This window comes from Azospirillum lipoferum, from assembly GCF_024170005.1.
In the GTDB taxonomy this organism is placed as follows: Bacteria; Pseudomonadota; Alphaproteobacteria; order Azospirillales; family Azospirillaceae; genus Azospirillum; species Azospirillum lipoferum.
In genome coordinates this window covers 230,687-286,017 of the sequence record NZ_JALJXJ010000007.1, presented here as the reverse complement: position 1 = coordinate 286,017, position 55,331 = coordinate 230,687, and the positions used below count along the sequence as shown (strand labels likewise).

Below are 55,331 nucleotides of genomic sequence, written 5' to 3'. Positions count from 1 at the left end.
CTTCTTCAACTCAAGCACCAGCCGCAGATGCAGGCGCAGGTTGGTGGCGTCGGCGACGCAGACCATCACGTCGGGCGGCGCCTCATGCTGGAAGCGGCCCAGCACGACGTCGCGCGTCACCTCCTCGTCGGGGGAGCGGGCACGCAGGCTGTAGGTTCCGGGAAGGTCGACGATCTGGACACGGGTGCCGGCGGGACTGAGAAATTCGCCGATCTTGCGTTCGACCGTCACGCCGGGATAGTTCGCCACCTTCTGGCGGGCGCCGGTCAGCGCGTTGAACAGGGCGGTCTTGCCGCAGTTGGGATTGCCGACCAGGGCGATGCGCGGCGGCACGCCCATGAAGGCCGGAGTGGATAAAATGGTATCGGTCATCGCGGAAACCTTTCCGCAGGAAGAGGAGGCGACGCTCAGCCGAGCGTCACCAGAACGGCGTGCGCCTCCGCCCGGCGCAGGGCCAGGGTGTGGTCGTTGATGCGCACGGCAAGCGGATCGGCGCCGGGGAACCCCTCATGCAGGATTTCCACGCGGGCACCTTCGATCAGGCCCATCTCGATCATGCGGCGTTCCAGTTCGCCAGGCGGCAGCGGGGTGGCGACGGCGGACTCGTCCAGACCGGTCACCACCGCGCGCTCGCCCTTGTGCAACGCGCCGAGACGGCATCCTTTGCCTGCGCGGGAGGGGGGATCGGCCGAACTGCCGGGCGCAAGGGCGGGCGGCGGGCCGGGAGTCCGGTGGGGGGCGGGGGAAGAGGCGGCGTCGCGAGCGGAGCCGGACAGCGGCGGAATCATGGGGAGACACCTATGGGCAGCACGCCGGGGAGGGCGCGCGGATCTGCGGCAGTGGATCTGCGGCAGTGGATCTGCGGCAGCGGATTTGTTGCAGTGGCCGCGATCCCCACAGTGGTGCGAATCATTGTCATTTGCGATGTGGCGAAGCGTCGCGGAACCTTGCCGTCGAATCTGGAGAGGCTCGGGGGTGGTGCGCGGTGCCGATCAGCCGGATGTTTTTTTATTTTTTCCTGGAAAAAAATTGTCGGCAGCCAGGGCTCCGGTCCCGCCCCGCTCCAACGTCATATGAAATTAAGGCAGCTTTTCAAATTCGATAATCGGCAGCTTGGCCTTTGCTGCAACGCAACCAAGGTATGTATTCAGAACGTCAAGATCGCGGTGGGCGTGGTGGTGGACGCCTGGCGGGTTGAAAACCGGCATGCCTCCCGTAGAGCACTCTACGAAATCTGATCATCCAGGCGTGTATCGCCGCATTTTTTAAAGTATTTTCAAGATCCGTGGCATCAACAAACTGCATATCCACGTATGATCCATGATAATGAAAGCTTTTATTTTCGGTGCAAATTCGATTTACCAATTCTTTGGAGTTAGCAACTAGCTTCCGAAGCACTTCCTTGCAGCGGTTGTGTGTCTGGAGCTAACAATGCAGCCAAATTCGGTCGCACGTCCGCGCGTGACTCTGCCAATTCTGACGATATCCAGCGTTATTCTGTTTTCTTGTCTGATTTGCGCAAAATTTTACGGAAACGCAGGTTCGGAGCCGGAGCTTTCTGTCGCGAAAGTTGCGTTGAGCGCAGTGCGCGACCATGTGGCGTTGATGGCGGCCTTGATTTCAGTGCTGTCGGTGGCCGCGGGCCTGCTGTGGCCTGCGGCTTTGCGCGTGGCCGGCGCCACGCCTCTGCGGGCGTTGGCGATGGTGGGGGCGGCAATGCTGGCCTTCTGCGCGGCAACCCTGCCGTGGCTCGTGGGGCTGCTGCCGGCCGAGGCGGTCCGCGGCTTCCTCTATGACGGGACCGTGCTGCTGGTCGTCTGTCTGCTCCTGGCGTTCGAAGGGGTGCTCCTGCTTGCCGCCCGGCCGCGCCGAAGGGACGGGGTGGCGGCTTCGGAGCCGGCATCGGCGGTCGGCGGCATGCGTGCCGCCCTGTTCCTGTTCATGCTGGCGGAGGAACTGTCGCGATCCTTCCTGCCGCTTTACACGCGCGACCTCTACACACCCGTTCCCGGCCTGTCGGAGACCCTGATGATGGGGCTGCCGATCGGGCTGTTCATGTTCCTGGTCGCCGTCTTCACGCCCTTCGCCGGCGCCTGGGCCGACCGGTTCGGCAGCCGCCGCACGCTGCTGCTCGGCACCTTGCCGGCGGTGGCGGGGTTTGCCGGGACGGCGATGGCTGGATCGCTGGCGGAGCTGCTGCTTTGGCGCGGCGCCTGCGCGCTCGGCTATGCGGTGATGTTCATCGGCGCCCAGGGCTTCGTCGCCCGTCATACCCCGGCGGACCGGCGTGCGCGCGGCATGGCGCAATTCGTCGCCGCGGTGATCGTCGCCGGCCTGTGCGGCGCGCCGCTGGGTGGCATCCTGGCCGATCAGTTCGGCTACCGTGCCACCTTCGTGGTCTCGGCGCTGCTGGCGCTGGCCGCAGCCGCAGCGGTGACGCTTCTTCCGGCCGATCCGGTGGAGCGGGTGCGGCGGCGGCCCTTCCATATGGGCGATGCGGCCGCACTGCTTGGCAATCCGCGGTTCCTGGCTCTGCTGATGTTCTCGTCGGTGCCGACGAAGCTGATGCTGACCGGCTACCTCTTCTATCTCGTCCCGGTCTCCCTCCATGCGGCCGGCGAGACGCCGGCCGGGATCGGCCGCCTGATGATGACCTATGGGCTGATCATCGTGCTGCTCGGCCCATGGGTGTCGAAGATGGCCGACCGGACCGGGCGCCATGCCCTGTTCGCCGGGCTTGGCGGGCTGATCGGCGGGGCCGGCACCCTGGCGATCCTGCACGAGCAGGGTGTCGCGGGAATCCTGATCGGCATCGCAGCACTCGGCATTGCCCATGCCTTCAACAATGCCACCCAACTGGCCCTGGTGCCGGAGATCTGCCGCGCCGACTGCGCCCGCATGGGCGAATCCAGCGTCTTCGCGGTCTATCGCCTGCTGGAACGTGGCGGTTCGGTGATCGGTCCGCTGCTGGCCGCGGCGCTCGCCGACCGTTTCGGGATTCAGGCCGCGCTGGTGGCGCTGGGCGTGATCGGCATGCTGTGCGGCACGGCCTTCTGCGTCGTCTTCCTGCTGACCCCTTCAACCGACCCGACGGCGGGGGAGGCCGCCCGATGACCGGCCCGGCAACCCCGCCCCGCCCATCACCCTGCGATGCGCCAAACACCCGCCTTGTCGCACCCATCGACCCCACACCCTTCGCCCCCACACCCATCGATCACGGAGGCTTCGACGCCCATGCCTGACCAGATGCTCGTGGAGCCCATTCTGACCATGCCCGCCCCCTCCTTTGCCATGGAGGCGCCTCCCGCCTATGGCCGCCACGACCGCGCCATGGAGGCGCTGCGCGCCACCCTCGACGCACTCGGCATCGGATCGGCCGAGGACATGACCTGGAAGCAGTATGAAACGATCATGCGGGTGATCGAGCCGCTGGTCGGCGCCGGCCACCGGCTGCGCCATTTCGACTATACCCACAGCGCGGCACTGCAGCCCGGCACGGTGGAGCGGCTGCGCAACGACTACACCATCCGCCTCGCCTACACGGAGTGGGGCAGCCCGCAGAAGCCGGCGCTCCTGTGCCTGGGCGGCATCGCCAACTCGGCCCGTCGCTTCGACTATCTCGCCCGCGCCCTGTCGCGCCACTATTACGTGCTGTGCCTGGACTGGGCCGGTCGCGGCCGCAGCGGCTGGCTGGCCGACCAGGGGGACTACAGCTTCGAAGGCAACGTCGCCCAGGTGCTGGCGCTGATCCGGCACAAGCGGCTGGGTCCGGTCACGCTGCTGGGCTCCTCGCTCGGCGGCAGCGTGGCGATGCGGGTGGCGGCGGAAGCGCCGGAACTGGTCGACCGCCTGATCCTGAACGACATCGGCCCCTTCATCCCGACCGAACGCCGTCGTCGCCGGGCCGAATCCGTCGCCCGCCACTATGTCTTCCGCCACCCGGCCCAGCTGTTCCACCGCACCGGGGCGGCCCAGAAGAATGACGGGCCGGTGGACGACACCGTCCTCCTGCACAACAGCTTCCACCAGACCCGCTGGTCGGAAGAGAATGGCGGGCGGGTCTACCGCCACGACATCCGCGCCCTGCAATGCTACCGCGACGGCGCCGCCCAGGACCACGACCAGTGGGACGACTGGCAGCGCATCGACTGCCCGGTGCTGCTGGTGCACGGCATGATGAGCGACGCGCTGCAGGCGGCGACCATCGCCCGGATGATGGGCAAGCGGGGGACGACCGTCCTGCATGTGCCGGACGTCGGCCATACGCCGACGCTGAGCGATCCGCTGCACATTGGCGCCCTGGCCCGCTGGATGGTGGCCCCCCATGCCCTGCCGGCGGAAAGCACCATCGGCTGGAGCGCGGGTGCCGCCCGCATCCTGTTCCGCTGAGGGGGCCGGCGATGACCGACGAATTCCACTTCGTGCGCCATGGCGAGACCGAGGACAACCGGCGCGGCGTCCGCTGCGGCGGCGACCGCGACGTGCCGCTGACCGCCCAGGGGATCGAGCAGGCCCGGCAGGCGGCGGAGCGGTTCCGCCGGTCCGGCCGGACCTGCGGTCTGGTGATCGCCGGCCCGCTGGAACGCACCGTCATGACCGGCACCCTGTTCGCCGAGGCGCTGGGTGTTCCGCTTCTCCAGCGCGACTGGCTGCGCGAGCGGACCCTGGGGGAATGGAACGGCCTGCCGATCGCCCTGACCCGTCCCTGGTTCGCCGCCGGGGAGACACCGCCGGGCGGGGAGAGCGAAGGCGTCTTCGCCTCCCGTGTCCTGGACGGCGTCGATGACCTCGCCAACGGGCCCGCCGGCCTGCTGGCGCGCCGACCGCTGCTGGTCGGCAGCAAGGGGATCGCCCGCATCCTGCTGCACCGGCTCGCCGGGCGGCCGGGTGTGGAGCTGGGGAACTGCGAGACCGTGATCTTCACCCGCCTGTCCGCCCCGCCGGGCGGGCCGGACTGGTGGCGGTGCGACCCGTTGGGAAGTCCGCCCAAAAGCCCACCGAAGGCGATGGCCGGGGCCTGCTGCCCGGCCTGACCGGGGAAAACCGGTCGGAAGACCAACCAAAGTAATGATGCGTGGATGCCGCGCGATGCCGCGTGGATCAGGAGTGAGGAGAGGGGCGATGAAGCTCAAGATTGGTACGCGGCTCATGCTGCTGGTGTTCGGCGTGGCGCTGCTCAGCACGCTTGCCGGGGCCACCGTCCACCTGACGGGAGCGCGCACGAACCTGATCGAGCAGCGCAAGGCCAAGGTCAAGGAGATGGTCGACGCCGCCGCGTCCGTCATCGCGCTGTATGGCGAGCAGGAGAAGTCGGGGAAGCTGCCGCGTGCGGAAGCGCAGGAGCGTGCCCGCGACGCCGTGCGCGCCATGCGCTACGGCAACGGCGAGTATTTCTTCGTCTACGACTATGCCGGCGTCAGCCTCGTCCATGGCCTGCGTCCGCAGGTCGAGGGCAAGAACCTGCTGAACCTGAAGGACCCCGACGGCGTCCCCTTCAACGTGCAGATGACCGAGGCGGCCAAGGCGGGCGGCGGTTTCGTCGCCTTCCGCCACAAGCGCAGCGACGATGCCGAGCCGACCCCGAAGATCGCCTATGCCACCGGCTACCAGCCTTGGCAGTGGATGATCGGCACCGGCGTCTACACCGACGACGTCGATGCGGATTTCCGCGCCCGCGTCTGGCGTGAGCTTGGGGTCTCGCTGCTGCTGCTGGCGATCAGCGTCGGCATCGGTGTCTGGGTGTCGCGCGGGATGTCGCGTCCGCTGCTGGCGATCCGCAACGTGCTCGGCCGCATCGGCGGCGGCGACCTGACCGTCGCCGTGCCCCATGCCGAGCGTCCCGACGAGATCGGCGACATGGCCCGCGCCGTCGCCGGCCTCGCCACCACCTTGCAGGAGGCCCGCGACGAGAGCCAGCGCGCCGAACTGGAGCGTGCCGCCCGCGATCTCCAGCGCGAACGCCTGTCGGCCCGCGCCGCCGAGTTCGCCCGCGCGATGGACGAGGTCGTGGCGACGCTCAGCACCACCACCGTGGCCCTGAACGAGCGCACCGCCGCCCTGACCAGCGATGCCGCCAGCACCACCGACGAGGCGCGTGCCGCCGCCGGGGCGGCGCAGGGCGCCTCCGACAGCGTCGAGTCCGCCGCCCAGGCCAGCGAGGAGCTGCGCGGCTCCATCGCCGCGATCAGCCGTCAGGTGGAAAGCGCCGCCCAGACCGCGTCCCGCGCGGTGACGGAGACCGCCAACACCACCGGCATCGTCACCGGCCTCGCCTCGGCCGCCGAGCAGATCGGCGCGGTGGTGGAACTGATCAACTCCATCGCCGGCCAGACCAACCTGCTGGCCCTGAACGCCACCATCGAGGCGGCACGGGCGGGCGAGGCCGGCAAGGGCTTCGCCGTGGTGGCGAGCGAGGTGAAGAGCCTCGCCACCCAGACCGCGAAGGCGACCGAGGACATCCAGTCGCAGGTGGGCGCGATCCGCGGGGCGACCGCGAATGCCATCGGCGCCATCGAGAGCATCGCCAGCCTGATCACCAACCTCAGCGCGCTGAACGGCGAGGTGGCGTCGGCCGTACAGCAGCAGGAGGCGGCGACCCACCAGATCTTCGCCAACGCCCGCACCGCCGCCGACAACTCCCGCCGCGTCACCAGTAGTGTCGGCTCGCTGTCGTCCACCATGACCAACACCAGCGAACGGATGCGTCTGGTCTCCACCAGCGTGGAGAGCGTTTCGCAGCAGTCGGAGCGGCTGAAGGACGAAGTCCAGCGCTTCGTGTCGGAGGTCAATGCAGCCTGATGGGCCTCCTGATTGGGGCTGCCTGATCGGGCGGCCCACCTGTCGATGCGGGGCGGATCCCCGGCGGTTCAGGCCGCCGGGGATCCGCCCCCTTGTTTTTCGGCCGCAATTCAGCCCTTGCCCCGCTCGGGGACCGGCAACCAAATAGGGGCCATCGAACCGGAAGGCTGACGATGACAGAGACACAAAGGGATCCCTTCGCCGCGGCGGCGTCCTTCAACGCCGGCGTCTATGGCACCGGGCTGCGGCCGGTGCGGGCCGACCGACTGGCGGAGGCGGTGCGGCGCCTGCTTCGGGCCGCCGGCAGCGAGGCGGGGGAAGCGGCCGTCGTCGCCGACCATCTGGTCGAAGCCAACCTGCGCGGCCATGACAGCCATGGTGTCGGCATGCTGGCGATGTATATGCCGGCGATCGCCGTCGGGCTGTTGCGGCCCAACCAGCATGCCACCGTGATCGGTCAATCCGGTCCCTTCCTGGCGGTGGGCGGCGGCAGCGGCTATGGACAGGTGATCGCGCGGGAGGCGATGGACCTCGCCATCGGACAGGCGCGGCTCGACGGACTGGCGGTGCTGTCCCTGCGCGACAGCCACCATATCGGCCGCGTCGGCTCCTATGGCGAGCAGTGCAGCGAGGCCGGGCTGGTCGCGCTGGCCTTTGTCAATGTCGTCACCCGTCCGGCGGTGGCGCCGCATGACGGCACCCGGCCGCGGCTGGGCACCAACCCGATCTGCATCACGGTTCCGGCCACGCAGTCCACGCCGGCCCTGATCCTGGATTTCGCCACCAGCGCCGTCGCCGTCGGCAAATGCCGCGTCGCCATGGGCAAGGGGCAGGAGATGGCGCCCGGCCTGCTGCTCGATCCGCAGGGGGAGCCCACGCGGGATCCGGGCGTGATGTTCCAGGACCCGTCGGGCGCCCTGCTGCCGCTGGGCGGGCATAAGGGGTTCGGGCTGGCGCTGATGTGCGACGTGCTGGCGGGGGCGCTGGCCTCGGCGATGCCGGGTACGCCGTCGCACCAGAATTCCGGACGGGTGATGAACAACATGTTCGCCATCGTCTTCGACCCGGCGCGCGGCGGCAACGCGCAATGGGCGGCGGACCTCGACGATCTGGTCGCCTATGTCCGCGACACGCCGACGGCGCCGGGGGCCGCCGCCATCCAGATGCCGGGCGAGCCGGAAACCCTGACCCGCCGCCAGCGTCTGGCCGACGGCATCCCGCTGGACGGCGCCACGCTGGCGATGCTGGACAGCCTGGGGCGGGAGCGCGGGCTGGAGTTTGGCGACCTGCTGGGCTGAAAGCTTCGTCAGCCGAGAAGCGTCAACGTTGCCTCGTCCGATCGGCCGTCGCAATAGCGCTCCAGCGCCCTGCGGTAGAGATCTCCCCGCTCTTCCGCCGCTTGAGCGAACAGGGTCATGGAGGAGCGGAACTTCAAATCGTCGGGCGAGCCGAAGATCTGGTGAAGCGTCCGCCCCTGCACGGTCAGCACGGCTTCCGTCGCCTGATCCAGCCGGGGGCCCAGGATCGGGTGGGCCAGATAGGCCCGCGCCTCGTCCAGGGAGACGATGCCATAGAACTGCGCGGTGGGTGAGCGGCCGAGGTCGCGCAGCTGCGGGAAGACGAACCACATCCAATGGCTGCGCTTGCGTCCGTCACGCAATTCCGCCAGCACGGTCGTGAAGACCGGGTCCTGCGCCGTGACGAAGCGCTGGAGGTCGAAGGAATCGACGTCCGGCATGGCACCACTCCTCGTTACCAAGTCCATGCCACGACATCGGTTGCAGACCGGCGCTTCGCAACGGCTACTTGCCGCTATCAGCCACCGTTGCCGAGCGCGATGGCGATCTTGCCGAAATGGCCGCCGCGCGCCAGGGTGGCATAGGCGCTGGCCGCATCCTCGAAATCATGGACGCGGTCGACCACCGGCCGGAGCTTGCCGGTTTCGATGGCGCGGACCGCCTCGCGCAGGTCGGCCACCGATCCGGTGTTGCTGCCGACCACCTTCAGCATCTTCAGGATGATCGGGAACAGTGATGCCTGGAGGTCGGCGCCGCTGAGAAAGCCGACGACGAAGACCGTTCCTTCCTCCGCCGCGGCGTTGAGCGAGCGCGCGAAGGTCTGGGCGCCGCCGGTCTCCACCACCAGATCGACGCCGGCCCCGCCGGTCAGCTCCAGAACCCGCGCGTCCCAGTCGGGCGTCGTCGTGTAGTTGATCGTCTCGTCGGCGCCTTGCGCCTTCGCCCGCTCCAGCTTCGCGTCGGAGGAGGAGGTGATGAGGACGCGGGCGCCTGCCGCCTTGGCGAATTGCAGGGCGAACAGGCTGACGCCGCCGGTGCCGAGCAGCAGCACCGTGCTGCCCGGGCGCACGGCCCCCGTGCGGACCGCCCGCCAGGCTGTGGTGGCGGCGATCGGCAGGGTGGCCGCCTCGGTGAAGGACAGATGCTGCGGCACCGGAACGAGGCTGGCGGCGGGAACCACCGCATAGTCGGCGAGCGAGCCGGGCATGGTGATGCCGCGCATCCGACGGCCCGCCACCGGCGGCAGCGCGCCGGCCGGCCAGTCCGGCAGGAAATGCGGGATGACGCGGTCGCCCTCCGCCAGTCCGGTCACGCCGGAACCGGTCTCCACCACCTCTCCCGCGCCGTCGGCGACGGGGATCAGCGGCAGCGACGGCACCGGGAAGGCGCCGGTCGCCACCGCCAGATCGACATAGTTCAGGCTGGCGGCACGCAGGCGGACCAGCACCTCGCCCGCGCCCGGAGTGGGCTGCTGCAACTCGGTGATGCGGAGGGCGTCGAGACGGGGGGCTTCAAGCTGATAGGCGCGCATCGGGTAGTTCCTCGCTTGCTGTGTTGTGTGACGCGAGGCTATCCCGTTGCACTCAGGCCTTTAATCCGGTGCCTGTGCATGATATTGCTGCAAATCATGCACGAGTTGAGCGATCAGGGGCTGGAGGAGGTTGCCGCCTTCCTGGCGGTTCTCGACACCGGCGGCTTCGCACCGGCGGCACGGGTGCTGAACCGCGACGCCTCCGTGCTGTCGCGCCGGGTGTCGGCGCTGGAACGGCGGCTGGGAGTGCGGCTGCTGGAGCGGACCACCCGGCGGGTGACGCCGACGGAGGCGGGGCGCCGCTTCGCCGACCGGGCGCGCATGGCCCTGACCCTGCTGGCCGATGCGGAGCGCGAGGCGGCCGATGCCGGCGCCGTTCCCCAGGGCACGCTGCGGCTGTCGCTGCCCGAGGCGTTCGGTCGATTGTGGGTGGCGCCGCTGCTGCCCGACTTCCTCACCGCCTTTCCCCGCGTGCGGATCGAGGCCTTCTACAGCGACCGCTTCGTCGATCTGGTGGGGGAGGGGTTCGACCTCGCCATCCGCATCGGGCGGCTGCCCGACAGCACGCTGGTGGCGCGCCGGCTGGGGGCGGAACGGCGGCTGGTCTGCGCAGCCCCCTCCTACCTCGCGGCAAGGGGAATTCCGCAGGAGCCGGGCGAACTGGCCGGCCATGACGCGCTGCTGTTCGCGCTGTTCGATTCCCCGTCGGACTGGCATTTCAGCCGGGGCCGCGAGCGGGTGCGGGTGCGGCTGTCCGGGCCGCTGCTGACCGACAATGTCGACAGCCTCGTCCATGCCGCATTGGCCGGAAAGGGGCTGCTGGTGTGTTCGGAATGGCTGATCGGGCGGGAACTGGCCGGCGGGCGTCTGGTTCGCGTCCTGCCGGATTGGGAGGTCGGCGGCGATGCCGGCAGGGCAAACGGTGGGGAAGCGGCCATCCATCTGGTGCGCCCGTCCAGCCGCTTCACCGCCGGCAAGACCCGCGCCTTCGCCGACTGGATCGCGGAGAGGCTGTCGCCGCCGCCCTGGAACCAAGCGCCCCGACCGTAAACCCCCACTCAGTTTCCTTCGATCTCCACCCGCATGCGGACGAGGTCGCGGTTCCAGGTGATCCGGCATTTGTCGAGGTTCAGCCGCGTCATGTAGACGTAGGCGGACTTGCCGACATCCTCGAAATTGCGGCTCTGGCTGCCGGGGTCGAGCAGGGCGGGGTAATCGAAGGCCGCCGCGTCGCCGCAGCCGTAGCGGAACAGCAGCGGGGCTGCCCATAGAAGCTCCGGCTTCGACCAGCCCACCAGATCCCGCGACGTGGTGGTCCAGATGCCGGTGCGGCCGTCGCGGGTCATCGCCAGCGTGGCGACGAACAGGCCGCTGGCGCGGTGACGGACGACGCTGCGCACCGTGCCCTGAAGCACGTCGGGGGCGACCGGCGCGCAGACATGGGTTTCCGCCGGGTCGCCGGCCTGGGTTTCGCGCACGAAGCGGACGGAATAGGATTTGCCGTCCCAGCCGCGCCAGGACTGCGGGTCGGCCAGATTGTCGGTCCGCATCAGGCAGGCGCCGCGCTGCTGCGCCCCGAACCGCTCGGCCCACAGGAAGGCGTACCAGTGGTCGCCGTTGCGGACGATGTTGCTGGGGGCGAAATAGCCGGTGCGCTGCCCGACGTCGCCGCCATAGGGGTAGGGCAGCGTCGCCACGCTGTGGTTGGGCGGCGCGGCGCTCAACCGGAAGCTCGCCCCGCCATCGCTGGAAACCGCCGCGGTGATGCTGTTGCGCCAGCAGCGCATGTACTCGCCGGACGGGCACAGCGCCCGGCGTTTCTGCCCGTGGAACTCGTTGCTGACCAGGGCGAAGACCGTGCTGCCGTCCGGCGTGTAGAAGGACGAAATCCAGCTGCGGTCGTCGTTCAGCCGCGGATCGTCCTTGCCGTGGCCCTGGAAGATCACCGCGCAGTTCGGCCGGACGGCATCCAGTGACGGTCCGGTCAGCGCCCGCGCGGTGGAATGCGAGGCGATCAGATGTACGGTGCCGCCTGCATCGCGGAAGGCGCGCGCCGGGGTGTCCGGCGCGTCGCTTTCGGCGCAGGCGTCACGCTGCCAGGAGGTGACCGTCTCCGGCTCCCCCGTCTTCCGGATCGTCAGCGCACGGGCAGTTGCGGCGGCCATGCCCAGCGCGAGCGCCAGCGTGAGCGCAAGGGCTGCGGTCCGGCGGAGCATGGTGGCCTCCCCTTGGCCTGTCACTTGCCGTTCGCGATGGATTTCAGGAAGGGTGCCGGCTGCAGCCGGTTGGCGGCCAGGAAGTCCAGGTAACGGGCGGCGGACTCCGAACGGTGGCGGTCATAGGCGTCGGGATCGAAATTGATCAGCGACTTCAGGCGGCTGCGGGTCAGCGGCATCGTCAGGTCGGCGGCATCGGCATAGGGCACGCCGGTGTTCTCGCACAGCTCGCGCGTGCGGGAATCGATGGTGACCGTCAGGCCCATCCGCTCCGCCTGGATCGCCAGGGCGACGCCGTGATAGCGGCAGCCGATGGTCAGATCCTGCTGGCGCAAATTGTCCATCCAGGCCGGCACGTCATAGTAGGAGCGCATGTGGTTCCGGCACCAGGCCTTGAACTCCTCGAAGGAGTAATGCGGCACGGTGTGGCGGTGGATTTCCTTCAGCGCATGCGGGTCGATGCTGTCGAACAGCCCGCGGGAAGCGCGGATCATTTCGCCCATCGACTGGACGATGTACTGGCCGGGCGCGATCGGGTCCATCATCAGCGCGATCAGCTGGTGTTCGATCTCCCGCGTCTTCACCCAGGCCTGATGGCCGCCGGCGACGGTGATCGAGCGCGGCAGGTCGAGCGCCGACCAGTTGGCGTGGATCTTCCGACCCAGGCCCGGCGCCTGATTGAGGAAGTGCGACGGGCAGCCGCCGGGCAGCGAACCGGTGATGCCCAGCTTGTCCAACTGTGCCGTGGTGTAGGCGCCGCGGGTGTAGATGTTGGGCGAACTGGCCGATGACGGGTTCGACGCCGCGATCACCTGGGCCCAGCGCAGCGTGCCGGGGCTGAGTTCGATGTCGTGGTCATAGCTGTTCGCCTGGGCGCCGAGGCCGATGGCGACGATCGGCAGGCCGGACTTCTCCAGATTCTCCGCCATCTGGCCGTAATCGGTGTGGCGGCCCAACTGGTTGGCGCAGGGGATGACGATGATGTCGGCGTTGGTCCGCAGCGTCTCGGCCGAGGAACCCCAGCTGAAATGCTTCACCGGGTTGGTGATGTGGCTGCAGATCGAATGCACGAAGGCGAGGTTGCCGTTGTTGTGCCCGATGCCGTTGTACAGGTCGTCGAACGGCGCATTCGAGTAGAGGCCGAGATTCGGCGTCTTCCACAGCACCGCGACGCGCAGAGGCTGGGACGGCGCACGGCCGGAGGTCTGTTCAGACGTCTGGCCGGAAATGTGCGGCCGGTCGACAGGGGTGTCGATCACGATGTCTTCAAGCATGTCGGCTCTAGCCTCGGGTCGTTGGATGCTGGAAACACGCTCACGCTAAGCGCAGAAGAGGTAAGGCTGCAAGTGACATCCGAAAAAGAACACAATCAATTTATCTGGCTTCAGAACTTAGCCTTTATAATAATTTTAGTGACCAGGATTTACTTTCGTTTTCTGAAGGATGACCGGTTGATCATCTTTTGAAGATCCATCGAAATTCGAAAGATGTTCGATGTTGGGGTGAGGGGGTTGAAAGCCATGGCGGAGCGTCCTATATCAGGCAACGTTCGCGAAGATCGACGCGGGAACCGGATGCCAGTTGGGGTGCCAGGAAAATTCGCCTGGGCGCCCCTTTTATGCGTTGTGAAAATTCCTATATAGAGTCTGTTGCGCCGCTGAGGGCGCCGACCCTGACGAAATGGCTTTCGCCCCGATGACCCTTCACTTTCCCTTGGTTCGGCCGCGCTGACCGCAAGGCCCTGCCGCTCCTCTCCGGCCCTGTGGCGTGCTGGCTGCTGCGACCTCCTTCCCCGTTCGCGGCGCCGCCCGCGGGGCTGGAGAGGACCCCATCTCTACCCGTTCCTGCACCGAGACCCGGTGCACGCCGTCCGGCAGCGTCGAATGCCGGCAACGCAACGAACCAAAAACTGACCTTTCAACAGGACCGACCCGAACAACGCCGGGGCCTTCGCCCGCGGCGCCGCTCCCGTCGGATGGGAGAAAAAGAGACACCATGCAGCGAAACGCTGAAACCCGTACCGTTCAAACCACCCGTCCTGCCGAACCCCGTACCGCCGAACCCCGTACCGCCGAACCGATGCAGCTCTATCTGCAGGATGCCCGCAAGTACCAGTACCTGACGCCGGAACAGGAACACGAGTTGGCCGTTCGCTGGCACGAGCACCAGGATCCGGCCGCCCTCGACAAGCTGGTCGGCAGCCACCTGCGTCTTGTCGTCAAGATGGCGCGCGGCTATCTCGGCTATGGCCTGCCGCTGGCCGATCTGGTGGCGGAGGGCAATGTCGGCGTGATGCAGGCGGCGCAGAAGTTCGACCCCGCCAAGGGGTTCCGCTTCGCCACCTACGCCTCCTGGTGGGTGCGGGCGGCGATCCAGGAATATGTCCTGCACAACTGGTCGCTGGTGAAGATCGGCACCACCGCCGGACAGAAGAAGCTGTTCTTCAGCCTGCGCCGCCTGAAGGCGCGGATGCAGGAGCTGGAGAGCGGCGACCTGTCGCCGGAAGCGGTGGAGAGCATCGCCACCGAGCTGAACGTGTCGAAGGCCGAGGTGGTGGAGATGAACCGCCGCCTGGGCAACGACCGTTCGCTCAATGTCGGGCTGTCGGAAGACGGCGACGCCGAATGGCAGGATCTGCTGGCCGACGACCGGCCGGACCAGGAGACGACGCTTGCCGACTCCGAGGAGCGCCGCCGGCGCCAGCAGTTCCTGAAGCTGGGGCTGGGCGTGCTGGACGACCGCGAGCGCCGGATCCTGGTTGCCCGCCGCCTGCGCGACGAGCCGCTGACGCTGGAGGAGCTGAGCCAGACCTTCCACGTCTCGCGCGAGCGCGTGCGTCAGCTGGAGGTGCGTGCCTTCGAGAAGCTCCAGAAGGCGGTGATCGCCACCGCCAGGACGGAGCAGGTGACGATGGAAAAGAACCGCCTGCTGACCCATGCCTGATCGGGCGGGTAGGGGCGTGAGTTTGAAAGGGCGCGGCTTGCGGAAAGCCGCGCCCTTTTTGTTGTGCGGAAACTCACTCGCCTTCGAACGACACCACGCGCATGTCGCGTCCGGCGGTCAGACTGCGGTCATGACCGCCGCAGACGGGACAGGGTGAGATCAGGGATTCCGGAGCGAAGTCGGCGCCGCAGGCGGTGCAGCGGGCCTTCAGCGCGATGCGGTTGATGGACAGCTCTGCCGAGGCGGCGGGCGTTCCCTCCGTCACCAGGGGGAAGCAGAACAGCAGGGCGTCCGGATCGATGGCGGATGCTGCGCCGATGTCGACGGTCACCCGGGTGACCCGCGTCAGCCCCTCCCGTATCGCGGATTCCATGACCAGGGAGACGATGCTTTCGCACAGCGACAGTTCGTGCATCGATGTTCCCCGACCTTGCCTTCGGCCAATCGTTTCAAGTCTTCACCACAATTGACCAGCATGCGTTGATGTAAATCATATCACCGCATGCAAAGCGGTGATAAGAAGGGCAGGTCTGTTTCAAGGATTGTCAGACCCGCCTTCCAGACCAAGTCGCCAGACGGGCCCTATGTTTTTCCGATCATAACGGGCCGGAATTATGAACAACAAAACGGCGCATCGCCTCCTCTTGACCCCACTCTTGACGCAGGTCCACGCCTGCGGATTGCCTTCCGTCGTCGCCATCTGCCATCCGCCCTGAAGGCGCCCGGTTCCCGACGGACCGGGCCAGTCCCCCGGCCGGTCCCGTGCGGTGCCCGACATTCATCCCGCCCGTTTTCTCTCCACGCCCGGCGGTCGTGCGCCGTTCCGGCGGTGACGCCTGTCATGCGCGTCTTTGGTGAGGGGCACCGGACGGTCCGGGGGGTACGCCCAAGGCCGGGCGCGCAAGAAGAGCTGCGAGTGTCAAGCAGCGGCCAGGAATGGCGATTGCGCCCGGCATGAAGGAGGTCATCGACCATGAGCATGATGCTGATGATCCATCCGGACAAATGCACCGGATGCCGCAACTGCGAACTGGCCTGTTCCATGGAGCATGAGGGGAACTTTCGTCCGAAAGCCTCCCGTGTCCATGTCTATACCTGGGAGCGCGAAGGCTTCTCCGTTCCCATGATGTGCCAGCAGTGCAAGGACGCCGCCTGCGTCACCGTGTGCATGCCCAAGGCGATGCACCGCAACCCGGAGAACGGCCAGGTCGAACTGGATGCCGACAAATGCATCGGCTGCAAGATGTGCGTTCAGGCCTGTCCGTTCGGCTGCGCGTCCTGGGACTTCCTGGGTTCGCAGATCCTGAAATGTGACACCTGCGACGGTGCGCCGTCCTGTGCGGCGATCTGCCCCACCCATGCGCTTGAATGGGTCGAGGACACCGTCTCGGCGCAGGCGCGCAAACGCTCCTTCGCCGCCAAGCTCAAGAACGCCTTCGCGGAGGTCTGATCATGCATGGCTGGATTGGAAAGATCCTTCGGGTCGACCTCGGCACTGGCAAGGTCTCGACCGAAGCACTGAAGCCCGAACTGGCGCGCGACTATATCGGCGCCCGCGGGCTGGGCACGAAATACATGTATGACGAGGTCGATCCCACGGTCGATCCGCTGTCGCCGGCAAACAAGCTGATCTTCGCCTCCGGGCCGATGACCGGCACCTTCGCGCCGTCGGCCGGGCGCTACGACGTCGTCACCAAGGGACCGCTGACCGGCACCATCGCCGCGTCGAATTCCGGCGGCGCCTGGGGGCCGGAGCTGAAATATGCCGGCTACGACATGCTGATCCTGGAGGGCCGTGCAGCAAAACCGGTCTATCTGTGGATCCAGGACGACAAGGTGGAGATCCGCGACGCCTCCCATCTTTGGGGCAAGGACGTGCCGGAAACCACCGAGACTCTGAACGCCGAGACGGCGGCCGACGCCAAGATCGCCTGCATCGGCCCGGCGGGCGAGGCGATGTCCTACATCGCCGCCATCATGAACGACATGCAGCGCGCGGCCGGCCGCACCGGCGTCGGTGCGGTGATGGGATCGAAGAACCTGAAGGCGGTGGTGGTGCGCGGCACCGGTGCCGTGACCGTGGCCGACAAGGAGGCCTTCCTGGCCGCGGTCGCCAAGGCCAGCACCATGATCAAGGAGCATCCGGTCGGCGGTACCGGCCTCCGTCTCTACGGCACCAACGTGCTGGTCAACATCCTGAACTCGGTGGGCGGCCTGCCGACGGCGAATTTCCAGGACGGACATTTCGAGACGGCCGACAAGGTGGGTGGCGAGACGCTGGCGGCCAACCAGTTGCAGCGGCCGAAGGGTTGCTTCTCCTGCATCATCTCCTGCGGCCGGGCGACCAAGGTCAGCAACCCTAAATACAAGGGCGAAGGCGAAGGGCCGGAGTACGAGACCGCCTGGGGCTTCGGGCCGGATTGCCGGATCGACAACCTCGATGCAGTCGTCAAGGCCAACTATTACTGCAACGAATATGGGCTGGACACCATCTCCATGGGCGGCACGGTCGCCTGCGCCATGGAGCTGTATCATCGCGGCATCATCACCAAGGAGGATACCGAAGGGCTGGACCTCGACTTCGGCAATGCAGACGCGATGGTGGAGGCGGTGCGGCTGACCGGGCTGGGGCAGGGCTTCGGCCGGAAGCTGGCGCTCGGCTCCTACCGGCTGGCGAGCCTCTACGGCCATCCGGAACTGTCGATGACCGTCAAGAAGCAGGAAATGCCGGCCTACGATCCGCGCGCGGTCCAGGGCATCGGGCTGAACTACGCCACCAACAACCGCGGCGGCTGCCATGTCCGCGGCTACACCATCAGCCCGGAAGTGCTGGGCGTGCCGTTCAAGGTCGACAAGGACAGCATCGAAGGCAAGGCCGAACTGGTGGCGCTGTTCCAGAACCTGACGGCGGCGCTGGATTCGACCGGCTCCTGCCTGTTCACCACCTTCGGCATCGGCGCACCGGAATTCGCCGAGCTGATGACCGCGCTGACCGGCTTCGCCTATAGCGGCGACAGCTTCCTCGCGGCGGGCGAGCGGGTGTGGAACCTGGAGCGGCTGTGGAACCTGAAGGCCGGCCTGACTGCGGCCGACGACACGCTGCCCCCGCGTCTGCTCAATGAGCCGATCGTGACCGGCCCATCGAAGGGGGCGGTCAGCCGCCTGCCGGAAATGCTGCCGCTCTATTACGGGGCCCGTGGCTGGGATGCCGACGGCGTTCCCACCAGGGAAAAGCTGAGCGCGCTGGAATTGGCCTGACCCTGCTCCGACTGCCGCCGCCGTCCCATTCCACGGCGACGGCAGTCGGGATCGCGGTGCCGGTGGAAAGGCAGCTATCCCATGAAAGTGTCCTATTTCGCGCTTCTGCGCGATGCCACCAAAAAACGCAGCGAAATCCGGGGGCGGCCGGCCTCCACCGTCCGCGATCTGCTGCGCGATCTGGCGGCCGAATACGGCCCGAACTTCGCCCGCTGGATTCTGAAGGACGGTGAACTGGCCGGCTTCGCCATCATCCTGGTCAACGGGCAGGACGTGCGCGGCCTCCAGGGGCTCGACACCCCGCTGACCCCGGAGTCCGACGTCTTCATCTTTCCGCCGCTGGCCGGCGGCTGAGAAAGGGGCGAGTCATGACATCCATCACGCTCCCCATCCTTCTTCTGCTCGGGGGCTTCGTCCTGCAACTGCTGCTCGGCCGCTGGCTGACGCCGGTCGGCAAGGGCGTGCTGGCGACTGCGGCGGTCTTCGCCTCCTTCCTCGTCACCCTGACGCTGGTGCCCGCCAGCATGGCCGGCATCGCCGTGGAAGCGCCGCTGCTGCCGGTGTGGGACGGGCCCTTCTCCATCGGTCTGCGCCTCGACGGGCTGAGCGTTCTGTTCATGTTGATGGGGACCGGCATCGGTGCCGCCATCCTGCTGTTCTCCGTGCGCTACATGGAGCATGAGGAGCAGGGGACGACGCGCTTCTACGCGATCATGCTGGTCTTCATCGCCGGCCTGCTGCTGCTGGCCGGGGCCGCCGACATGCTGGGTGCCTATCTGGCCTGGGAGGTGATCGGGCTGTGCTCCTACAGTCTGGTCGGCTTCTGGTACCGGCAGCGGGCGGCGACCGACGGTGCCCGCAAGGTTCTGGTCATCACCCATCTCGCCGGCTACGGCTTCCTGATCGGTCTGGTGCTGGTCTATTCCCGCGCCGGCACGCTGGTCTGGACCGACCCCGCGGTGGGGACCGCCTTCACGTCGGGTGTCGCGGCGCTGTTCGTCGTCGCGGCGATGGCGAAATCGGTGATGTTTCCGCTGCACAGCTGGATCCCGGAGGCGATGAACGCCCCGACCCCGGTGTCGGCGCTGCTGCATTCGGCCTGCTACGTCAAGGCCGGCGTCTACCTGATCGCCCGCATGTATGTGGTCGGGGGCGGGCAGTGGCATGCGGCGCTGGAGGTGCCCCTGCTGGCGGTCGGCTGCGTCACCATCCTGGTCGGGGTCATCTTCGCCATGGCGCAGACCGACCTGAAGCGGCTGCTGGCCTTTCACACCGTCAGCCAGCTCGGCTACATCGTCGTCGCGCTGGCGCTCGGCAGCGATCTCGGGCTGGCGGCCGGGCTGTTCTATTGCCTGAGCCACGCGCTGTTCAAGGGCACGCTGTTCATGTGCGCCGGCGCCATCCAGCACGCCACCGGCACCCGCGACCTGCGGGAACTGGGCGGGCTTGCCACCGCGATGCCGGGAACGGCGAAGGTGTGGATCATCGCCGCCGCCTCCATCGCCGGCGTGCCGCTGACCAACGGCTTCGTCGCCAAATGGCTGCTGTTCGGCGCGGCACTCGACAAGGGGCTGCTGGCGGTGGTGCTGGTCGGCTGGATTGGCAGCATCCTGACCGCCTTCTCCTTCCTGAAGGCCACGGTCAACGCCTTCTACGGGGTGCCGTCAAAGGCGCTGATCGGCCGGCCGGTGCATGAGGCGTCGCCCAGCATGCTGGCCGGCATGGGGTCCATGGCCGGTCTTTGCCTGCTGTTCGGGCTGGCGCCGCAACTACTGATGGTGCCGGTGGTGGCGCCGGCGGTGCGCTCGCTGGGTTTCGACTGGGCGGTGCAGATGAGCTGGCTCGGCATCCTGACCGACCGCGGCGGCATTGCCGTGACCGTCGGCGGCGCCGTGGTGCTGGCGTCCGCCATGCTGGGGCTGCTGGTCTACAGGCTGGCCCAGGCCCCGGCGTCCGGTCTGGTGTCGGTCTATTCCGGCGGCGAGCCGCTGCCGGCCGGCGACCGTCCGGGTGCCGTCGACTTCGCCGAGATGGCGGAGAGCGCCTTTCATCCCGTCTATTCGCTCGATCCCGATCCCGTCTTCCTGCGGATCTGGCGCGGCCTGACCCGTGTGGCCGGTGCGGCGCAGGCCGTGGCCGGCGGGGCGTTCGAGGATCGTCCGCTCCTGGCCATCGGCCTTGCCGCCGTCGCGGCACTGGCCGGCGTGTGGCTGGTCTGAGCGCAGCCGGAGGACTCCAACCATGGACATGGTATTGATCCCCCTCTTTCTGGCGGTCGCGCTCGGCGTCGGGCTCTACGCCCGGGCGATCCCGCAGGGCAACGGCGGATGGTGGCGCTTCGCCGCCGCCACCGTCGCCCTGGCGGTTGCCGCCCGGTTGGCCGGGCACGGCTGGGCGGGAACGTTGCTGGCCTCATCCGCCGAACTGCTGGCGGTCGGCATGGTGTGGAGCGGTGGTACCGGTCAGGCCCACGCCGCCGCCCGCAAATACCTGACGGCGGTGCTGCTCGCCACGCTGTGCGGCTGGACGGCGCTGGCGCTGATCCATCTTGGCGAAGTGCGGCCGGCCGCCCCCTGGGACCGGCTGGCGGTGGCGCTGCTGCTGATCGGCGTGGCGCTGAAGCTGGGGCTGGTGCCGGTCTATTTCTGGCTGCCGGCGGTGGCCCGGGCGTCGTCGGCGATGACGACGGCGCTGATCGTCGCAGTGGTCGATGTCGGCGGATTCTGCGAGCTTCTGGCCTTGAGGGACGTGGCTCCCTGGATCTTTACGGACTTCGCGCCGCTGTGGATCGGGCTGGCGGGGCTGTCGCTGCTGGGAGCCGCCCTGCTGGCGCTGGCCCAGCGGGAGCTGAAGCCGATGCTGGCCTTCTCCTCCATCGACGACATGGGCTATCTGCTGCTCGGGCTGGTGGCCGGCGGGGCCGACGGCATGGCCGGGGCATGGTTCGGCATCCTGGGCCACGCGCTGGGCAAGATCGTGCTGTTCGGCGCGGTCGGGGCGGCGGAGTGGCATCTCGGCCGGGCGGTGACGCTGGATGACCGTGGCCTGTCCACGCCGCTGCCGGTGGCGAGTGCCGCCTTCATGCTGGGGGCGCTGGGCTTCATCGGCATTCCGCCGACGCTGGGCTTCGTCGGGCATTGGCGGCTGTATCTGGCCGGAGCGGAACTGGGCGGACCGGCGCTGCTGGCGGTGCTCTATGCCTCGTCTGCCATGGCGCTGCTCTGCTATGTCCGCGTCATCCATCGGGTGTGGCTGGGGCCGGCGGAATCGCCGGTATCCGGACGGCCCCTGCCGCCTGCCGCCGCCCTGGTGCTGCTGGCCTTCGCCGTGGCGCCGGTGCTGTTCGGGCTGGTGCCGAATGCGCTCCGCCCCGCTGCCGAGCCTCATCCTCATGTCGCCGAATTGGCGAGCAATCCGGCGGCCAACCCGGCCGGAGGTGTGAAATGAACCTGATCGAACGGGTCGTCGCCATCTCGCGCCGGCGGTCGCCCTGGATTTGCCGGCTGAACGCCGGGTCCTGCAACGGCTGCGACATCGAGATCACACCGCTGCTGAGCCCGCGCTACGACGCCGAACAGCTGGGGGTGGAACTGCATGGCACGCCGAAGCATGCCGATATCGTGCTGATCTCCGGCACGCTGACGCTGCGGTCGCGTGAGGCGATCCTGGACATCTACGCCCAGGTTCCCAATCCGAAGGCGGTGGTGGCGCTGGGTTCCTGTCCGGCGTCGGGCAACGTCTTCGCCGGCAGTCCGCTGGTGCTGAGCGAGTCCCTGGACAGCGTCGTTCCGGTGGATGTCTGGGTGCCCGGCTGCCCGCCGCGGCCGCAGGCCATCCTGGACGGCATCGCCCGCGCCGCCAGGCTGCTGGAGGACGGCGCCACCAAAAGCCAGTTGCAGAACTGGCAGGGGAGGCTGTCATGAACACCGTCTGGTCCTATCTGATCGCCTTCGCCGTCTGGCCGGGGCTGCTGTTCGCCGCCCCGCTGGGCTGGCTGGAGCTGTGGTTCATGCGCAAGCTGGTCGCCCGCTTGCAGGGCCGCCGCGGCCCGCCCTTCTTCCAGCCCTTCTTCGATTTCATGAAGCTGCTGGGGAAGCAGACGGTGATCCCGCGCGGCGTCAGCCGCGGCATCTTCCTGGCTTTGCCGCTGGTGTCGGTGGGTGCGGTGACGGCGGCGCTCGCCATCGTTCCGCTGCCTGGCAACCCGGTGCCATCGCTGCCGGGCGACGTCGTGCTGCTGCTGTACCTGATGGAAGTACCGGTGCTGTGCGAGGTGCTGGCCGGCTATGTCAGCCGCTCCATCTACGGGCAGGTGGCGGCGATGCGCGAAGCGCTGCTGTCGCTCGCCTACAACCTGCCTTTCCTGGTCGCCATCATCGCGATGGCGCAAGAGGCCGGCAGCTTCCGGATGAGCGCCTTGCAGGCCGCGCCCTATGGGATCGTGCATCTGCTGGCTGGGGTGACCTTCCTGTTGGCGCTGCCGGCGCGGATGAAGCTGAATCCCTTCTCCATCGCCAATGCAGAGCATGAGATCGTCGCCGACAGCCATATCGAATACAGCGGCCCGCCGCTGGCCCTGTTCAAGCTGTCGCACGCCGTCGAGCTGGTTCTGCTGACCGAGCTGTTCGCCGTGGTCTTCATCCCGGCCACGCCGTGGCCGCTGGTGAACCTGCTGGTCTATCTGGCGGCCGGCATCCTGGTGCTCGGCGGGGTGACGCTGCTGGCGACGGCGACGGCACGGCTGCGGCTGGCGCAGGCCTTCCGCTTCTATTGGGTCTGGGGCGGCATCGCGTCGGCGGTCACCATGGCCGCGACGCTGGTCCGCTGAGGGGGATGCGCCATGGCCATGCTGAAAACCATTCTCGGCAACCTGCTGCGCCCGTCGCGCACACGGGCTCCTGCCGACATGCCGGACGTGCCGACGGTCTATCGCGGCGCGCTGGCCCATGATGCCGCCCGCTGCACCGCCTGCGGCACCTGCGCCTTCGTCTGCGCTCCGAAGGCGATCAGCTTCACCCAGGATCCCGGCGTGTCGGTGTCCTGGCATTTCTTCATCGGCCAATGCTCCTTCTGCGGGCTTTGCGCGCAGAACTGCCCGACGCAGGCGATCAGCCTGGATGCGGAGGTGCCGACAGGAATGAACAGTGCGGCCGGCGACGGGCTGCGGCTGGAGAGCATCGTCCGGTTGCAGCCCTGCACCCGCTGCGGCGCTGCCCATGTGCCGCTGCCGGATGCGGCGATCGCCGCGCTGTGGGGCGTGGAGGAGGCCGAGCGCGGCTATTGTCCGGACTGCCGGCGGTGGGCGGCCAGTGCGCGGCTGCGCTCCGCCTTCATCCCGGCCGCCGCGGAGGAGGTGCATCATGAGCGCTGACCTTGCTCCCCGCCAGTTGACCGAGGCCTTGCAGGCCATTCCTGGCGTGCGGTCCGTCACGGACGACAACGGCGCCCTGTGGGTCGATGCCCCGCTGCTGGAGGTCGAGGCGATGGCTGCCACCATGGCGGACCTCGGCATCCGGTTGGGCACCGTCACGGCGATCCCGCATGCGGAGGATGGCGAAGCGACGGTGATCTATCACTACATCGACGAACATCGCGTGATCAGCGTGAAGACCCGCACCCGCAACGGAGCGCTGCCGTCGCTGGCGCCGACCGTCCGGGCGGCGTCCTGGGCGGAGCGGGAGATCCGCGACCTGTTCGCGGTGGAGTTTCCCGGCCATCCCAATCCGGTGCCGCTGATCCGGCCCGAAGGCATCGACACCGCGACCCTGCGCGAGGCGATGTGCCGCCCGGCGGCGGTCGCACGCAAGCCGGTGTCTCCGCTCGCCACATATCCGGCCCGTTCCTAGGAGTGTCCGTCAATGCCCTACAGCTTTCCGCTCGGCCCCTATCACCCGGCGCTGGAAGAACCCTTCAAGGTCAAGGTCCAGTGTCGCGGCGAGGTCATCGACAGCGCCACCGTGGAGGTCGGCTTCAGCTTCCGCGGGATCGAGCTTCTGGCGCAGAAACGCAATTGGGTGGAGGTCATCACCCTGATCGAGCGGGTCTGTGGCATCTGCTCCAACACCCATGCCATGACCTTCTGCATGGCGGCGGAGACCATCGCCGGCATCGAAATTCCTAAACGCGCCGCCCACATCCGCACCATCATCGCCGAGCTGGAGCGGCTGCATTCCCATCTGCTGTGGGCCGGGGTGGGGGCGGAGGACATCGGCTTCCATTCCCTGTTCATGGAGGTGTTCAGCCTGCGCGAACTGGTGATGGACACGCTGGAGGCGATCAGCGGCAACCGGGTGAATTACGGCATGAACTGCATCGGCGGCGTCCATCGTGACATCCCCGATCCCATGCGGTATCTGCCGGCGCTGGACGCGCTGTCGAAGGGGCTGGCGGAGATCGTCATCCCGACCTTCACCGAAAATCCGACGGCACTGGCCCGCACCCGCGGCGTCGGCCGGCTGAGCCGCGAGCAGGCGGTGGAATGGGCGGTGGTCGGGCCGGTCGCCCGCGCCTCCGGCCTCGACATCGACGTGCGCAAGGACCAGCCCTATCTGTCCTATGCCGCCCTGGGATTCGAGAGCGTCACCCGGCCGGAAGGCGACGTGCTGGCCCGCGTCGTGGTGCGGGCGCTGGAGATGGTTGAGAGCATCCGGCTGATCCGCGAGGCGCTGCTGTCGCTGCCCGCCGGGCCGCTGCGGGCGACGGAGGGTCTGCCGGAGATCCCGGTCGGCGAGGCCACCATCCGCACCGAGGCGCCGCGGGGCGAGGCTTTCTACTACGTCGCCTCCGAAGGCGGGGCCACGCCGGCGCGGGTGAAGATCCGCACGCCGTCCTTCGTCAACATCCCGGCCATCGAAGCGATGGTGACGGGGCAGCCGCTGGCCGACCTGTCGATCATCCAGGCGTCGGTCGATCCCTGCATCTCCTGCACAGATAGGTAGGGGGCGGACGGAACAGGAACCTCCTTTCCGACGCGGTGGTTGATCAGGGCAGCACCACCATTCGAAAGGGCAGTCCCATGGCTCGCGCCGCCAACATGCAACTCGCCGTCGTGACCGGAGCCTCCAGCGGCATCGGCCTCGAACTCGCCAAGCAATGCGCCGGCAATGGATTCGACCTTGTCATCGCCGCCGACGATCCGGCGATCGAGCAGGCCGCCGGCGAGCTGCGCAAGCTGGGTGCCGCGGTCGAGACGGTCCAGGCCGACCTTGCGACGCTGGACGGGGTGGACCGGCTCCATGCCGCCTTGAAGGGGCGGGCGGTCGATGCGCTGCTTGCCAATGCCGGGCATGGGCTGGGGCATGGCTTCCTGGATCAGGATTTCGCCGAGGCCCGCCATGTCATCGACACCAACATCACCGGCACGCTCTACCTGATCCACAAGGTCGGGCGCGACATGCGCAGCCGGGGCAAGGGGCGCATCCTGATCACCGGCTCGATCGCCGGCTTCATGCCCGGCAGCTTCCAGGCGGTCTATAACGGCACGAAGGCCTTCATCGACTCCTTCTCCTTCGCGCTGCGCGACGAGTTGAAGGACAGTGGCGTCACCGTCACCTGCCTGATGCCCGGCCCGACCGACACGGAGTTCTTCGAGCGGGCCGGCATGATGGACACCGCGGTCGGCCAGGGGAAGAAGGACGATCCGGCGATGGTCGCCAAGGTCGGCTTCGACGCCATGATGGACGGCGAGGGCGACGTCGTCGCCGGCTGGAAGAACAAGCTTCAGACGACGATGGCGACCGTCACCCCCTCCGGCGTGCTGGCCAGCCAGCACCGCAAGATGGCGGAGCCGGGGTCGGGCAAGCACTGACGCCCCGGCTTGCGTCCCCTGGCTTACGTGTCCAGGCACCCGCCCTTGGGCGCGACGGTGATGCGGATCAGTTCCGACCCGCCGCCGCCGAAGACGTTGCCGCCGGTGTAGGTCAGGCAGCCTTCGTTGCGGTAGATGACCTGGAGCCGTTGGGCGTCGTTGCCGAAATAGAAGGGGATCCAGCGCTTGCCGGTCTCGTGCCGGATCATGTTGTCCGGCGCGCCGATCAGGGTGGAGACCTCTTCCATCGTCATGCCGATCTGCAGCTTGGCGAAGCGGCTGCCGGGGGCCGGGGTGCCGATCACCTCGCCCTCGTACCGGCCGTCGCGCGACTTCACCATCCGCGCGCCCGGCGTCGACGGGGCGGCCGAGGCGGTGGCGCCGGTCCCGTCCCCGGTGGCAGTCCCTTGCTGCTGCCCGGCGCAGCCGATCAGCAGCGCCACCACCGACAATGCCGCCCAAGTCGTTTTCCCCACCATGTCTTTCCTCACGCGATCTGTTCTGGTTGTTGCCCTGTAGGGGCGACTATGAGGGCGATAACCCCAGGGCGGCATCGGCAAAGGCGGATGAAGAACGCCTAAGAGAGGTAGTAACAACAGGCGATCCGCCGGTCGGAGCACCTTCACGCCGTCGCTTCGGCTTGCCGCTTGCCGGTGTAGTTCTTGAACAGGTCGTAATCGGTATCGCAGCGCACCTGCGCCAGCCCGGCCGCCGCCATCGCCCCGGTGATGACCTCCGGTTCCACGCAGCGGTCGATCGTCTCCCAATAATAGCGCATCAGCGTCCGCCCGCTCTCACCGCCGCCGCTGAGGCGCGAGACCGCCGGCACCACCATGCCGAGATAGGCGTTCATCAGGTGCCGGGTGACCGGGCGGCGGGGGCGGCCGATCTCCATCACCAGCACGGCCCCCCCTGGGCGCAGCACGCGGCGGAACTCCCGGAAAGTGGCGGTCAGGTCACCGACATGGCGCAGGGCATAGCCGATGGTGACGAGGTCGACGGAGGAGTCGGCCAGCGGCAGCGCGTCGGCCACGCCCTGGATCAGCGGAATGGAAAGGCTGCGCCGGGCTTCCGCCAGCATCGCTTCGCTGAGGTCGAGGCCGATCACGTCGCCGGGATCGCCGCAGAGCGCCACCGCCTCCCGTGCCACCAGACCGGTGCCGATGGCGACGTCCAGCACCCGCATGCCCGGCCGCAAGCCCGCCCGCCGCAGGCACTGTGCCCGATACCAGGAACCCGAGCCGAGCGCGAAGATGGCGTTGATGCGGTCGTAATGATGGGCCGTCCGGTTGAACAGCCCGCGGACGAAGCGCTGCCGCTGCGTCCTGTCGCCGTAATAGGCATCGAGAACGGGGTGCGGTTCGACGGCGCTGCCGACGCGGGGCGAGGGTTCGGTCGGCACGGCGGTGTCTCCTTCGATTGAAACCGGGGTCAGTCGAGAATGTCGCTCACGGCGCTGACCCGGCTGTCGGACCGGTAGAGCGAGAAGGTGAAGCCGGCCCCGACGGAAAGATTGACGTTGCGCTTGTAGAGCGGGCTGTCGTCGTTGGTGGCGCCCGAGAACAGCTCTCCCCGCACGGCGCCGAATGCGGAAATCCGCTCCGTCACCGGCATCACGAGCGAGCTGTGCAGGCGCAGGCCGAGATAGCCGGCCTTCGCGTCGTAAGCCGGACGGCCGGCGCGCGCATATTGCGGGTCGACCTGATAGAAATAATCCATCAGATGGCTGGAGGCGAAGATCGGCCCCAGACTGAGGCGGAACTGGTCGTCGCCGGAAATCAGTCCGGCCTTGCTGTAGGCGACGTCGGGTGCGAAGACGAGGCCGCGGTATTTGATGCGGCTGAAATCGGTGGAGAAGACGCTGCGCACCGGCAGGGTCAGGTCGATCCGGGCGCGCCGGTCGCTGTCCCGGTGCAGGTTGATCTTCAACGCCGGTCCGACCTCTCCCAGCAGATCGATGTCCGGCATGCCCTCGCGCGCCCGGTTGTGGTCGGCGGAGGAACCGAGCGCGCCTTCCAGGCTGACCTCGAAGGTCACGCGGTCGGAGCGGTAGAGCCGGCCCTGGATGCCGTTGCGGTCGGCACGGAACACGTTGCCGCGATAGATGACATAGGGCAGGGCGGCTGCCTGGACGTGATTCTGGTCGGCGGCGGGATAATCGGGGATGTAACCGGCACCGCCGCCGATGCCGATCTCGAACAACGGCTTGCCGGTGTCTTGCGCGTTGGCCCGGCCCGGCATGCAGAGGATCGCCGACATGGCGCAGGCGGCAACGGCAAGCGTCGTTGGCAACACACGCACCATGCATCCCCGGTTGAGTTGGTCGGTTTCAGGACGTCGGCATCTTGTGGGCGTGGCCCCCGGCAGGCAAGTGGGTTTGAATGTCGCCAAATGGGTAACCACTCAAGCCAGTTGCGAAGTCTCAAGTGCAGTGGCGGGATCGGGCAGCAGTATGCGGCAGTGCTGAAATCATCCTGAAACATTGTGGCATAGAGATACTGTAACAGTGAACGCTGATATCGGTGGCGAGCGGATATATCCTTTTGGCTAGGCCCCGGATAAAGGGCAGTGGCGGGGTTTTGTCCCTGGATTGTGCGCGACTGGGTGCGGTAAATTTGGCACAGAGTTGCGGGTCGCTAGAGCCAGAAACGGGTATCCACCTCGAACACCCCAAAGCGGGACAAGCGGAGAGCGGCAAAGCCCATGGTGTCGAACGATTCCGATTACGATTGCGATGTCCTGGTGGTGGGCGGCGGGCCTGCCGGGGCGACCGCGGCGGCGCTGCTGGCCGGCAAGGGCCATCGGGTCACACTGCTGGAAAAGGACCATCACCCGCGTTTCCACATCGGCGAATCCCTGCTTCCCTGCAATCTGCCCCTGCTGGAAAGGCTGGGCGTGCTGGAGGAGGTGGAACGGATCGGCATGCTGAAATATGGGGCGGAGTTCGTCTCGCCCTATCACGGCAAGGCCGTCACCTTCGACTTCGCCAATGCCTGGGACAAGACCAAGCCCTATGCCTTTCAGGTCCGGCGGTCGGAATTCGACCATATCCTGATCCGCAACGCCGCCGCCAAGGGTGCCACCGTCATCGAAGGCTGCAAGGTGACGGACGTCGACATCCAGGGCAACGACGGCACCATCGTCACCGCCCGGCAGGAGGACAGCACGACCCGCACCCTGCGCACGCGCTTCCTGGTCGACGCATCTGGCCGCGATACGCTGCTGGCGTCGCGCTTCGGCATCAAGCGGCGCAACGTCAAGCACAACAGTGCGGCGATGTTCGGCCATTTCACCGGCGCCAGACGGCTGCCGGGCAAGGCCGAAGGCAACATCACCGTCTTCTGGTTCGACCATGGCTGGTTCTGGTTCATCCCGCTGGCGGACGGCACCACCAGCGTCGGGGCGGTCTGCTGGCCCTATTATTTCAAGACGCGCAAGACCGACCAGACCCGCTTCTTCCTCGATACCGTGGCGCTCTGCCCGGCGCTGGCGGAACGGCTGGAGGGGGCGGAACTGACCGGGCCGGTGACGGGGACCGGCAACTTCTCCTATCAGGCCGACCGCATGTCGGGGCCGGGTTACGTCATGCTGGGCGATGCCTTCGCCTTCATCGACCCGGTGTTCTCCACCGGCGTCTATCTGGCGATGACCAGCGCCTTCGAAGGGGCCGAGGCGGTCGATGCCTGCCTGCGCGAGCCGGCACGGCAGGAACAGGTGCTGAAGCGTTTCGAGGACACCGTCCGCCAGGGCATCGGCACCTTCTCCTGGTACATCTACCGGGTGACGACGCCGGCCCTGCGCAACCTGTTCATGGGACCGCGCAACGTCTTCCGGGTGGAGGAGGCGCTGCTGTCGCTTCTGGCCGGCGACGTCTTCCGCCCGTCGCCGATCAAGGCGCGGCTGAAGATATTCAAGGCGATCTACTACATGAACGCCCTGCTGGACTTCAAAAGGAACTACATGGCATGGCGGAAACGGCGGCAGAACGTGCGCACCCCCCTGGGCGACGCGGTCTAGGCATTGTCGGCGCGGTCCGGCAGGCCTGGGAATATCCCCTGTTCTACGGCCTGCTGTTCCTGTTCGGCCTGATGTCACTGGCCTGGAGCCTGACGGCGGCGCTGATCGGTCCGCTTCTGCCGCGCCGGATCGCCGGGCCGCTCGGCCGGCAGGCGATCAGGACGGGATTCCGCCTCTATCTCGGCACGCTGCGGGCCTGCGGGGTGCTGAGAACCGACCTGTCGGCGCTGGATTCGCTGAAGGGTGACGATGGCCTGCTGATCTGCCCGAACCATCCGTCGATTCTGGACGCCGTGCTGCTGATCTCGCGGTTGCCGGATGTCGTCTGCATCGCCAAGGCTCCGGTCTATGACAATCTCTTCCTCGGCGGTGGGGCGCGGATGGCCGGCTATATCCGCAACGATGCGCCCAACTCGCTGGTCAAGATGGCGGCGCAACGGGTGCGCGACGGCCATCAGCTGCTGATCTTTCCAGAAGGCACGCGGACGGAGCGGGCGCCGGTCAACCCGCTGAAGGGCGGCTTCGCGCTGATCGCCAAGACGGCCGGCGCGCCGGTGCAGACGGTGTTCATCGACGCCAACACCAACTTCCTGGGCAAGGGCTGGCCGCTGTTCCGCAAGCCGGAGTTCCCGCTGGTTTATACCGTCCGCCTCGGCCGCCGCTTCGATCCGCCGACCGACGTGCGCGGGCTGGTCGAGGATGTGGAACGCCATTACAGGGCAGAGCTTTGATCACCGACGCCTCCACCAGCCATCTCGTCCTGATCCCCAGCTACAACACGGGACCGAAGCTGTTCGAAACGGTGCGGGCGGCGCGTGGACACTGGGCGCCGGTCTGGGTCGTCATCGACGGCAGCACCGACGGCACGCCGGCGGAACTGCGGGTGATGGCGGCGGACGATCCGCATCTGCGCGTGCTGGAACTGCCGGTCAATCGCGGCAAGGGGGCCGCCGTCCTGCATGGGCTGGAGGAGGCGGAGCGTTGCGGATTCACCCACGCCCTGACCATGGACGCCGACGGCCAGCATCCGGCCGACCGCATCCCGCAGTTCCAGGGCGTGTCGCTGGCCAACCCCGCAGCACTGGTACTGGGCAAACCGGTGTTCGATGCCGCCGCCCCGCGGCTGCGGGTGGGTGGGCGCAAGATCTCCAACTGGTGGGCCAATCTGGAGACTTTGTGGGGCGGGATCGGTGATTCGCTGTTCGGCTTCCGCGTCTACCCGATCAAGCCGCTGCGCACGGTGATGCGGCGCAACCCGTGGATGCGCCGCTTCGACTTCGATCCGGAGGCGGCGGTGCGGCTCTGCTGGGCCGGTCTGCCGACCATCAACGTGCCGGCTCCCGTCCGCTATTTCAGGGCGGAGGAGGGCGGCATTTCCCATTTCAACTATGTCCGGGACAACGCCCTGCTGACCTGGATGCACACCCGGTTGATGCTGGGTTTCATCGGCCGGTTGCCGATGCTGACGGTGCGGCGCGTCCGCTCCCGTCCCCTCAGATCATTCCTCCGTTGATCGAGACGATCTGGCCGGAAATGTAGGCGGCGCGGTCGGAGGCCAGGAAAGCGACGAGGTCCGCCACCTCCTCCGGCCGGCCGGCGCGCTTCATCGGCACCATGCGCTTGACCATCTCGGCGTCGAAGGCAGCGTCGGCCATCGGCGAGGCGATGATGCCCGGCGCCACCGCATTGACGGTGATGCCGCGCGGCGCCAGTTCCAGCGCCAGCGACTTGGTCGCGCCATGCAGCCCGGCCTTGGCGGCGGCGTAGTTGGTCTGGCCGCGGTTGCCGGCAATGGCCGCCACGGACGAGACGCTGATGATCCGACCCCAGCGCGTGCCGATCATCGGCATCAGCAGCGGCTGCGTCACGTTGAAGAAGCCGTTCAGCGACACGTCGATGACGCGGCCCCACTGCTCCCGCCGCATCGCCGGCATCACCGCATCGTCATGGAGGCCGGCATTGTTGACCAGGATCTGGATGGGACCGGCCTCCAGCACCCGTTCCAATGCTTCGCCGGTGGCATCGGCGTCGGTGACGTCGAAGGCGACCGCTTGCGCCGATCCGCCGGATGCGGCGATCTCCGCCGCCAGTGCTTCGGCACGGGTGACGGAACCGTTGGCGTGGACCAGCACATGGCGCCCCTCGGCGGCCAGCGCCTTGCAGATGGCGGCGCCCAGTGCGCCGCTGCCGCCGGTGACGAGTGCGCGCTTCATGCCGTCCCCAATTCCGTGACGCCCGCATCGATTACCACCGCCGCCCGGCCGCTCAGCAGGTCTCGGTCGCCGGCGGTGATGGAGAAGGCGTAGATCACCCGGCTGCCCTCGCCGGTCAGGTTCTCGGCCTTGATGACCAGATCCTCCGCGATGTCGTCGAGTTGGGCGACATGGCAGGTGAGGTCGCGCAGGCTGGCAAGGTAACCGGCGGCGGGACGTCCTCCATCGGCCATCAACCCGCCATGCACCGCCATCGCCTGGGAGGCATATTCGACCCCGCACAGCGCGGAGAGCCGTCCGGCGTGACGCAACGGGTTGTCCGGCGCGCGATGGCTGCGGGCGATGCAGCGGATGCGGCTGCGGTCCCAGGACAGCACGCCATCCAGCAGGCACATGGTGCCGGCATGGGGGATCAGGGCGGCAAGCTCCGCACGGCTCAACAGCATGGCGCGTCCACCCGGATCACCACCCGCCCGCTCGGCGGCAGATCGAGCACCACCCGTTCCGGACTGCCGCCCGCACAGACCCGCGCCAGCGCGGCCAGCAGCGGCAGGGCGCGCGCGGTCGGATTGCCGACGCGCAATGCTTCCAGCCCGATATCGGCCATGCGGCTGACCGGCTCGTCCCCGCGCGACAGGTCGATGTCCAGGCAGGCGAGGCAGCGGCCGGTCGGCTGCGGGGTCAGGACCAGGGCGGTGCCGAAGGCCCCGGTGATCGGGCGGACCTTGCCCAGCGGTTCCGGATAGGGCAGGTCGTAGGCGATCAGCCCGACGGTCCAGCCATCCGCCGCCACCTCCGCCGCCGCCTCCAGCAGGCCGCTCTGGAAGCTCTCGTCATGGGCGGACAGGCTGGTGGAGGGCTCGCGGCAGCGGGTGGCGATGCTCCAGTAGCCGGCCGGCGCGTTGTGGACCGAGTTATGGAAGCGCGTCGGCGAGATGTCGCGCTCTTGCGTCGCCAGCGTTTCCAGGATCTGGTGCAGCGTGTCGGGATCGCCGCTGGAGGAGGTGAAGACGGTGGCGACCGTCGCGGCATCGCGGCCGGCCTGCTCCAGCGCCTCCGCCCCCACCGCCATGGCGAGCTTGACGGTCGGCACGCTGCGCCGCCGCTCGGCCGGCGGCAGCAGCGGACTGGCGGTCAGCACGGCCGGCGAGGCCACATAGGCGCAGTCGCCTGTCAGGATCGCGCGCGACTGCTCCCACCCGGGAAGGCCGGGACCAAGCAGGCCGATCCCCTCGACATAGGCGCGCATCAGGCCGCCCACCCGAAGATCAGGCTGCTGTTGCTGCCGCCGAAGCCGAAGGAGTTGGTCATCACCCGATCCAGCCGCCCCGTCTCATTGGCTTGCAGGTAGCGGCTGCGCAGGGCGGGGTCGAGGTTGCGGGTCTGCGGGCTGCCGGGGATCAGGCCGGTGCGGAGCGCCAGCACGCTGATGATCGCCTCGATGATGCCGGCGGCGCCCAGCGTGTGGCCGGTATAGCCCTTGGTCGAACTGACCGGAGTGCGGGCGCCGAGCAGACCGGTGATCGCCTGGTCCTCCGCCGCGTCGCCATAGGTGGTGGCGGTGCCGTGCAGGTTGACATAGTCGATGTCCTCCGGCCGCAAGCCGGCGCTGGCCAGCGCCCGCTCCATCGCCAGCCGGGCGCCCAGCCCTTCCGGATGCGGGGTCGACATGTGGTGCGCGTCGTTGCTTTCCCCGGTGCCCAGCAGATGGACGGTTCCGGGGGCAGGATTCGGGTCGGCACGTTCCAGCAGGGCGAAGCCGGCACCCTCGCCCAGCGAGACGCCGCTGCGTTCCGCATCGAACGGCCGGCAGGGGGTGGGGGAGACCAGTTCCAGGGAATGGAAGCCGTACAGCGTCGTCAGGCACAGGCTGTCGGCTCCCCCGACCACCGCCGCGTCGCACAGGCCGGTGGCGATCATGCGGGCGGCGTTGGCGAAGACCTTCGACGTGGTGGCGCAGGCGGAGGAGACGACGAAGGCCGGTCCCTCCAGCCCCAGGCGATGGCGGACGAAGTCGGCCAGCGAACCGGTGCTGTGGGTGGTGGCGAAATTGAAGGCGGCGGGCAGTGCTCCCGTCCGCGGATCACGTGCGCGGAAGGCCAGTTCGGCAGACAGGATGCCCGACGTGCTGGTGCCCAGGAAGACGCCGATTCGGCCGGCGCCATACCGCTCGCGGGCACTGGCGACCGCGTCGGCGAAGCCGTCCCGATGCAGGGCCATTTCGGCCAGCCGGTTGTTGCGGCAGTCGAAGCTTGTGAGGTTGTCCGGGAGGCGCACATCCTCCACCCCGTCCACTTCGCCGATATGGGTGTCCAGTGTAACCGTCTCGAAACTGCAAGGTTTCAGGCCGCCCCGGCCGGTGTGCAGAGCATCCAGGGTTGCATCCTGGCCAGCACCAAGGCTGCTGACGATGCTCATATGGCTTAGGGCGAGTGGCTGCACGATGAACTTCTTAGGAATTTTGGATGGGTTCGATTGTGTAAGGCGGTTTCATTGCCGGATGAATGCTAGCATCGGCAATTTCACGTAAGGAAGGGCAAATTTGGACTGAGGCATTGCTTCGCCGGGCTATGAACAAGGTGTTGGCGAAGGGCGTACCCTGGCTCATCGGCAGAGCCGTCGTATTGAACCCAAGGCTGTCCAGCAGCGCCGACCAGTCCGCCGCCGGACGGTAGGTCAGCGGCTGGCGCCAGTGGCCTCGTGCGGCGCTGGCGATCCGTTCGGCCCAGCGGGTGATCTGGAAGGGCAGGCCGCCGTCGGCGTCGGCCTCCCGCAAGAGAAGAATGCCGCCCGGCAGCAGCGCATCGGCGCAACGGGCGAGCACCGCCGCCTGCTCGTCGGGCCGGAGATAGAGCAGCACGTCCAGGATGACGATGGCATCGCAGGGCGGCAGATCGATGTTGCGGATGTCGCCCTGCATGACGGCGTCGGTGCCCAGCGCCGCCTGGGCGATCCGTACCCGCTTGGGTGACAGTTCAAGGCCCTGGGTGGCGAGGGCATCGGGCGGAGTGGGCCAATCCGCCGGCCAGTCGCCGATGGCGTGCCGTTCGGCCGCCGCGCGCAGCAGAGCCGTCAGCACCCCCTGACCGCAGCCGAGGTCGAGCAGGCGCCCGCGGGCGGGCAGCAGAGGGTGGCCCAGCAGATGACGGAAAACGGGGTCGCCGCCCAGCTTGCCCCTGGTGAAATGCCAGGCGTAACGGCCGCAGCGGCGATAGGGGCGGGCGGCGGCGGCGACCAGATCGCGGAAGACGGCGTCACTCATCGGCCAGCACCTCCAGCGAAACCGCCGTCAGCCCATGGGCTGCCAATGTGTCGAGCAACCGCGGCAGCACCGTCAGCACCACCGGCTGGCTGTCACGGTCACGGGCGGCGGAGCCGTCATGCAGCATCAGCAGGTCGCCGGCGGCGAGGTTGCGGAGGAGGCGCCGCTCCACCCCCGACGGGTCGCGCCGCACCGCGTCGAAGCCGCGCCGGGTCCAGGTCGCCAGCCGCAGGCCGAGGCCGGCCAACACAGGGTCGAGCAGCGGATTGCGCAAGCCGGCCGGCGGCTTGAAGAAGCGGGGCGGCTGGCCGGCGAGGTCGGTCAGGATGCGCTGCGCCTCTCCCACCTCGCGGCGGATGGCGCGAAGGCCCATGGCGGCGAAGCGGTGGGAATGATGCCAGCTGTGGTTTTCCACCGTGTGGCCGCGGCGGACGATGGTCTCGGCCAGGGCGGGGTGGCGGGCGGCCCGGTCGGCGATGCAGAAGAAGCTGGCCTTGGCCCGCGCGCGGTCGAGCAGGTCCAGCACGGCGGGTGTCACCTCCGGGTCGGGGCCGTCGTCGAAGCAGAGACCGACCTGACCGAGCCGGGCATTTTCCGCCGGCAGGCGGCGCAGGTTGGGGCCGAGCAGGCTGCTGCGCGGCCAAAGCCCGATGGCGCCGAGCAGGGCGTGGTTGCCGGCCACCGCACCAAGCGCCCAGGGCCACGCCGTGGGCAAGGCCGCCGCACCGGCCAATGCTGCGACATGCAGGGCGGCCGACGCGCGGAGCAGGGGCGATGGCGACCAGCGGCACTCAGCCATGGCTCGCACTCTTCGGTCCGAGCACCGCGGCGAAGGCGAGGCAGAGGAAGGCGCCGATGGCAACCGTCATGCCGATGCCGTGCAGCACGGGAATGCCGGAAAAGGCCAGCGTGCCGAAGCCGATGACGGTGCAGAGATTGGCGATGGCGACCGAGGCGACGGTGCGTTCCCGCAAGGCCGGGGAGGGCTCCGGCCGTTCGAACAGCAGGGAATAGTTGGAACCGACGCCGACCACCAGCAGCAGGCCCACCAGATGGAAGATCGTCAGCGTCTGACCCAATGCAGTCACCAGCGCCATGGTGATGACCACCGCCGCGGCCAGAGGCATCACCGCCGCGACCAGCGAACGGACCGACCGCAGGGCGGCGGCCAGCAGAGCCGTGATCGCAATTGCCCCGAGGACGGCCAGCGTCAGCGCCTCCTGCCGGTAGGTGCGATAAAGGCTGTCGGACTCTTCCTTCAGGTTCAGCAGGATGGCGCCCTGTGCCATAGGGGCATCGACCAGCCGGACGGCAAGTCCCTGCGGATCTTTGACGCCGCGCAAGGGCAGCATGGCGGTCCAGCCGGCACCGGTGCGGACCAGCAGGGAGTCGAACTTCAGCTTCAGGCTGGTGCCATCCAGGCTGGCCGGGGTCAGCAGCGGCTGGGTCCGGGCCTTCTCGGCCTCAGTCAGGAAGGGGGCGAAGGCATCGGGGCGGAAGGGCAGGCCTTGCAGGGCCTGGGTCAGGGCGGCGCGCAGCTGGTCGGGCGGCGGCAGGGCGGCTTGGCGGGCGCGTTGGGTGGCTTGGCTCGGCAGGGTGTGGGCGGGGGAGTCGTAGCCGGCAATCAGGTGGTCACGGGTCAGTGCCTCCAGCGGCGCGGCCAGACGTTCGGCGGCGGTCAGCGCCTCCTCCACCGTCGCGGCACTGGTGACCAGCAGATGGCCGGCGTCGGGGGCACCGAGATCGCGGCGCAGCGCCTCGTCCAACCGCTGGTCTGCTTCGGCAACCGGGCTGAGGCTGGACAGCTCGGCCGACCAGATGGTGGAGCCCTGGTAGGCCAGCCAAGCCAGCGACAGCAGGGTCGCGGCCACCAGCGGCAGCCGCAGGGCCGGTGCCGCACTGGTCAGGGCGTTCAGCACCGGGGCCATCCGGGCCGGCCGTTCGGTCGCATAGCCCTCCGGCAGCAGGGTTGGCAGCACCCAGCGGGTGACGGCCAGCGCCACCAGCAGCCCGGTGATGGAGAAGAGGCCCAGCTGCGCCAGTCCGCTGAAACTGGAGAACAGCATCGTGACGAAGCCGACGACGGAGGTCGCCACCCCCAGCAGCAGCGTCGGCCAGATGCGCAGAAGGGTGCGGCGCGCCGGGCTGCCGGGCTGGGTCTGGGTGAACAGGTAGATGGCGTAATCGACGCTCTCGCCCAGCAGGGTGACGCCGAAGCCCAGCGTGATGCCGTGCACGGTGCCGAAGCCCAGGCCCACCGCCGCGATGCCGGCCAGCGTGCCGGTCGCCGCCGGCAGCAGCGACAGCACCAGCACGCGCAAGGACCGATAGACCAGCAGCAGGACGCCGGCCACCAGAACCGTGGCGATGATGGAGGAGCGGGTGGCATCCGCCTCGATCCGGTCGCGCGTCTGGACGGAGAAGACCGCCGGCCCGGTCATCACCAGTTGGGCGGACCCGACCGTCCCCTTCGTTTCGGTGAAGGCGCTGCGGATCAGGTCGAGCGTCTTCTGCTGGGCATCCATGTCGAAGCCGGGCGCAGCCGTCTGCACCAGCAGCAGCGCCCGCGCCCCGTCGGCCGAGACCCAGACGCCGTCGCGGCTGGCCGGGCCGGAGGCGTCGCCCAGCATACGGTCGGTCAGGCGCAGGATCTCGGCGGTCGGATCGGCGGGAAGCGCCTGCTTCAGCGCCATGCCTGCCGGCGATTGCAGGAGGCGCAGATCGTTCTGAAGGGCCTCGCGCAGCCCGTCCGCCGTGAAGCGGTCGGGGGTGACGCCGGGGCTGAGCAGATAGCGGTTGGTCCAAAGATAGGTGCCGTCGGCGCTGCGCCCGGTCCGCTCGCCATTTTCCACGGCGGCGACCAGCGGGTTGCCGCGCAGCCGTTCGGCAAGCGCGCGGCTGAATCCTGTCAGGCGATCCGGCGTGTCGCCCTCGATGGCGATCAGGATCAGGCGGGAGACGACACCGTCGCGCAGCTGGTCGACAAGCAATTGCTGGGTGGCGGAAGGGGAGCGGGGCAGGAAGGCGGACAGGTCGGCGGTGACCGGCGTGCGCGCCACCAGCAGGCCACAGGCAATCAGCCCGGCCAGCCACACTGCGATGTTCCATCTGCCCCGTCTCGCCGAAGCGGTCATGCCGGGTCCGGCTGGATGGTCATGATGGAGCGGTCGCCGTCGGCCTGAAGGACCTCGATCCGGCGGATGGCGGCGTCGCGGCCGGCGATGAGGATGCGCTGGACGGTCTTGCGCGCCTCCTCCGCCCGCGGGATCAGCTGCATGCGCCAGTCCTGCGGCGTTCCCTCCAGCGCCACCTCGTAGAAGCGCATGATGGTGGGAACGTCGCCGCGCAGGGTGGAGCGGATGCTTTCCACATAGGTCTGGATTTCCGGCATTGCGGAGACCGACAGCGTTCGGGACGCGCCGTCCGCCCGGGTCAGCGTCAGACGGTCGCCGTCCAGCCGCAGGCTCTCCGGCTCGGGCAGCAGCGTGCGCTTTTCCAGCACATCCGGCCGGCGGTAGGTCAGGGTGCCGCTGCTTTCCAGCGGGGTGGTCAGCAGGCCGACCTCGCGCGTCTCGGTGAAGCGCGCGCTGGAACTGCCGACCTGGGCGAAGCGGGCGAACAGATCCGCCAGGCCCCAGGGTTCGGCCGCCTGCGTCGGAACGGCACCTGCCAGAAGGAAGGCGGCGAAACCGGCCCCCAAGCCTGTGAGGATCGGGCGGCGGGCCGGTCTATTTCCAGAAATCATAGAAATTGAACCAGTTGTAGGGGGAGGACTGAGCGTAATGCTCCAGCCGGTCGGCGAAGCGCCCGGCCGCCCAGCGCACGAGGCCCGGCCGCTCCTGCACCGGCACGTCCGAGAAGTCGGCGATGCGTTCGAAATGGACGTCGTAGCACCGGCCGCCCTGGTACAGACCGACCATCAGCACCACTGGCCGCTTCAGCATCGCCGCAAGCTGGAAGGGGCCGAGAGCGAAGCCGGCGGGCTGGCCGAGGAAGGGCAGGCGCACCTCCTCCTCGCCGTCCAGGGTGCGGTCGGCCAGCATGCCGACGAAGTGGCCCTGGTCCAGCCTCTCACGCACGCGCAGCATCGAATCCGGCCGGCCCAGCCCGATCACCTCCATCGACAGCAGCGGGTTGATGGCATTGAGGACCGAATTGATCTTGCGGGCATTCTCCTCGTACATCACCAGACTGACGCGCAGATCACGCTGGCGGTGGCCCAGCATGCGGATCGCCTCGAAGCTGCCCATATGGGCGCCGAGCAGCAGGCAGCCCTCCCCCCGCTCCATAAGGTCGATCACGATGTCCTCGCCATGGACGCGGATGTCGAAATCGTCGGACTGGTCGTTCAGGAAGAAGACGCGGTCGAGCAGGCAGGCGGCGAAGACGTGATAATGGCGGAACAGGTCGCCGAAGCCGGGCGCGCGGCCCAGCGCCTTGGACAGGAACAGTGCCGACGCCCGGCGCGGCTTGCGCGAGAACAGGACGAAATAGAGGCAGATCGGATAGAGCAGAAGCCGCGCCGCCCTCCGGCCGAGCCGCAGGGCGACCCAGACGATGAACTTGATGGCGGTGGTGGTGCTGCGCTCCGGCCGGTTCATCCACTCCTTGCGGCGGCGCCGGCGCGGCGGCGGCGCGATGGGGGAGGCCGCGGTGTCGGCCGCCGGCTTGGCGCGCAGGGGGAGCTTCATGATGCGATGCTGCCAACCATGAGGGTGCAGTTCATCACGGGACGGCCTTCCACGCTGCCGGTGAAGGCGATGCCGCCGGTCGTGGTGGTTTGCCATTCGACCCGCATGCGCTCGCCGGGGCGGACGGGGGACAGGAACTTGGCGGCGCGCAGGCGGCAGGGTCCGGGGGCGAAGCCCTCCGCCGCCGCGATGGCGGTCAGTACGGTGTCGAGCAGCACCGCGCCGGGAATGACCGGGTTGCCGGGAAAATGGCCGGCGGCGGTGGGATGGTCGGCGGGGAACAGGATGTCGGTCTGGCTGGGCACGGCGGCGGCACCTAGTCGGGCCGGCTGTCGTCGAGCATCCGCAGCAGCGCCTCGCGCGGCAGCTTGCCGGTCGGGTTGCGCGGCAGGGCATCGACGAAGCGCAGGGGGCGCGGCAGGAAGATCGGGTCGATCCGCTCGCGCAGGCGGGCCAGCAGGGTCTCGGCGGTCAGGCCGGGGGCCACCACCAGGGCGGCGAGGCGGGTGGTCCCGCTGTCCCCTTCCCGCGGCATGAAGAAGACGCCGTCCGTCACCCCGTCGACCGAGTTCAGATGGTGGTTGAGGAAGGCGAGCGAGCTGCGCTTGCCGGCGATGTTGACCTGATCGGCGGAGCGGCCGTGCAGGATGAAGCGGGTATCGCTCTTCAACTCGATCACGTCGGCCAGTAGCGTCTCGCCGTCGAGGAAGTCGCCGGACGCCCAGGTGCCCTGCTCGTCCTGGCGCAGGCGGATGCCGTCGATGCACAGCCACTCCGCCGTGGCGCTGGTGCGGCGGACGGCGAGCTGGCCGGTCTCCGAACAGCCGTAGATCTCGTGCAGCGGCGCGCCGAGCTTCGCCTCCGCGTCGATGGCGAGCTGCGGCGCCAGGGGGGCGGTGGCGCAGAGGATGAAGTCGAGCGGCGGCAGATCGGTGCCGTCGGCCAGCAGGGCCTGAAGATGGACCGGCGTGGTGACCAGGATGCGGCGGCCGGGCAGGTCGGCGAGGCAGGCGGCGATGTCGGCGGGGAAGAGCGGGCGGCTGCCGTGCAGGACCAGACCGTGCTGGAGCGCCAGCAGGATGACCGATTCCAGCCCGTACATGTGCTGGTGCGGCACCGTGCCGACCAGACCGGCGGCGCCGAGCTTGGCGATTTCAAGGGCGGTGCCGGCGCCGTGGACGCTGCGGACCAGCGTGCCCCAGCTTTTCACCTGCGGCATCGGCCGGCCGGTGGAACCGGAGGTGAAGGCGATGGTCGCCACCTGATCGGCCGGGAAGGCAAGGTCGCCGTCGAAGGGCGAGCCGGCCAGCCTGTCGAGGCCGCCGGGGGGAAGCGCCTCGACGCAGGTCATGCCGGGATAGGTGGCGCCGGCGTCGGTCAGGCAGATCACGCCGGGATAGCTCTCTTCGAGCTGGCGCAGCGTTTCCGGCGTGTCGTTGGGGGGATGCAGGCTGATCTGCCGGCGCAGCAGGGCCGCACCGAGTGCGATGGCGAAGCCCAGCCGGTCGCCGCACAGATTCAGCAGATAGGCGCCGTCGGGCAGGCGGCGGGCCAGATCGCGCACGGCGGCGAGGTAGGTCCGCACCGTCACCGGACGGCCGTCATGCAGGGCGAACAGATCGTCGGCGCCGCCGTGGCGCAGCAGTGGCAGGCGGGTGGTGGACAGCATCGTCATGAATTGGGCCGCTCCGAAAAGACGCGGACGACGTCGGCGATGGAGCCGTGGGAATAGTTCCAGAACTTGCGCAGGCGGTAGGCGTATTCCGTCAGGAACATCGCCGCCACCAGCGGCAGGTCGAGGACGTTGATGAAGAAGGACCAGACCGCCGGCGGGGCAACGCAGAACAGCAGGGCCGACATCGCCAGCTGGCCGGCGAAGAACAGGCACCAGGCGATGGTGACGCGGCGGGTGTAGACCAGCATCTCGTCGGTCAGGCTGCCGCGGATGCGCCGGGCGATCCAGGTGATCAGCGGCTCGCGCCCGGCCAGCAGGGTGCGGCCGAACAGGGCGAGCAGCCCGACATAGATAGCGGCATGGCTGATCGCCGAGGCGGCCAGCAGCCCGTCGCGGGCGGAGCGCCAGGACAGGCCGAACAGGGCGATGGCGCCGGCCAGCGCGATCCAGCGGAAGCGGGGTGCGGCGCGGCCGACCACCAGCCCGGTCACGCCCGCCTGCACCAGCGCCAGGGCGAGGGCGGTGTCGGCGTCGAGGTCGGCGACGATGGCGCCATGGACCAGCAGGGGATAGAGCGCGAAGAGCGACAGGCCGGCGCCCACCGCGGCCCCACCCCTGGTCCAGGCGGCGGCGGACGGCATCAGGCGGCTTTGAGCTGTTGGATGTGGCTGTTCAGGGTGCGAAGCGAGGCGAAAATCTTGGTGTTGTTCTCGTCATCCGCCCGCAGCTTCACCCCGTGGGTCTTGGAGACGGCGAGCGCCACCTCCAGGATGTCGATGGAATCGAGGCCCAGCCCTTCGCCATAGAGGGGGGCGTCCGGGTCGATGTCCTCCGGGTCGGCTTCCAGGGTGAGGGTGTTCACGATCAGCGTCGCCAGATCAAGTTCGGTCGGCGACAGGGCCTTCAAGTCACTCATCATGCCTCACTAAAGCAACGCCTGTCACTCCTGGGATATTCTACCCCTTTGGATATAACCATTGGGTATAGAAAGCCGTATTGGAATGCCAGGATTCGCAATTTCAGACGTTACGATAGCTACGCACCCGAGGCGATGCCATCATTATTTTGGAGTGACCGGTTTGTTTTGTTAAAGATTGAGTTTGTTTCTAGGGATGACGGCCGGGGTCGTTACCGGGGGCTGAATGCCCCCCTGAATGAGACATTTGGAACGCTATGGAACAGTTTCCGGCGGTGTGATCAGTGTTTCATGCAGAGACAAAAACGCCCTCTCCCGGTGCGGGAGGGGGCGTTTTGTCGTGGCATGAATGAGGAAAACTTGACCCGGAAACTCTAACCCCAGGTCGAGCCTCGGACCACCGAAAGCTTCAAAATACGCCTTGCCTCAGCATATGAGCGGTCGGGTTATGGCGGGCAAGTCCTTCAGCTGGCTCTGCCGGTATAGCGTTCCAGCACGGCGCGGGTACCGTCCGCCCACAGGGCGCGCAGGGCAGTGGAGAAGGCGTCGCGGAAGGGCTGGGCCCGGCCGACTTCGCCATAGACGTCCTCCATGTCGAGCCATGCGGTCGGCTCGTTGCGGGCGGCCTTGGCAACCTGGGTCAGCCGGTCCCAGTTGGGATCGTTCGGCTCGATCGGCTGGCCGCCTTCGTCCGTCCCGAAGCAGTAGCGGCACCACAGCGCCGATTCCAGCGCCAGCCCCTCGATGCCGGCACCGGCCTTCAGGCGGTCGGCGATGGATGGGACGATGAATTTCGGCTGGCGGTTGGAGCCGTCCAGGCAGAGGCGGCGGATGGTGTCCTTGATCTTGGGATTGCCGAAGCGGCGCTCGATGATGGCGAAATAGGCGGCGAGGTCGGTGCCCGGCACCGGCGGGACGGTGGGGATGATCTCCTCCCGCTCCACCCTTTGCAGGAAGGCGCGGATCAGCGGGGTTTCCATCGCCTCGTGCGCGTAGGTGATGCCGAGCAGCCCGGCCGGATAGGCGATCACCGCATGGCCGCCATTGAGGATGCGGATCTTCATGGTCTCGAAGGGTGTCACGTCGGGGACGAACTGCACCCCCACCGCCTCCAGCGCCGGGCGGCCGGCGGAGAAGCGGTCCTCCAGCACCCACTGCGTGAAGTCCTCGCAGAAGACCGGCCAGTTGTCGGCGATGCCGAAATCGCGGTCGAGGGTTTCGCGCTCCTGCACGCCGGTGGCCGGGGTGATGCGGTCGACCATGCCGTTGGGGAAGGCGACGGCGGAGTCGATCCAGGCGGCGAGGTCGGTGTCGATCTCCTTGGCGATGCCGAGCACGGCGTTGCGGGTGACGACGCCGTTGTGGGGGATGTTGTCGCAGGACATGACGGTGAAGGGCACCGTGCCGGCGGCGCGGCGGCGGGCCAGACCGGCGACGATCAGGCCGAAGATTGTGGTCGGGCGGGAGGGCACGGCGATGTCGGCGCGGATCGCCGGATGGCTGGCATCGAACTTGCCGGCGGCGTCGATGTAATAGCCGCCCTCCGTCACCGTCAGCGAGACGATGCGGATGGCGGGGTCAGCCAGCTTGGCGATGATGGCCTCGCTGTCGCCGACCGGCAGCATGCCGACCATGGCGCCGGTGACGCGGGCGAGGCTCTGCGCGCCGGATTGCTCGACCACGGTGGTCAGCCAGTCCTGGCCCTCCAGCGCGTCGCGCATGCGCTGGTCCGACGGCATCACGCCGGCGCCGAGGATGGCCCAGTCATTGTCGCGGCCCTGGGCGAACAGGCTGTCGAGATAGACCGCCTGATGGGCGCGGTGGAAGTTGCCGATGCCGAAATGCAGGATCCCGGCGGTCAGCGCGGAACGGTCATAAGCCGGCACCGATGCCCGCGCGGCGATGTCCGGGAGGGTGGCGGCGGAAAGGGCGATGGTCATGGCGGTGTCCTGCGGGGGATCGGGGGATCCTCCCTCTCCCCCCCGGGGAGAGGGTCGGGGTGAGGGGGACGCATGGCGTGAAGTCGGTGGGCGGCGTGGAGTCCGCGATTCTTGAGAGTCCTCGCGGTGCATCCCCCTCACCCTAACCCTCTCCCCGGGGGGAGAGGGGATGGTTTCCGGGGGAGGGTCTTCAACTCATCCAGTTGCCGCCGTCGACGTTGTAGGTCTGGGCGACGATATAGTCGGCCTCCCGGCTCGCCAGGAAGATCGCCATGCCGGTCAGGTCCTCGGCGCGGCCCATGCGGCCGAAGGGGACCGCTTCGCCGACCATGCGCTTCTTCTCGCCGGGCTGGAGGCCCTCATGCTTGGCGAACAGGGCGTCGACGCCGTCCCAATGCTCGCCATCGACCACGCCGGGGGCGATGGCGTTGACGTTGATGCCATGGCGGATCAGGTCGAGGCCGGCCGACTGGGTCAGGCTGATCACCGCCGCCTTGGTGGCGCAATAGACGGCGACCAGCGCTTCGCCGCGCCGCCCGGCCTGGGAGGCCATGTTGATGATCTTGCCGCCGCGGCCCTGCGCGATCATCCGCTTCGCCACCGCCTGGAGCGTGAACAGAGTGCCGGCGACGTTGATCGAGAAGAGGCGGTCATAGCTCTCCCGTGTGATCTCGACGATCGGGGCGAGGTCGAACAGGGCGGCATTGTTGATCAGGATGTCGACGCCGCCGGCCCGCTCCACCACCGCGGCGACGGCGGCGTCGATGGAGGACTGGCTGGTGACGTCGAGCGCCGCGGCATAGGCGCCGGGGCCGATCTCCGCCGCCGCCTTCTCCGCCGCGGCGAGGTTGATGTCGGCGATGGCGACGGTTGCCCCCTCCGCGACATAGGCGGCGGCGAAGGCGCGGCCGATGCCGCGGGCGGCGCCTGTGACGATCGCCGATTTTCCGTCGAGACGTTTCATCGGAATGGACCCTTTCAAGCCACTTTCATGCCCGCCGCCGCGGAGGACAGGGCGTTGCCCTGACCATCGAAGCGGTGGAGCTTTTCGGTTTGCGGCGTCAGCCAGACGCGGTCGCCGTGACGCACCGGGAACTCGCCGCCGGCCCGCGCCACCAGCGTGCCGATGCCCTCCACCTGCACATAGACGAAGGTGTCGGAGCCCAGATGTTCGGACACGGTGACGGTGCCGGCCCAGCGGCCGCTTTCGGTGGACAAAATCAGATGTTCAGGCCGGATGCCGATGCAGTCGGCGCCGTCGCCGCGCGCGGACTCGCCCTCGATGAAGTTCATGCGGGGGGAGCCGATGAAACCGGCGACGAAGCGGTTGCGCGGACGGCTGTAGAGTTCGATGGGAGAGCCCACCTGCTCGATCCGGCCGGCGTTCAGCACCACGATCTTGTCGGCCATGGTCATGGCCTCCACCTGATCGTGGGTCACATAGATCATGGTGGTGCCGAGGCTGGCGTGCAGCTCGGAGATTTCCAGGCGCATGTTGACGCGGAGTGCGGCGTCCAGGTTCGACAGCGGCTCGTCGAACAGGAAGGCGGTCGGCTCGCGGACGATGGCGCGGCCGATGGCGACACGCTGGCGCTGGCCGCCGGAGAGCTGGCCGGGACGGCGGTCGAGATAGTTGGTGAGGTTCAGCACCTTGGCCGCCGCCTCCACCTTGCGGTCGATGGCGGACTTGTCCAGCCGGGCCATCTTCAGCGGGAAGGCGATGTTGTTGCGCACGGTCATGTGCGGATAGAGCGCGTAGGACTGGAACACCATCGCCAGCCCGCGCTGGGCGGGCGGCAGGGCGGTGGCGTCCTTGCCGTCGATGCGGATGGTGCCGGACGACACGTCCTCCAGCCCGGCGATCAGGCGCAGCAGCGTGGACTTGCCGCAGCCCGACGGGCCGACGAACACCACGAATTCGCCATTGCCGATGGAAAGGTCCAGCGGCGGGATGACGTCGATCTCGCCGAAGCTTTTGGTGACGCGGTCGAGCGTGATCTGACCCATAGCGGGTTCCCCCCTTACTTCACGGCGCCGAAGGTCAGGCCGCGCACCAGCTGCTTCTGGCTGAACCAGCCGAGAACCAGGATCGGCGCGACCGCCATGGTCGAGGCGGCCGACAGTTTCGCGTAGAACAGCCCCTCCGGGCTCGAATAGCTGGCGATGAAGGCGGTCAGCGGCGCCGACTGCGAGGCGGACAGGTTCAGCGTCCAGAAGGCCTCGTTCCATGCCAGGATGATGTTCAGCAGCAGGGTGGAGGCGATGCCGGGCACCGCCATCGGCAGGAGGACGAACAGGATCTCGTCGCGCAGGCCGGCGCCGTCCATCCGTGAGGCTTCCAGGATCTCGCCCGGGATTTCGCGGAAGTAGGTGAACAGCATCCAGACGATGATCGGCAGGTTGATCAGCGTCAGCACGATGACCAGGCCGATGCGGCTGTCGAGCAGCCCGAAATCGCGGAACAGCAGGTAGATCGGGATCAGCACGCCGACCGGCGGCAGCATCTTGGTCGACAGCATCCACATCAGCACGTCGCGGGTGCGCTTGCCGGGCACGAAGGCCATCGACCAGGCGGCGGGGACCGCGACCAGCAGGCCAAGAAGCGTCGAGCCGACCGAGATGACCACCGAGTTCCAGAAATGGAGGAAATAGTCGGACCGCTGCTGGACCTCGGCATAATTCTCCAGCGTCCAGTGGAAGGCGAGGAAGGTCGGCGGGGCCGCCACCGCCTCGGCCTCCGTCTTGAAGCTGGTCAGGGCGGTCCACAGGATGGGGAAGAAGATCACGATCCCGACGGTCCAGGCGATCAGGGTCACGACCAGCATGCGGCGGTTGGTTGCAGCGCGCGCCATGGTCAGATGTCCAGGTTGCGGCCGATCATCCTCATCAGGAAGACGGCGACGATGTTGGCGAGGACGACGGCGACGATGCCGCCCGCGGAGCCGCCGCCGACATCGAACTGCAGCAGCGATTGGGCATAGACGAGATAGGTGATGTTGGTGGTGGCGGTGCCGGGGCCGCCGTTGGTCGTCACCAGGATCTCGGCGAAGACCGACAGCAGGAAGATGGTCTGGATCAGCGTCACCACCGTCATCGCACGCGCCAGATGGGGCAGGATGATGTGGATGAAGCGGTCGAGTGCTCCGGCGCCGTCCATCTCCGCCGCCTCCAGCCTTTCGCGGTCGAGCGACTGGAGGGCGGTCAGCAGGATCAGCGTGGCGAAGGGCAGCCACTGCCACGTCACGATCAGGATGATCGAGGACAGCGGCGCCTCGGCCAGGAAGTCGAAGGGCTGGAGCCCCACCCCCTTCGCGATGGCGGCGAACAGGCCGTTCACCGGGTTCATCAGCATGTTCTTCCATACCAGCGCCGAGACGGTGGGCATGACGAAGAAGGGCGCGATGACCAGAAGGCGGACGATGCCGCGCCCCCAGAAGGGCTGGTCGAGCAGCAGGGCCAGCCCGATCCCGCCGGCGATGGTCAGCACCAGCACCCCGCCGACGAGCGCCAGCGTGTTGCCGAGGGCGGAGAAGAAGGCCGGATCGGTGAGGAAATACTGGTAGTTCAGCGTGCCGATGAACTCCTCCGTCCCCGGCATCAGCAGGTTGTAGCGGAGGAAGGAGAAGTAGAGCGTCATCACGAGCGGGATCAGCATCCAGCCGAGCAGCAGGATGACGGCCGGAGACATCGTCAGGCGCGCGGCTGCACGCGAATGTGCGGTGGCCATGGCTCGACCCTTGGGTAGCGGCGTTGCGGGGCGCGGCCATCTTCCGCCGCCATGCCCGTGAAGGCCGGAATGACGGCGGAAGATGGCTTTGCCATGATCGGACAGGACGGAAGGTCAGGCGTGTCCGCTTACTTGATGTAGCCGGCCTTGGTCATCTCGCGGGTGGCGAGCGTCTGGGCGGTCTGCAGGGCCTGATCGGCGGTCGTCTGGCCGGCGAGCGCGGCGGAGAAGGCTTGGCCCACAGCCGTGCCGATGCCCTGGAACTCGGGGATGGCGACGAACTGCACGCCGGTGTAGGGGACCGGCTGGACCGTCGGGTGCTGCGGATCGGCGGCCTGGATCGACTTCAGCGTCAGGTCGGCGAAGGGAGCGGCCTTGCGGTATTCAGGGTTGGCATAGAGCGAGCTGCGGGTGCCCGGCGGCACGTTGGCCCAGCCCTCCTCCTTGGCGACGAGGTCGAGATACTCCTTGGAGGTCGCCCAGGCGATGAAGGCCTGCGCGGCGTCGCCCTTCTTGCTGCTGGCGGGAATTCCCAGGCTCCAGGCCCACAGCCAGTTGGACCGCTTGCCGAGACCGGTATCGGGGGCCAGCGCGTAGCCGACCTTGTCCGCCACCTTGCTCTGCGCCGGGTTGGAGACGAAGGAGGCGGCGACGGTGGCGTCGATCCACATCGCGCATTTGCCCGACTGGAACAGCGCCAGATTCTCGTTGAAGCCGTTGGAGGAGGCGCCCGGCGGGCCGGCATCCTTCATCAGGCCGAGATAGGTGGTCAGCGTCTGCTTCCACGGATCGGTGTTGAACTGCGGCTTCCAGTTCATGTCGAACCAGCTGGCGCCGAAGGAGTTCGCCATGGCGCTGAGGAAGGCCATGTTCTCGCCCCAGCCGGCCTTGCCGCGCAGGCAGATGCCGTAGACCTCGGCCTTCTTGTCGGTCAGCTTGCGCGCCGCGTCGGAGACGAAGGCCCAGGTCGGCGCCTCCGGCATGGTCAGGCCGGCCTTCTCGAACAGGTCCTTGCGGTACATGACCATCGAGCTTTCGCCGTAGAAGGGCGCGGCATAGAGGGTGCCGTCGGTGGTCAGGCCGTTGCGGATGGAGGGCAGCAGATCCTCGACGTCATAGTTGGCGCCGAGCTTGGTCAGCGGCATCAGCCACTTCTGCTTGGTCCAGATCGGAACCTCGTAGGTGCCGATGGTCATGATGTCGTACTGGCCGCCCTTGGCGGCGATGTCGGTGGTGACGCGCTGGCGCAGCACATTCTCTTCCAGCGTCACCCAGTTCAGCGTGATGTCGGGATGCGCCTTGGTGAAATGCTCCGACAGCTTCTGCATGCGGATCATGTCGCCGTTGTTCACCGTGGCGATGGACAGCGTTTCCGCCTGGGCGGAGCTGCCGAGAAACGCGGCGACGGCCGCGCCGATCAAGGAAAGCGCACGCTTCATTCCTGTTTTCCTCCCCAATGTCCTGCCCGGCCGCGCCCTGGCTCTGGTCCCGCCGGCCTTTGCGACTGATCGCCCGACATCCGGATGCTCTGCGGCAACTGGTTTGTGGAGCGCACTAACAATGTGACTCAGCCTGAGGCTGGGTGCAATAGATAAATCACACTGATTTTGATATCCGGAGAGGTATGACGCCGGTTTTGCCGCGAGTGGCGGATGGGATTGGTATATATATGACAGAAGGAATAAGCCGGATTCGCCGCCGTCCTTGTGCCGTTGGAGTGCCGCTTGCTAGGGTGGCGACGTTACAACGCTGATCGATAAGAGGGATTATTGCAGTGGTTAATCGGCGTTAAATAAATCACTTTGATTTTGTTAGGATTGGTTGTTATACGGACTATTGCTGGGTTTCAAGGCGGAGAGGCGGCGGGAGGATGCGGGGCGGCGACACCACCGGGCTGCGCGCCTACAACGAGCGGCTGGTCATGCATGCGCTGTTGCAGGCCGGCATGCTGTCCAAGGCGGAAATCGCGCGGGAGACCGGGCTGAGCGGGCAGGCGGCGTCGGTGATCGTCAACCGGCTGCTGGAGGACGGCCTGCTGGTCAAGCTCGACAAGGTGCGCGGGCAGGTCGGCCAGCCATCCACCCCGATCGCGCCGAATCCGGAAGGTGCCTATGCGCTGGGGGTGAAGATCGGCCGGCGCAGTGTCGAGTCGATCCTGATCAACCTGCTGGGGGAGGAGCTGGGGGCGAGCCGGGTGCGCTATGACGCGCCGCTGCCGGAGCCGACGATCGCCACCGCGATCGCCCAGGCGTCCGGGCTGCTGGCGCATCTGTCGCCGGCGGCGCGCGCGCGGGTGGTCGGGCTGGGCATCGCCATGCCGGACGAAATCCATGCCTGGTCGGCGGAGCTGGGGCTGGCGCCGGGGGCGCTGGACGGCTGGCGCGATGCCGACATCTGCGGCGCCTTCGCGCGCGAGACCGGATTGCCGGTGACGCTCTACAACGACGCCGCGGCGGCCTGCGCGGCGGAGATGATCGCCGGCGACGCCATCACCAGCCGCAGCGCGCTGTACATCTATCTCGGCACCTTCATCGGCGGCGGGGTGGTGATCGACGGCCGGCTGTACCGGGGGGAGCAGGGCAATGCCGGCGCCATCGGGTCGATGCCCACCGGACCGACCGGGCCGGGCACTCCACCGGGGCAGCTGATCCACAGCGCCTCGGTCTTCCTGCTGGAACGCGCATTGGAGGCTGCCGGGATCGATCCGTCGGCGGCGCTGTCGGCCACATTGCCGGACGGGGCCGGGGAGAAGGCGGATGCCATCTTTGACGCCTGGGCGGAAACGGCCTGCGCCGAGCTGTCGCGCGGCGTCGTCTCGGCGCTGAGCGTCATCGACTTCCAGGAGGTGGTGGTCGACGGCTTCCTGCCGCCGTCCTGGCGCGACCGCTTCACGCAGCGGCTGTCGGCGGCGGTCGGGTGCTTCAACCGGTCGGGGTTGAAGGCCGCACCGGTGATGGCCGGTTCCATCGGGCCGATGGCCCGCGTGCTGGGGGCGGCGATGCTGCCGCTGAAGGCGCGATTCTCGCCCGACACCGATCTGCTGGTGCGGTCGGGCATGGCGCGGGATCTCGTCTGAAGCCTCAGATCACGATGCCAGCCAGGGCGGGGCTCTGGTCCAGGGCGTCGGCGAGGGTTTCCAGCATGCGGCAGCAGTCGGCGCGGCCGATGGGGGCGCCCAGGCAGATGCGCAGGGCCTCCGGCGCCGTGCCGGCGGTCAGGAAGGTGTCGCTGACGGCGGCGGCGATGCCGTGGCTGCGCAGATATGCCGCGAATTCGCCGCGGGTCCAGGCCGGCGGCAGGCTCAGCCACAAATGGAAGCCTTGCGCATGGGCGGTCGCCGTGGCCGGCGGCAGGAGGTCGCGCGCCATGCCCTGGCGGGCCGAGGCCTCGGCTCGGATGGCGGTCAGCAGCGCGTCGGCGGTGCCGTCGGTGATCCATTGGGTGGCGATGGCGGCGGGGACCGGCGGGGTGCCGAGGATGGTGGCGCGCTGGGCGGCGGCCAGCCGCATCGCCTGACGGCTGTCGGGGGCTGCGACATAGGTGATGCGCAGGCCGGGTGCCACGCATTTGGCGAGGCCGACGACGTGGAAGGTCACGTCGGGCGCCAGGGCGGCGATGGGCGGCGGGGCGTCCTGCGGCAGCACGCCGTAGATGTCGTCCTCGATGATCGGGATGTTGTGGTCGCGGGCGATGGCGGCGATGGCGGCGCGCCGTTCCGCCGGCAGGGTCGCCGTGGTCGGGTTGTGCAGGGTGGGGGTGCAGTAAAGGGCCTTCGGGGCATGGGCCGCCACCGCGGCGCGCAGGGCGTCGGGATCGAGGCCGTCGCCGTCCATCGCCACCCCGACCACCCGCAGGCCGAGCTGCCGGGCGATGGCCTTGAAGCCGGGATAGGTCAGCGCCTCCGTACAGACAATGTCGCCGGGGCGGGTCAGCATGCAGAGCAGGGCCAGCAGGGCGGATTGCGTGCCGGGGCAGACGACGATGCGGCCGGGATCGTCGAGGTTCGGCAGGCGTTTGGCGAGCCAGCCCGCGCCGGCGGCGCGGTCCTCCTCCGCGCTGCGGAACCCGGCACCGGTCTCCGGGTAGCGCAGCAGCGCCTGCGGGTCGAGCCGCAGCATCGCCTGGGCCAAACCGCGGCGCACGCGGTCCAGCAGGTCCGGAGCATCGGGCAGCGGCGGCTGGTTCATCGTCATGTCGATGACCGCGGCCGGGGCGGTGGAGGTCGGGCGGGTCGGGGCGGCCTCGACCGGCGGACTGTTCGGCGCCGTGTTCCGTGCGCTGACGAAGGTGCCCTGGCCGACGCGGGCGTCGAGCAGGCCGCGGCGGCGGGCCTCGCTGTAGGCGCGGCTGACGGTGGTCAGGTCGACGCCCAGCCGGTCGGCCAGCAGGCGTTGCGGCGGCAGCCGCTGTCCGGCCGCCAGCCGGCCGGCGGCGATGTCGTCGGCAAGGGCGTCGGCGATGGCGAGATAGACCGGCTTGGCACGGTTGGTCAGGTCGGGCTGCCAGATGGCGGTATCCGCCGGGTCGGCTTGTCCTGCGTATTCGGATTGCATGGATGTCCTGGCCGTTCCCTTGCCTGCATGCTGCGGCACCGTCCGCATCATATGCGTGTTTGGGTGCAGGTGCCATCCCCTCTCCCGGGGTGGGAGAGGGCGATTCACGTTGCGCGACCGGTCACGGCGCCAGGAAGACGCTGTCGTGTCTGGCCGGTTGGCCGGCGCCGGTGTCGGGGGTCAGGGTGACGGTCACCGGGGTGGAGGAGGCCGGCAGCGCCGCCTGCGGCACGCGGACCTGGATGCGGTAGGTCTCCACCGCGTTGGCGCGGGCGGACAGCGACAGTTCGCCGGCCTCGCTGCCGTCGCCGGACAGGCTGAGGCTCGCCTGCGGCAGACCCGACAGGGTCAGGCGATAGTGGCGCTCGGTCAGCGACATGTTGGAAATCTTGATGGTGTAGGCGTTCTGGATGCGGCCGTCGGTCAGCGTGACGAACAGCGGCGCCCGGTCGCGCAGGACGGAGACGTCGTTGCTGGACTTCATCGCCAGCGCGATCGCCATCACCCCGCCGACCACCACCAGCATCAGGCCATAGACGATGGTGCGCGGCCGGATCAGGCGGTAGCGGGCGGGCGGCGTGCCGGTCGCCTTGGCGGCCTGTGCCGTCAGAGTGTCGAAGCGGATCAGGTCGCCGGGCCGGCCGATGCGGGCCATCACGTCGTTGCAGGCGTCGACGCACAGGCCGCAGCCGATGCATTCCATCTGGATGCCGTCACGGATGTCGATGCCGGTCGGGCAGACCTGCACGCACTGGTCGCAGTCGATGCAGTCGCCCTGGCCCTTGTGGGTGCGGGTGTCCCACCCCTCGCTTTTGCGCAAGGGGGCCCGCCCTTCGCCGCGCCAGTCCTGATAGGTGACGACCAGGCTCTCCTCGTCCAGCATCGCGGCCTGGATACGCGGCCATGGGCAGACGTAGAAGCACATCTGTTCGCGCATGAAGCCGGCCATGGCGTAGGTGCAGGCGGCGATGAACAGGACCGACCCGGCGGCGAGTGCGGAGGCGTCGAAGCGCAGCAGATCGACCGCGAGCGCCGGCGCGTCGGTCAGATAGGCGATGCCGAGGAAACCGGTGACCAGCGAGACCGCCAGCCACGCCGCATGCTTGACCGTCTTCTTCGCCAGCCAGCCGGCGGTCCAGGGATGCTTGTCCAGCCGGATGCGGTCGCCGCGGTCGCCCTCCACCCGCCGCTCCACCCAGACGAACAGGTCGGTCCACACCGTCTGCGGACAGGTGAAGCCGCACCAGACCCGCCCGCCCAGCGCCGTCGCCAGGAACAGCCCGATGGCGGCGATGATCATCACGCCGGTGATGTAATAGACATGCTGCGGCCACAGTTGCAGGGCGAAGATGTAGAAGCGCTGGCTGCCCAGGTCGAACAGCACCGCCTGATCGGGCAGACCCGGTCCGCGATCCCAGCGCAACCAGGGCAGGACGGCGAACAGCGCCAGCAGCACCACGCCCAGCACCGTCTTCATACGCCGGTATCGCCCGCGCACCGCCTTGGGATGGATCTTGCGGTGGGGAGCATAAGCCGGCGGCGGGTCCGGATTGGCGGCCGCATGGTCGGGGCGGCGGGTGATGATGGGCGCATCGCTGGGCATGGATCACCTGGCACGAAGAGGAGGTCCGGCCACCTGCCCGCACCGGCAGGCGTATGGAGGGGTGGCCATCCGACAATGTAGTTTGTATGGATTATTTGTAGGGATTCGGCAAGTCGATGGTGGGGCCGCCGTGGCTTGCGAGGGCCGAATGCGGCGGTATGTCGCATCTTTGTATGGAATTACTCTTCCGGATATCCCTACATCCTGATGGCTTGGAAGGAATGCCCGGTCGCCTGCATGTCACCCTTCCGCCGGCCGCCATTGCCGGACGGGCGTCCCGGTGCACATTGTCGTCGACCGGAGACGACCACGCGGCAGGTCCCATGAGCGGAAAGCTGAGCAAAAAGGCATCGGGAACGGACACCGGCAATCCCTGCATCGGCCTCTGCCGCTTCGGCGGGGGCGGTGCCTGCCTGGGCTGCCACCGCAGCAAGGCGGAGGTGAAGGGGTGGAAACGGCTGAGCGACACGGCCAAGGCGGCGATCAACGAGAGGATCCGCCAAGGCGTCGAAGCGGGATCGGTTGAAGGGAAGGCGCCGCGCAAGCGGCTGCGCAAGCTCGACAGGAAGATCTGCAAGCTGGAGTCGAAGCTCGCCCTGCTGCGGGCGGAGCGTGAGCGGGTGGCAGACTCCGGTGGTCAGACGCCCGAAAGCTCCAGGTAAAACTCGGCCGTTCCGCCTAGCGGGAGGTCACGCTCAAGGCTGCTATAAAGCTCGTTCGTGCAGACACTGAACAGAGCAAGCAAGCATCCATGCCAGGGCCAGCCTTCCGTCGCGAGAGCCGGTGCGACAGGATCGAGGGGGCAGGCGGTCCGGCCCGCAGGCTGGGCGCCATCCTGTCGCTGTCGCTGCTTCTGGTCCCCCATGCCGCGCCGGCCCAGACA

The 55,331-nt window shown here is 68.1% G+C and carries 56 protein-coding genes (2 of these 56 running past the window's edge); 25 read left to right on the top strand and 31 right to left on the bottom strand.

Translation table 11 applies throughout. The features are described 5' to 3' along the window. Positions 1–372, bottom strand: partial view of a ferrous iron transporter B gene (gene feoB / locus J2848_RS17595; protein ID WP_149232193.1) — the 5' portion only. 1,563 nt of this gene lie to the left of the window's left edge; the window shows 372 of its 1,935 coding nt (coding positions 1–372); it begins with the start codon at positions 370–372; its stop codon lies off the left edge, out of view. A 35-nt stretch (positions 373–407) separates the two neighbouring features. Beyond that, complete coding sequence (locus tag J2848_RS17590) at positions 408–788, bottom strand: FeoA family protein (RefSeq protein ID WP_211103171.1); 381 nt, start codon at positions 786–788, stop codon at positions 408–410. 12 nt (positions 789–800) lie between these two features. Here J2848_RS17590 and J2848_RS17585 point away from each other — a divergent pair, with 12 nt between their 5' ends. The 6 genes from J2848_RS17585 (at position 801) to J2848_RS17560 (ending at position 8,096) form a co-directional block, all read left to right on the top strand. After that, positions 801–1,238, top strand: coding sequence for a hypothetical protein (locus J2848_RS17585; RefSeq protein WP_149232194.1), 438 nt, complete (start codon positions 801–803; stop codon positions 1,236–1,238). 346 nt (positions 1,239–1,584) lie between these two features. Next, on the top strand, positions 1,585–3,114 hold the full coding sequence (locus tag J2848_RS17580; RefSeq protein ID WP_246193966.1) for an MFS transporter: 1,530 nt from the start codon (positions 1,585–1,587) through the stop codon (positions 3,112–3,114). 120 nt (positions 3,115–3,234) lie between these two features. Further along, on the top strand, positions 3,235–4,389 hold the full coding sequence (locus J2848_RS17575) for an alpha/beta fold hydrolase (protein ID WP_246193941.1): 1,155 nt from the start codon (positions 3,235–3,237) through the stop codon (positions 4,387–4,389). An 11-nt stretch (positions 4,390–4,400) separates the two neighbouring features. Next, on the top strand, positions 4,401–5,033 hold the full coding sequence (locus J2848_RS17570) for a histidine phosphatase family protein (protein WP_149232196.1): 633 nt from the start codon (positions 4,401–4,403) through the stop codon (positions 5,031–5,033). Positions 5,034–5,121: 88 nt separating this feature from the next. Further along, the gene (locus tag J2848_RS17565) at positions 5,122–6,798 is read left to right on the top strand and encodes a methyl-accepting chemotaxis protein (RefSeq protein WP_149232197.1); all 1,677 of its coding nucleotides are present in this window, start codon (positions 5,122–5,124) and stop codon (positions 6,796–6,798) included. Positions 6,799–6,971: 173 nt separating this feature from the next. Beyond that, positions 6,972–8,096: a malate/lactate/ureidoglycolate dehydrogenase gene (locus tag J2848_RS17560; protein WP_149232198.1), complete on the top strand. Its 1,125-nt coding sequence runs from the start codon at positions 6,972–6,974 to the stop codon at positions 8,094–8,096. Between the two features lie 8 nt (positions 8,097–8,104). On the opposite strand, the gene J2848_RS17555 is transcribed toward J2848_RS17560, so the two are convergent. After that, entirely contained in the window at positions 8,105–8,536 is a 432-nt protein-coding gene (locus tag J2848_RS17555) for a DUF1810 domain-containing protein (protein WP_149232199.1), read from the bottom strand. A 77-nt stretch (positions 8,537–8,613) separates the two neighbouring features. Further along, positions 8,614–9,627: a zinc-dependent alcohol dehydrogenase family protein gene (locus J2848_RS17550; RefSeq protein ID WP_149232200.1), complete on the bottom strand. Its 1,014-nt coding sequence runs from the start codon at positions 9,625–9,627 to the stop codon at positions 8,614–8,616. A gap of 78 nt (positions 9,628–9,705) precedes the next feature. Here J2848_RS17550 and J2848_RS17545 point away from each other — a divergent pair, with 78 nt between their 5' ends. Next, the gene (locus tag J2848_RS17545; protein ID WP_211103172.1) at positions 9,706–10,677 is read left to right on the top strand and encodes a LysR family transcriptional regulator; all 972 of its coding nucleotides are present in this window, start codon (positions 9,706–9,708) and stop codon (positions 10,675–10,677) included. Positions 10,678–10,685: 8 nt separating this feature from the next. Here J2848_RS17545 and J2848_RS17540 read toward each other — a convergent pair whose 3' ends face one another. Beyond that, complete coding sequence (locus J2848_RS17540; protein ID WP_149232201.1) at positions 10,686–11,843, bottom strand: hypothetical protein; 1,158 nt, start codon at positions 11,841–11,843, stop codon at positions 10,686–10,688. Positions 11,844–11,863: 20 nt separating this feature from the next. After that, on the bottom strand, positions 11,864–13,117 hold the full coding sequence (locus tag J2848_RS17535; protein ID WP_149232202.1) for a polysaccharide pyruvyl transferase family protein: 1,254 nt from the start codon (positions 13,115–13,117) through the stop codon (positions 11,864–11,866). Between the two features lie 805 nt (positions 13,118–13,922). Here J2848_RS17535 and rpoH point away from each other — a divergent pair. Next, the gene (gene rpoH, locus J2848_RS17530) at positions 13,923–14,786 is read left to right on the top strand and encodes an RNA polymerase sigma factor RpoH (RefSeq protein WP_149232426.1); all 864 of its coding nucleotides are present in this window, start codon (positions 13,923–13,925) and stop codon (positions 14,784–14,786) included. Between the two features lie 73 nt (positions 14,787–14,859). Here rpoH and hypA read toward each other — a convergent pair whose 3' ends face one another. Further along, positions 14,860–15,201 (bottom strand): hydrogenase maturation nickel metallochaperone HypA, encoded by a 342-nt coding sequence (hypA, locus tag J2848_RS17525; RefSeq protein ID WP_149232203.1) that lies wholly within the window; start codon positions 15,199–15,201, stop codon positions 14,860–14,862. 558 nt (positions 15,202–15,759) lie between these two features. Here hypA and J2848_RS17520 point away from each other — a divergent pair. From J2848_RS17520 to J2848_RS17470, 11 genes are all read left to right on the top strand, one after another. Beyond that, positions 15,760–16,236, top strand: a complete 477-nt coding sequence (locus tag J2848_RS17520; protein WP_149232204.1) for a 4Fe-4S dicluster domain-containing protein — start codon at positions 15,760–15,762, stop codon at positions 16,234–16,236. A 2-nt stretch (positions 16,237–16,238) separates the two neighbouring features. After that, entirely contained in the window at positions 16,239–18,044 is a 1,806-nt protein-coding gene (locus J2848_RS17515; RefSeq protein WP_149232205.1) for an aldehyde ferredoxin oxidoreductase family protein, read from the top strand. Between the two features lie 81 nt (positions 18,045–18,125). Next, positions 18,126–18,398, top strand: coding sequence for a MoaD/ThiS family protein (locus J2848_RS17510; RefSeq protein WP_149232206.1), 273 nt, complete (start codon positions 18,126–18,128; stop codon positions 18,396–18,398). A gap of 14 nt (positions 18,399–18,412) precedes the next feature. After that, positions 18,413–20,263 (top strand): NADH-quinone oxidoreductase subunit 5 family protein, encoded by a 1,851-nt coding sequence (locus J2848_RS17505; protein ID WP_149232207.1) that lies wholly within the window; start codon positions 18,413–18,415, stop codon positions 20,261–20,263. Between the two features lie 22 nt (positions 20,264–20,285). Then, positions 20,286–21,491, top strand: a complete 1,206-nt coding sequence (locus J2848_RS17500; RefSeq protein WP_149232208.1) for a proton-conducting transporter transmembrane domain-containing protein — start codon at positions 20,286–20,288, stop codon at positions 21,489–21,491. Next, the gene (locus tag J2848_RS17495; RefSeq protein ID WP_149232209.1) at positions 21,488–21,967 is read left to right on the top strand and encodes an NADH-quinone oxidoreductase subunit B family protein; all 480 of its coding nucleotides are present in this window, start codon (positions 21,488–21,490) and stop codon (positions 21,965–21,967) included. The genes J2848_RS17500 and J2848_RS17495 overlap by 4 nt, the downstream gene beginning before the upstream one ends. After that, positions 21,964–22,872 (top strand): respiratory chain complex I subunit 1 family protein, encoded by a 909-nt coding sequence (locus tag J2848_RS17490; RefSeq protein WP_149232210.1) that lies wholly within the window; start codon positions 21,964–21,966, stop codon positions 22,870–22,872. Before J2848_RS17495 ends, J2848_RS17490 begins: the two co-directional genes overlap by 4 nt. Before the next feature lie 12 nt (positions 22,873–22,884). Further along, a complete protein-coding gene (locus J2848_RS17485; protein WP_149232211.1) occupies positions 22,885–23,415 on the top strand; it encodes a 4Fe-4S dicluster domain-containing protein in 531 nt (176 codons plus the stop codon). Beyond that, entirely contained in the window at positions 23,405–23,890 is a 486-nt protein-coding gene (locus J2848_RS17480) for an NADH-quinone oxidoreductase subunit C (protein WP_149232212.1), read from the top strand. The genes J2848_RS17485 and J2848_RS17480 overlap by 11 nt, the downstream gene beginning before the upstream one ends. 12 nt (positions 23,891–23,902) lie before the next feature. Next, positions 23,903–24,982, top strand: coding sequence for a hydrogenase large subunit (locus J2848_RS17475; protein WP_149232213.1), 1,080 nt, complete (start codon positions 23,903–23,905; stop codon positions 24,980–24,982). A gap of 77 nt (positions 24,983–25,059) precedes the next feature. Continuing rightward, positions 25,060–25,851, top strand: coding sequence for an SDR family NAD(P)-dependent oxidoreductase (locus J2848_RS17470; RefSeq protein ID WP_149232214.1), 792 nt, complete (start codon positions 25,060–25,062; stop codon positions 25,849–25,851). Positions 25,852–25,874: 23 nt separating this feature from the next. Here the strand turns inward: J2848_RS17470 and J2848_RS17465 are convergent, their stop codons facing one another. From J2848_RS17465 to J2848_RS17455, 3 genes are all read right to left on the bottom strand, one after another. Continuing rightward, positions 25,875–26,330, bottom strand: a complete 456-nt coding sequence (locus tag J2848_RS17465; protein WP_149232215.1) for a hypothetical protein — start codon at positions 26,328–26,330, stop codon at positions 25,875–25,877. A 143-nt stretch (positions 26,331–26,473) separates the two neighbouring features. Beyond that, positions 26,474–27,253 carry a class I SAM-dependent methyltransferase gene (locus J2848_RS17460; protein ID WP_149232216.1) on the bottom strand — a complete coding sequence of 260 codons (780 nt, stop codon included), beginning with the start codon at positions 27,251–27,253 and terminating at the stop codon, positions 26,474–26,476. Positions 27,254–27,282: 29 nt separating this feature from the next. Next, on the bottom strand, positions 27,283–28,155 hold the full coding sequence (locus tag J2848_RS17455) for a MipA/OmpV family protein (protein WP_149232217.1): 873 nt from the start codon (positions 28,153–28,155) through the stop codon (positions 27,283–27,285). A 399-nt stretch (positions 28,156–28,554) separates the two neighbouring features. On the opposite strand from J2848_RS17455, the gene J2848_RS17450 reads away from it, so the two are divergent. From J2848_RS17450 to J2848_RS17440, 3 genes are read left to right on the top strand one after another with little or no spacing between them, the layout of a single operon-like run. Beyond that, on the top strand, positions 28,555–29,868 hold the full coding sequence (locus J2848_RS17450) for an NAD(P)/FAD-dependent oxidoreductase (protein ID WP_149232218.1): 1,314 nt from the start codon (positions 28,555–28,557) through the stop codon (positions 29,866–29,868). Next, on the top strand, positions 29,817–30,599 hold the full coding sequence (locus J2848_RS17445) for a lysophospholipid acyltransferase family protein (RefSeq protein WP_149232219.1): 783 nt from the start codon (positions 29,817–29,819) through the stop codon (positions 30,597–30,599). Before J2848_RS17450 ends, J2848_RS17445 begins: the two co-directional genes overlap by 52 nt. Further along, entirely contained in the window at positions 30,596–31,381 is a 786-nt protein-coding gene (locus J2848_RS17440; RefSeq protein WP_246193942.1) for a glycosyltransferase family 2 protein, read from the top strand. The genes J2848_RS17445 and J2848_RS17440 overlap by 4 nt, the downstream gene beginning before the upstream one ends. Here J2848_RS17440 and fabG read toward each other — a convergent pair. The 19 genes from fabG to J2848_RS17345 all read right to left on the bottom strand — a co-directional run bounded on the left by fabG (position 31,362) and on the right by J2848_RS17345 (position 49,731). After that, the gene (gene fabG, locus J2848_RS17435; RefSeq protein ID WP_149232220.1) at positions 31,362–32,081 is read right to left on the bottom strand and encodes a 3-oxoacyl-ACP reductase FabG; all 720 of its coding nucleotides are present in this window, start codon (positions 32,079–32,081) and stop codon (positions 31,362–31,364) included. The two genes, J2848_RS17440 and fabG, sit on opposite strands and share 20 nt — an antisense overlap. Next, a complete protein-coding gene (locus J2848_RS17430) occupies positions 32,078–32,527 on the bottom strand; it encodes a hotdog family protein (protein WP_149232221.1) in 450 nt (149 codons plus the stop codon). Before J2848_RS17430 ends, fabG begins: the two co-directional genes overlap by 4 nt. After that, complete coding sequence (locus J2848_RS17425; RefSeq protein WP_211103173.1) at positions 32,518–33,330, bottom strand: beta-ketoacyl synthase chain length factor; 813 nt, start codon at positions 33,328–33,330, stop codon at positions 32,518–32,520. Before J2848_RS17425 ends, J2848_RS17430 begins: the two co-directional genes overlap by 10 nt. Then, entirely contained in the window at positions 33,330–34,523 is a 1,194-nt protein-coding gene (locus tag J2848_RS17420; protein WP_170307080.1) for a beta-ketoacyl-[acyl-carrier-protein] synthase family protein, read from the bottom strand. The genes J2848_RS17425 and J2848_RS17420 overlap by 1 nt, the downstream gene beginning before the upstream one ends. A 10-nt stretch (positions 34,524–34,533) precedes the next feature. Then, on the bottom strand, positions 34,534–35,343 hold the full coding sequence (locus J2848_RS17415; protein ID WP_149232222.1) for a class I SAM-dependent methyltransferase: 810 nt from the start codon (positions 35,341–35,343) through the stop codon (positions 34,534–34,536). After that, entirely contained in the window at positions 35,336–36,142 is an 807-nt protein-coding gene (locus tag J2848_RS17410; RefSeq protein WP_149232223.1) for a polysaccharide deacetylase family protein, read from the bottom strand. Before J2848_RS17410 ends, J2848_RS17415 begins: the two co-directional genes overlap by 8 nt. Beyond that, positions 36,135–38,477, bottom strand: a complete 2,343-nt coding sequence (locus tag J2848_RS17405; RefSeq protein ID WP_149232224.1) for an MMPL family transporter — start codon at positions 38,475–38,477, stop codon at positions 36,135–36,137. The genes J2848_RS17410 and J2848_RS17405 overlap by 8 nt, the downstream gene beginning before the upstream one ends. Next, positions 38,474–39,043, bottom strand: coding sequence for a LolA-related protein (locus J2848_RS17400; RefSeq protein WP_149232225.1), 570 nt, complete (start codon positions 39,041–39,043; stop codon positions 38,474–38,476). Before J2848_RS17400 ends, J2848_RS17405 begins: the two co-directional genes overlap by 4 nt. A gap of 28 nt (positions 39,044–39,071) precedes the next feature. Further along, positions 39,072–40,034 (bottom strand): lysophospholipid acyltransferase family protein, encoded by a 963-nt coding sequence (locus tag J2848_RS17395; protein WP_149232226.1) that lies wholly within the window; start codon positions 40,032–40,034, stop codon positions 39,072–39,074. Beyond that, positions 40,031–40,339 carry an ApeI family dehydratase gene (locus J2848_RS17390; RefSeq protein ID WP_211103174.1) on the bottom strand — a complete coding sequence of 103 codons (309 nt, stop codon included), beginning with the start codon at positions 40,337–40,339 and terminating at the stop codon, positions 40,031–40,033. The genes J2848_RS17395 and J2848_RS17390 overlap by 4 nt, the downstream gene beginning before the upstream one ends. An 11-nt stretch (positions 40,340–40,350) precedes the next feature. Beyond that, positions 40,351–41,709, bottom strand: a complete 1,359-nt coding sequence (locus tag J2848_RS17385) for an AMP-binding protein (RefSeq protein ID WP_211103175.1) — start codon at positions 41,707–41,709, stop codon at positions 40,351–40,353. Further along, positions 41,706–42,350 (bottom strand): COG4648 family protein, encoded by a 645-nt coding sequence (locus tag J2848_RS17380; protein ID WP_149232227.1) that lies wholly within the window; start codon positions 42,348–42,350, stop codon positions 41,706–41,708. Before J2848_RS17380 ends, J2848_RS17385 begins: the two co-directional genes overlap by 4 nt. Continuing rightward, the gene (locus J2848_RS17375) at positions 42,350–42,625 is read right to left on the bottom strand and encodes a phosphopantetheine-binding protein (protein ID WP_149232228.1); all 276 of its coding nucleotides are present in this window, start codon (positions 42,623–42,625) and stop codon (positions 42,350–42,352) included. Before J2848_RS17375 ends, J2848_RS17380 begins: the two co-directional genes overlap by 1 nt. Before the next feature lie 464 nt (positions 42,626–43,089). Continuing rightward, a complete protein-coding gene (locus tag J2848_RS17370) occupies positions 43,090–44,565 on the bottom strand; it encodes a mannitol dehydrogenase family protein (protein WP_149232229.1) in 1,476 nt (491 codons plus the stop codon). A gap of 190 nt (positions 44,566–44,755) precedes the next feature. Then, entirely contained in the window at positions 44,756–45,529 is a 774-nt protein-coding gene (locus J2848_RS17365; RefSeq protein WP_149232230.1) for an L-iditol 2-dehydrogenase, read from the bottom strand. A 14-nt stretch (positions 45,530–45,543) separates the two neighbouring features. After that, the gene (locus tag J2848_RS17360; protein ID WP_149232231.1) at positions 45,544–46,572 is read right to left on the bottom strand and encodes an ABC transporter ATP-binding protein; all 1,029 of its coding nucleotides are present in this window, start codon (positions 46,570–46,572) and stop codon (positions 45,544–45,546) included. A gap of 14 nt (positions 46,573–46,586) precedes the next feature. Then, a complete protein-coding gene (locus J2848_RS17355; protein ID WP_149232232.1) occupies positions 46,587–47,417 on the bottom strand; it encodes a carbohydrate ABC transporter permease in 831 nt (276 codons plus the stop codon). 2 nt (positions 47,418–47,419) lie between these two features. Next, entirely contained in the window at positions 47,420–48,292 is an 873-nt protein-coding gene (locus tag J2848_RS17350) for a carbohydrate ABC transporter permease (RefSeq protein WP_149232233.1), read from the bottom strand. Between the two features lie 128 nt (positions 48,293–48,420). Further along, the gene (locus J2848_RS17345) at positions 48,421–49,731 is read right to left on the bottom strand and encodes an ABC transporter substrate-binding protein (RefSeq protein WP_149232234.1); all 1,311 of its coding nucleotides are present in this window, start codon (positions 49,729–49,731) and stop codon (positions 48,421–48,423) included. A gap of 431 nt (positions 49,732–50,162) precedes the next feature. On the opposite strand from J2848_RS17345, the gene J2848_RS17340 reads away from it, so the two are divergent. Then, positions 50,163–51,368 (top strand): ROK family transcriptional regulator, encoded by a 1,206-nt coding sequence (locus J2848_RS17340; protein WP_149232235.1) that lies wholly within the window; start codon positions 50,163–50,165, stop codon positions 51,366–51,368. 4 nt (positions 51,369–51,372) lie between these two features. Here the strand turns inward: J2848_RS17340 and J2848_RS17335 are convergent, their stop codons facing one another. Beyond that, complete coding sequence (locus J2848_RS17335) at positions 51,373–52,845, bottom strand: aminotransferase-like domain-containing protein (protein ID WP_149232236.1); 1,473 nt, start codon at positions 52,843–52,845, stop codon at positions 51,373–51,375. A 121-nt stretch (positions 52,846–52,966) separates the two neighbouring features. Further along, entirely contained in the window at positions 52,967–54,448 is a 1,482-nt protein-coding gene (gene ccoG, locus J2848_RS17330; RefSeq protein WP_149232237.1) for a cytochrome c oxidase accessory protein CcoG, read from the bottom strand. A 323-nt stretch (positions 54,449–54,771) separates the two neighbouring features. On the opposite strand from ccoG, the gene J2848_RS17325 reads away from it, so the two are divergent. Next, positions 54,772–55,110: a DUF1289 domain-containing protein gene (locus J2848_RS17325; RefSeq protein WP_149232238.1), complete on the top strand. Its 339-nt coding sequence runs from the start codon at positions 54,772–54,774 to the stop codon at positions 55,108–55,110. Positions 55,111–55,199: 89 nt separating this feature from the next. After that, positions 55,200–55,331 carry the beginning of a TOL_0244 family TonB-dependent receptor gene (locus tag J2848_RS17320; RefSeq protein WP_149232239.1) on the top strand. The gene runs 1,824 nt beyond the window's last position, so only the first 132 of its 1,956 coding nucleotides appear in the window; its start codon is at positions 55,200–55,202; its stop codon lies beyond the right edge, outside the window.

What these genes read in the sequence shown, in the direction of transcription:
- J2848_RS17590 (WP_211103171.1), bottom strand. Translation starts at nt 788, where the DNA reads ATGATTCCGCCGCTGTCCGGCTCCGCTCGCGACGCCGCCTCTTCCCCC.
- J2848_RS17585 (WP_149232194.1), top strand. Translation starts at nt 801, where the DNA reads ATGGGCAGCACGCCGGGGAGGGCGCGCGGATCTGCGGCAGTGGATCTG.
- J2848_RS17575 (WP_246193941.1), top strand. Translation starts at nt 3,235, where the DNA reads ATGCCTGACCAGATGCTCGTGGAGCCCATTCTGACCATGCCCGCCCCC.
- J2848_RS17570 (WP_149232196.1), top strand. Translation starts at nt 4,401, where the DNA reads ATGACCGACGAATTCCACTTCGTGCGCCATGGCGAGACCGAGGACAAC.
- J2848_RS17565 (WP_149232197.1), top strand. Translation starts at nt 5,122, where the DNA reads ATGAAGCTCAAGATTGGTACGCGGCTCATGCTGCTGGTGTTCGGCGTG.
- J2848_RS17560 (WP_149232198.1), top strand. Translation starts at nt 6,972, where the DNA reads ATGACAGAGACACAAAGGGATCCCTTCGCCGCGGCGGCGTCCTTCAAC.
- J2848_RS17555 (WP_149232199.1), bottom strand. Translation starts at nt 8,536, where the DNA reads ATGCCGGACGTCGATTCCTTCGACCTCCAGCGCTTCGTCACGGCGCAG.
- J2848_RS17550 (WP_149232200.1), bottom strand. Translation starts at nt 9,627, where the DNA reads ATGCGCGCCTATCAGCTTGAAGCCCCCCGTCTCGACGCCCTCCGCATC.
- J2848_RS17545 (WP_211103172.1), top strand. Translation starts at nt 9,706, where the DNA reads ATGATATTGCTGCAAATCATGCACGAGTTGAGCGATCAGGGGCTGGAG.
- J2848_RS17540 (WP_149232201.1), bottom strand. Translation starts at nt 11,843, where the DNA reads ATGCTCCGCCGGACCGCAGCCCTTGCGCTCACGCTGGCGCTCGCGCTG.
- J2848_RS17535 (WP_149232202.1), bottom strand. Translation starts at nt 13,117, where the DNA reads ATGCTTGAAGACATCGTGATCGACACCCCTGTCGACCGGCCGCACATT.
- rpoH (WP_149232426.1), top strand. Translation starts at nt 13,923, where the DNA reads ATGCAGCTCTATCTGCAGGATGCCCGCAAGTACCAGTACCTGACGCCG.
- hypA (WP_149232203.1), bottom strand. Translation starts at nt 15,201, where the DNA reads ATGCACGAACTGTCGCTGTGCGAAAGCATCGTCTCCCTGGTCATGGAA.
- J2848_RS17520 (WP_149232204.1), top strand. Translation starts at nt 15,760, where the DNA reads ATGAGCATGATGCTGATGATCCATCCGGACAAATGCACCGGATGCCGC.
- J2848_RS17515 (WP_149232205.1), top strand. Translation starts at nt 16,239, where the DNA reads ATGCATGGCTGGATTGGAAAGATCCTTCGGGTCGACCTCGGCACTGGC.
- J2848_RS17510 (WP_149232206.1), top strand. Translation starts at nt 18,126, where the DNA reads ATGAAAGTGTCCTATTTCGCGCTTCTGCGCGATGCCACCAAAAAACGC.
- J2848_RS17505 (WP_149232207.1), top strand. Translation starts at nt 18,413, where the DNA reads ATGACATCCATCACGCTCCCCATCCTTCTTCTGCTCGGGGGCTTCGTC.
- J2848_RS17500 (WP_149232208.1), top strand. Translation starts at nt 20,286, where the DNA reads ATGGACATGGTATTGATCCCCCTCTTTCTGGCGGTCGCGCTCGGCGTC.
- J2848_RS17495 (WP_149232209.1), top strand. Translation starts at nt 21,488, where the DNA reads ATGAACCTGATCGAACGGGTCGTCGCCATCTCGCGCCGGCGGTCGCCC.
- J2848_RS17490 (WP_149232210.1), top strand. Translation starts at nt 21,964, where the DNA reads ATGAACACCGTCTGGTCCTATCTGATCGCCTTCGCCGTCTGGCCGGGG.
- J2848_RS17485 (WP_149232211.1), top strand. Translation starts at nt 22,885, where the DNA reads ATGGCCATGCTGAAAACCATTCTCGGCAACCTGCTGCGCCCGTCGCGC.
- J2848_RS17480 (WP_149232212.1), top strand. Translation starts at nt 23,405, where the DNA reads ATGAGCGCTGACCTTGCTCCCCGCCAGTTGACCGAGGCCTTGCAGGCC.
- J2848_RS17475 (WP_149232213.1), top strand. Translation starts at nt 23,903, where the DNA reads ATGCCCTACAGCTTTCCGCTCGGCCCCTATCACCCGGCGCTGGAAGAA.
- J2848_RS17470 (WP_149232214.1), top strand. Translation starts at nt 25,060, where the DNA reads ATGGCTCGCGCCGCCAACATGCAACTCGCCGTCGTGACCGGAGCCTCC.
- J2848_RS17465 (WP_149232215.1), bottom strand. Translation starts at nt 26,330, where the DNA reads ATGGTGGGGAAAACGACTTGGGCGGCATTGTCGGTGGTGGCGCTGCTG.
- J2848_RS17455 (WP_149232217.1), bottom strand. Translation starts at nt 28,155, where the DNA reads ATGGTGCGTGTGTTGCCAACGACGCTTGCCGTTGCCGCCTGCGCCATG.
- J2848_RS17450 (WP_149232218.1), top strand. Translation starts at nt 28,555, where the DNA reads ATGGTGTCGAACGATTCCGATTACGATTGCGATGTCCTGGTGGTGGGC.
- J2848_RS17445 (WP_149232219.1), top strand. Translation starts at nt 29,817, where the DNA reads ATGGCGGAAACGGCGGCAGAACGTGCGCACCCCCCTGGGCGACGCGGT.
- fabG (WP_149232220.1), bottom strand. Translation starts at nt 32,081, where the DNA reads ATGAAGCGCGCACTCGTCACCGGCGGCAGCGGCGCACTGGGCGCCGCC.
- J2848_RS17430 (WP_149232221.1), bottom strand. Translation starts at nt 32,527, where the DNA reads ATGCTGTTGAGCCGTGCGGAGCTTGCCGCCCTGATCCCCCATGCCGGC.
- J2848_RS17425 (WP_211103173.1), bottom strand. Translation starts at nt 33,330, where the DNA reads ATGCGCGCCTATGTCGAGGGGATCGGCCTGCTTGGTCCCGGCCTTCCC.
- J2848_RS17415 (WP_149232222.1), bottom strand. Translation starts at nt 35,343, where the DNA reads ATGAGTGACGCCGTCTTCCGCGATCTGGTCGCCGCCGCCGCCCGCCCC.
- J2848_RS17410 (WP_149232223.1), bottom strand. Translation starts at nt 36,142, where the DNA reads ATGGCTGAGTGCCGCTGGTCGCCATCGCCCCTGCTCCGCGCGTCGGCC.
- J2848_RS17405 (WP_149232224.1), bottom strand. Translation starts at nt 38,477, where the DNA reads ATGACCGCTTCGGCGAGACGGGGCAGATGGAACATCGCAGTGTGGCTG.
- J2848_RS17395 (WP_149232226.1), bottom strand. Translation starts at nt 40,034, where the DNA reads ATGAAGCTCCCCCTGCGCGCCAAGCCGGCGGCCGACACCGCGGCCTCC.
- J2848_RS17385 (WP_211103175.1), bottom strand. Translation starts at nt 41,709, where the DNA reads ATGACGATGCTGTCCACCACCCGCCTGCCACTGCTGCGCCACGGCGGC.
- J2848_RS17380 (WP_149232227.1), bottom strand. Translation starts at nt 42,350, where the DNA reads ATGCCGTCCGCCGCCGCCTGGACCAGGGGTGGGGCCGCGGTGGGCGCC.
- J2848_RS17375 (WP_149232228.1), bottom strand. Translation starts at nt 42,625, where the DNA reads ATGAGTGACTTGAAGGCCCTGTCGCCGACCGAACTTGATCTGGCGACG.
- J2848_RS17370 (WP_149232229.1), bottom strand. Translation starts at nt 44,565, where the DNA reads ATGACCATCGCCCTTTCCGCCGCCACCCTCCCGGACATCGCCGCGCGG.
- J2848_RS17365 (WP_149232230.1), bottom strand. Translation starts at nt 45,529, where the DNA reads ATGAAACGTCTCGACGGAAAATCGGCGATCGTCACAGGCGCCGCCCGC.
- J2848_RS17360 (WP_149232231.1), bottom strand. Translation starts at nt 46,572, where the DNA reads ATGGGTCAGATCACGCTCGACCGCGTCACCAAAAGCTTCGGCGAGATC.
- J2848_RS17355 (WP_149232232.1), bottom strand. Translation starts at nt 47,417, where the DNA reads ATGGCGCGCGCTGCAACCAACCGCCGCATGCTGGTCGTGACCCTGATC.
- J2848_RS17350 (WP_149232233.1), bottom strand. Translation starts at nt 48,292, where the DNA reads ATGGCCACCGCACATTCGCGTGCAGCCGCGCGCCTGACGATGTCTCCG.
- J2848_RS17345 (WP_149232234.1), bottom strand. Translation starts at nt 49,731, where the DNA reads ATGAAGCGTGCGCTTTCCTTGATCGGCGCGGCCGTCGCCGCGTTTCTC.
- J2848_RS17340 (WP_149232235.1), top strand. Translation starts at nt 50,163, where the DNA reads ATGCGGGGCGGCGACACCACCGGGCTGCGCGCCTACAACGAGCGGCTG.
- J2848_RS17335 (WP_149232236.1), bottom strand. Translation starts at nt 52,845, where the DNA reads ATGCAATCCGAATACGCAGGACAAGCCGACCCGGCGGATACCGCCATC.
- ccoG (WP_149232237.1), bottom strand. Translation starts at nt 54,448, where the DNA reads ATGCCCAGCGATGCGCCCATCATCACCCGCCGCCCCGACCATGCGGCC.
- J2848_RS17325 (WP_149232238.1), top strand. Translation starts at nt 54,772, where the DNA reads ATGAGCGGAAAGCTGAGCAAAAAGGCATCGGGAACGGACACCGGCAAT.